Here is a 52,864-nt window from a genome sequence, read left to right as displayed (position 1 = left end):
GTGGATGTGCAGGGGCGGCTGGTGGGGATCAACACGGCGATCCTGACGCGGGGGGGCGGGTCGAACGGGATCGGCTTTGCGATACCCGCCAATTTGGTGCAGAGCATCGTGGCGCAGGCCGAGGCGGGAGCCACGCGCTTTGCCCGGCCCTGGGCGGGGGTGACGGGGCAGGCGATGGATGCGGCGCTGGCCGAGAGCCTTGGTCTGGCGCGGCCGGATGGCGTGGTGATTTCCGAGGTTCATCCGAAAAGTCCCTTTGCGGCTGCGGGGTTGCGGCCGGGGGATGTGATCCTGTCCCTCGGAGGGGAGCCGACGAACACGCCGCAGGAGGTGATCTTTCGCATGGCGGCGCTGGGGGTGGGGACCGAGGCCGAGATTGTCTGGCTGCGGGACGGAGAGGCGAAGCAGGCCATGATGGTGCTGGCCCCGGCGCCGGACGATCCGCCGCGCGAACAGATGACGGTCATCGCGGATGTGGGGCTGCGCGGCTTGACCGTGGTGCGGATCAATCCGGCGGTGATCGAGGAACTGGGTCTGCCGATGCAGGCCGAGGGCGTGGCGGTGTGGCAGGCGGAGGACCTGTCGGCGCGGGCCGGGGTGCAGCGGGGGGATATCCTGCTTGGCATCAATGGCGCGGCGGTGACGGCGCCTGCGGATGTGCTGGCGCTGGCCGAGATGGGGGCGCGGGTCTGGGTGCTGGACCTGATCCGCGAGGGGCGGCCGTTGCGGCTGCGGTTCCGTTTCTGATGCTTTCGCCGGGGCCTTTGGCGGGGTAGGTTGGGGGCATGGCTGATCTCTTCGACTCTGCCCCCCGACCCGCCGCCGAGGGCCCGCGCCCGTTGGCCGATCGGCTGCGGCCGAAGCGGTTGTCGGAGGTGATCGGGCAGGGGCATGTGCTTTCGCCGGAGGGGCCGCTGGGCGCGATGCTGGCGGCGAAATCCTTGAGTTCGCTGATCCTTTGGGGGCCGCCGGGGGTGGGGAAGACCACCATCGCGCGGCTGCTGGCGGATGAGACGGATCTGGCCTTCGTGCAGATTTCCGCGATCTTTACCGGGGTGCCGGACCTGAAGAAGGTGTTCGAGCAGGCGAAGATCCGGCGCGGGAACGGGCAGGGGACGCTGCTTTTCGTCGATGAGATTCACCGGTTCAACAAGGCGCAGCAGGACGGATTCCTGCCGCATATGGAGGATGGGACGATCCTTCTGGTCGGCGCCACGACCGAAAATCCGAGCTTTGAGTTGAACGCGGCGCTGCTGTCGCGCGCGCAAGTTATTGTTTTGGAACGGCTTTCGCTGGCCGATCTGGAGCGGCTGGCGCAGCGGGCGGAGAAGGAGCTGGGCCGCAGCCTGCCGCTGACGGGGGAGGCGCGGGAGGCGATGCTGGAGATGGCGGATGGGGATGGGCGGGCGTTGCTCAACCTCATCGAGCAGGTGGCGGCCTGGAAGGTGGAGCGGCCATTGGACCGCGCCCAGCTTTCCCAGAGGTTGATGCGGCGGGCGGCGAAATACGACAAGTCGGGGGAGGAGCATTACAACCTGATCTCGGCGCTGCACAAATCCATCCGGGGGTCGGACCCGGACGGGGCGCTGTATTGGTTCGCGCGGATGCTCGAAGGCGGGGAGGACCCGAGGTTTCTGGCGCGGCGGCTGGTCCGGATGGCGGTGGAGGATATCGGTCTGGCCGACCCGCAGGCGCAGGGGATTTGCATAGATAGCTGGCAGACCTATGAGCGGCTGGGGTCGCCGGAGGGCGAGTTGGCGCTGGCAAATGCCGTGGTTTATCTGGCACTTGCGCCGAAATCGAACGGGGTTTACGTGGCCTATAAGGCGGCGCGGGCGAGTGCGCGGGAGACGGGGTCCCTGATGCCGCCGAGGCATATCCTGAACGCGCCGACGAAGCTTATGAAGGAGATCGGCTATGGGGCGGGCTATGCCTATGACCATGAGGCCGAGGACGGGTTTTCGGGGCAGGACTATTTCCCCGAAGGCATGAAGCGCCCGGTCTTCTATGCGCCGCCCGAGCGGGGGTTCGAGCGCGAGTTGAAGAAGCGGGTGGAGTATTTCGCCAGGCTGCGGGCGAAACGGCAGGGCGAGCGTTAACGCCCGCGGATTTTCCCATATCCTGCAAGGGTTTGGCCGATATTGGCTGTGCCGCATCCTGTGCCGCATTTTGTGCAGCAAAGTGTACATACAAATTTCGGCAGGGAGACTTGGGCATTTTTGGTTAAGGGTGCGCGCTTGCACAGGCTGCGCCTTTTCCCTTGTCCGTGGTGGAGCGGAATTGGGGACATGCCGGAGGGCCGAGTGCCCGGCGGAGCGGGTGCAGGTGAGTATTTGGGCCAAGATGAAGGGGCAGGTCGGCGCGGCCGAGACCGGGGCGAAGGGGGTGGCTGGCCTTCGCTGGTTGACATTCCGGCCCCTTGGCGCAATGGAAACCTGATGATCCAGAGCATCCTTCTTGTTGCCTTGGGCGGGGCTGCGGGTTCCGTCGCGCGCTTTCTTGTCGTCACGGCGGCGGGGCGGGTGATGCCCGGCTGGCCGCTTGGCACATTGGTTGTGAATGTGGCCGGATCGCTGGCCATAGGCGTGGCCTATGTCCTGCTGACGCAGCGGGTGCAGGTGGCGCCTCTGGTCATGGCGGGCTTTCTGGGTGGCTTCACCACCTTTTCCGCCTTTTCCCTGGATGCGATGAAGCTGTGGGAGGGCGGGCAGGCGGTGCAGGCCATCGCCTATGTCGCGGCTTCGGTCATCCTGTCCCTTGCTGCCGTGGCGCTTGGCGCGGCCCTTGCCCGGAGTATCCCCGCATGAGCGGCGTGAAGACCCTGACCGTTTCGGAAGATGAGGGGGAGCAGCGGCTGGACCGCTGGTTCAAGCGGCGGTTCCCGCATGTGACCCAAGGCGCGGTGGAGAAGATGTGCCGCACGGGCCAAGTGCGGGTGGACGGGGCGCGGGCCAAGGCATCGGATCGGGTGGTTCCCGGCCAGGCGATCCGCGTGCCGCCGCTGCCTGACCCGAATGCAGAGCGGCCGCGGATCGAGGGGATTTCGCCCGCCGATGCGAAGATGATCCAGGACTGCGTGCTGTGGATGGACGAGCATATGATCGTTCTGAACAAGCCCGCGGGCCTGCCGTCGCAGGGGGGCAGCGGGCAGGGCGAGCGGCATGTGGATGGGCTGACCGAGGCCTTGAAGTTTGGCTACAAGGAGCGGCCCAAGCTGGTGCATCGGCTGGACAAGGATACGTCGGGCCTTCTGATGCTGGCGCGGACGGATCGGGTGGCGCGGAACCTGTCGGAGGCGCTGCGGCACCGGAACACGCGCAAGATTTACTGGGCGGTGGTGGCGGGCGTGCCGAACCCGAAGAAGGGATCCATCAAGTATGGGCTGATGAAGGCCCCTGGCCATGGCAAGCGCGGCGAGGGGGAGAAGATGGTCTGCGTCCATCCCGCGAAGATGGGCGACTATCCGGACGCAAAGCGGGCGCATACGGATTACTTCGTGCTGTGGTTCCTTGGATCGCGGCTGTCCTGGATGGCGCTGGAGCCTGTCACGGGGCGGACGCATCAGCTGCGCGCGCATATGGCGGAGCTGGGGCATCCGATCATCGGGGACGGGAAATATGGCGGGTCGGAGGCCGATAATCAGGGCGATGGCTGGGGCGCGGCGGTGGGGGGCGACATTTCCCGCAAGCTGCATCTTCATGCGCGGATGCTGATGGTGGAGCATCCGGTGACCAAGGTGGAGATGACCTTCACCGCGCCCTTGCCCGAGCATATGGCGCGGACCTGGAAGGCGCTGGACTGGAGGGAAGATGACGTGCCCGCCGATCCCTTCACGGTGTTCCGATGAGCGGCTGGACGGCGAAGCGGTTCTGGCAGGCGGCGGTGCCTGAGCCTTGCGAGGGGGGCTTTACCGTGCGGCTGGACGGGCGGGGGGTGAAGACGCCCGCCAAGGTGCCGCTGGTGGTGCCGACGCTGGCGATGGCGCAGGCGATTGCGGCGGAATGGGATGCGCAGCAGGGCGTGGTGAAGCCCGAGACGATGCCGGTGACGCGGGCGGCCAATTCGGCGCTGGACAAGGTGACGCCGCAGCGGGCCGAGGTGGTGGCGCTGCTGGCGGCCTATGGGGCATCGGACCTGCTGTGCTATCGCGCGGCGGGGCCGGAAGCCCTGGCCGAGCGGCAGGCAGCGGGGTGGGACCCGGTGCTGGACTGGGCGGCAGAGAGTTTTGGCGCGCGGCTGGCGGTGACGCGGGGGGTGATGCCCGTGGCGCAGGACGCGCAGGCGGTGGCGCGGCTGGAGGCGGAGGTGGCGCGGCTGTCGGTCTTTGAACTGGCGGGGTTCCATGACCTTGTGGCGATCGGCGGGTCGCTGGTGCTGGCGCTGGCGGTGATCCATGGGCGGCTGGGGGTTGCGGAGGCCTGGGCGCTGTCGCGGATCGACGAGACCTGGCAGGTGGAGCAATGGGGCGAGGACGAGGAGGCGGCGGCGGCCGAGGCGGTGCGGCGTGTCGCTTTCGAGGCGGCGAGTCGATTCTATGCATTGTGCGGGTGACAATCCTGCCGAATTTCTGTGCAAGGCCCGCTTGAATTGCAGTCATCTGTTGCCAAATCATTGATACCGAAGCGGTTTTGCCAAACGCGCGGGTTGTGCTTGACCTTTCAAACCGCTTCGGAAGAAACTGCGCGGTACTGGGAGAGGCTCACCTCCAACAGGTTCCGCCCTCGCGGCGCCTTGGTGCGCCTTCGGGGACCAATAACCGCCATTCCGGAAGGGAATGGCATACTCAGGAAGAGGTAAGAATGAAAAAATCCGTATTCCTCGGCGTTGTCGCGGCGACCATGACGGTCGCGGGCGCGGCTTCGGCGCAGGCCACTCTGGAAGCCGTGAAGGCGCGTGGAGAGTTGATCTGCGGTTCGAACACCGGTCTGACCGGGTTCGGCGCGCCGGATGCGAGCGGCAACTGGACCGGCTTTGACGTGGACCTGTGCCGCGCTCTGGCCGCGGCGATCTTTGGCGATGCGACCAAGGTGAAGTTCGTGCCGACCACGGGCGAAACCCGTTTCACCGCGCTCCAGTCGGGCGAAGTGGACCTGCTGGTCCGCAACTCCACCTGGACGGCGACGCGCGATTCGGAACTGGCGCTCGATTTCGTGGCGGTGAACTACTATGACGGCCAGGGCTTCATGGTGAAGAAGGACCTGGGCGTGTCTTCGGCCAAGGAACTGGATGGCGCGACGGTCTGCATCCAGACCGGGACGACCACCGAACTGAACCTCGCCGACTTCTTCAAGCAGAACAACATCAGCTATCAGCCGGTCACCGTGGCCGACGATTCGGAAGCGCAGCGCCAGTATCTGGCCGGCGCCTGCGACGCCTATACCACGGATGCCTCGGGCCTGGCCGCGTCGCGCGCGACGATGCCGGATGCCGAGAACCACGTGATCCTGCCCGAGATCATCTCGAAGGAACCGCTGGGCCCGGTCGTCCGTCATGGCGACAACAACTGGGGCGACGTGGTGCGCTGGACCTATTACGCGCTGCTGATCGCCGAAGAGAAGGGCATCACCAAGGCCAATGTGGCCGAGGTTGCCACCTCGACCGCGGATGAGGAAGTGAAGCGCCTGCTGGGCGTGGAAGGTGCGGGCGACCTGCCGACGAAGTTCGGCCTGTCGAATGACGCCTTCAAGAACGCCATTGCCGCCGTGGGCAACTATGGCGAAATCTTTGCCGCCAATATCGGCGAAGGCACCTCGATCAACCTGGCGCGCGGTCTGAACGCGCTGTGGACGCAGGGCGGCCTGCAATACGCCCCGCCCTTCCGTTGATCTGAAGAGGGGGCGCCCGGGTTCCGGGCGCCCCTATCCGCCTTCGGGCCGACAGCGCGATGAGGCGCGGCGGCCCTGGATGAACACCCGGAAAACCGGGGTTCGCGTCGCCAGAAACGCACAGCTACAGGGGAAAGACGCATGGCCGTGGCCAGTGACGTGCCGAAGGAGTCCTTTCGGCTCTCGATGCTTATCTACGATACGCGGTATCGTTCCATCACGATCCAGATCTTTGTCCTGATCCTGTTCGGACTGTTTCTGGCCTGGCTTCTGAACAATACGGCCGTGAACCTGGCCACGCGGGGGAAGGAGTTCAACTTCGGCTTCCTGTGGCAGCGGGCCGGTTATGACATCGGGCAGGCGATCATTCCCTATACGAATGACAGCAGCCATTTCCGCGCGCTGCTGGTGGGTCTGGTCAATACGCTGGTCGTGGCGATCCTGGGCTGCATCCTGGCGACGATCCTGGGCGTGATCATCGGGGTCCTGCGGCTGTCGAAGAACTGGCTCGTGGGGCGGTTGATGACCGTCTATGTCGAGGTGTTCCGCAATGTGCCGCTTCTGCTGTGGATCCTGTTGTCCTATGTGATCCTGTCGGAGGCGACGCCGCAGCCGCGCGATTTCCGGGTGACGGACGAGATGGCGGCGGCGGGCGAGGCGCCTGCGGCCTCCATGATGCTGTTCGACACGGTGGCGGTGACGAACCGGGGGACGAATGTCCCGGCGCCGCTGTTTGACGTGAGCCTCGGGTCGGTGAACCTGTTGGGCATCACGCTGAACCTGACGATCCTGGCCTATATCGCGGTGATCGCGGGGTCGGTCTGGATCAACCGCCTTATCCTTGCGGGTGCGCGGGCGCAGCAGGAGGCGACGGGCGACAGGCCCGTGACATGGTGGAAGTCGATCCTCGTGCTGTTCGGGCCGGTGATCGCGCTGAGCCTGGCGCTGGGCCTGCATCTGGAGGTGCCGGAACTGCGCGGCTTCAACTTCCAGGGCGGCATCCTTGTCGCGCATTCCTTTACCGCGCTCTTGATCGCGCTGACGCTGTACACGGCGGCCTTCATTGCCGAGATCGTGCGGGCGGGTATCCTTGCCATCAGCAAGGGCCAGTCGGAGGCGGCTTTTGCCCTTGGCCTGCGGCCGGGGCGGACGATGAACCTGATCATCCTGCCGCAGGCGCTGCGGGTGATCATCCCGCCGCTGATCAGCCAGTATCTGAACCTGACGAAGAACACCTCGCTGGGGATCGCCGTGTCCTATCTGGACCTGCGCGGCACGCTGGGGGGGATCACGCTGAACCAGACGGGGCGGGAGCTTGAGTGCATGTTGCTGATGATGCTGATCTATCTGACGATCAGCCTGATCATCAGCGCGCTGATGAACCTTTACAACACATCCGTCCAGATCAAGGTGCGCTGACCATGGCAAACGCATCCTATGTCCGTGACCAGATGCTGCCCCCGCAGGCCCCGCCGGTGAGCGAGGCGGGCGTGGTGAAGTGGCTGCGCGAGAACCTGTTTTCCGGCTGGTTCAACACGATCCTGACGCTGGTGGGGGTGGTGGTCATCTATTGGCTGGTCGTGTCGGCCCTGCCCTGGTGGCTGAATTCCGTATGGAATGCCGAAAGCCTGAGCCAGTGCCGCGAGATCGTTGCGGCGACGGCGGGGGAAGGCGCGACCGGGGCCTGCTGGGCGATGATCCGCGAGCGCTGGCATCAGTTCATCTTCGGCTTCTATCCGCCCGAGCTGTGGTGGCGGCCGGTGATGGCCTTTGGCCTGCTGTTCGCCGCGATGGCGCCGGTCCTGTTTGCCGGGCAGAAGAAGAACCTGACGCTGATCCTTGGCGCGGTGGGGCTGTTCCTCTTGGTGACGCTGGGGCTGGCGGGGGCGCCGATGGGCGGTTGGATCGCCTCGCTGGTGCTGGTCGGGGGGCTGATCGCGCTGGTGCAGGTGATGCCGGGTCGCCTGTTGTGGTTCACGGCCATCTATCCGGCGCTGTGCTTCTGGCTGCTCTGGGGCGGGTCGGTCTGGACGCCGATCGTGGCGATGCTGGGCTTTGTCGTGATGGGCGGGGCCTATCTGGCGCTGGTGGGGCGGCTGGGGCCGACGGCATCGGCGCTGATCGGGGTGTTTCTGGCTGTCTTCTGGTGGCTGTTCCTCGATATCCCGATCACGACGGCGCTGGCTTCGATGATCGGGGGCGGGCTGGATCAGGTGGATTCCGACCAGTTCGGCGGGTTCCTTCTGGCCATCACCATCGGGGTGACGGCGATCACCTTCTCGCTGCCCATCGGTATCCTGCTGGCGCTGGGGCGGCAGTCGGACATGCTCATCGTGAAGACGCTGTGCGTGGGGTTCATCGAGTTCATCCGGGGTGTGCCGCTGATCACGCTGCTGTTCACGGCATCGCTGCTGTTGCAGTATTTCCTGCCACCGGGGACGAATTTCGACATCATCCTGCGGGTGATCATCCTTGTGACGCTGTTCGCCGCGGCCTATCTGGCCGAGGTGATCCGCGGGGGCCTCGCGGCGCTGCCGAGGGGCCAATACGAGGCGGCGGATGCGCTGGGCCTGGATTACTGGCGGGCGCAGCGGTTGATCATCCTGCCGCAGGCCTTGAAGATTTCCATTCCGGCCATCGTTTCCACCTTCATCGGCCTTTTCAAGGATACGACGCTGGTGGCCTTTGTCGGCCTGATGGACCCGCTTAAGGGCGTCACGCAAATCGTGCGCGCGGATATCGACTGGAAGGGCATCTACTGGGAGCCCTACATCTTTGTCGGCGCCATCTTCTTTGTCATCTGCTTCGGCATGTCGCGCTATTCCATGTATCTGGAGCGCAAGCTGAAGACCGATCATCGGTAAGGAACCATCATGTCTGAACATGCCATCGACCGTTCGAAGATGAAGGTCTCGGATGAGGTTGCCATCCAGATCAGCGCCATGAACAAGTGGTACGGGACGTTCCACGTGCTTCGCGACATCAACATGACCGTGCAGCGGGGGGAGCGGATCGTGATCTGCGGACCGTCGGGTTCGGGGAAATCGACGCTGATCCGTTGCATCAACCGGCTGGAGGAACACCAGCAGGGGCAGATCGTGGTGGACGGGACGGAACTGACCAACGACCTGAAGAACATCGACAAGGTGCGGTCGGAGGTGGGGATGGTGTTCCAGCACTTCAACCTGTTCCCGCATCTGACGATTCTGGAGAATTGCACGCTGGCGCCGATCTGGGTGCGGAAGGTGCCGAAGAAGGAAGCCGAAGAGACGGCGATGCATTTCCTGCGGAAGGTGAAGATCCCCGAGCAGGCGAACAAGTATCCCGGCCAGCTTTCGGGCGGGCAGCAGCAGCGGGTGGCGATTGCGCGGTCCCTGTGCATGCGGCCGCGGATCATGCTGTTCGACGAGCCGACCTCCGCCCTTGACCCCGAGATGATCAAGGAAGTGCTGGATACGATGATCGAGCTGGCGGAAGAGGGGATGACCATGCTCTGCGTGACCCATGAGATGGGGTTTGCGCAGGCGGTGGCGAACCGGGTGATCTTCATGGATCAGGGGCAGATCGTGGAGCAGAACGAGCCGAAGGAGTTCTTCAACAATCCGAAGAGCGAGCGGACGAAGCTGTTCCTGAGCCAGATCCTCGGTCACTGAGACTGTCCGTTTTGCGGGACGGGGAGGGGGGCCGGACGGCCCCCTTTCGATTCCAGGGGCCGGGTCGCGGGAAAGGCCGGGGGCGCGGCTAAATCTTTCCGGGCTTTTGCCGATCTTCTGCGTGATGGGGCAGTGGATGCCCCGGATGGCAGGATGTGCGGAAGGCGATGTCGAACCTGATGACCTGGCTTCTGATGACGGTCGGGCTGGCCACGCTGGCGGCCACCGTCGTGCTGGGCCTGACCTCGGGGGATGCGCCGGGGGCGGATGATCCGGTGCTGGTGGTGACCCTGCCCTGGGGGGAGGATCCGGCCGAGGTGGTGGCGCGGGCCGGGGGGCAGGCCATCGGGCCGCTGGCCGCGCCGCTGGCGGTGCTGGCCTCGGGGGCGACGGTTGCCGCGTTCAAGTCTTCGGGTGCCTTTGCCGTGCTGCCTGCCTCGACCCTGGCCCTTCTTTGCGAAAGCTGATCCGCATGATGACCGAGACCATCGCCCCGAAGCCGCAGGCCGACGAGTATCGGCTGGCGCGCAATGCCGCCCTTCTGGCGGCGCCCGTCGCGCCGGTATCGGCCTATTTCACCGGGGGGCCGTTCTGGCCGGTGCTGGTGGGGACGCTGGTCCTTTGCGTGCTGGCGCTGGCGGGGCGGCGGGGGCAGGGGGCCGGGCCTGCGCTGCTGGTGACGCTGGCGCTGGTGGGGCATTGCGTGCTGTTCACGGCGGCCTTTGCGGGCCATGCCTGGCAGTTGGACACGCATATGGCCTTTTTCGCGGTGCTTGCGATGATCGCGACGATGGGCAGTATCCCGGCGCTGATCTTTGCGGTGGGGGTGATCGCGGTGCATCACCTGTCGCTGGGGCTTTTGTTGCCGGCGCTGGTCTATCCGTCGGTCGATCTGCTGGGGAACCTGGCGCGGACGGTGATGCATGCGGTGATCGTGCTGGCGGAGGCGGCGGTGCTGCTGCTGGCGATGCTGGCGCGGAAGCGCAGCGCGGCGGAGATTGAGGCGGGACGGGCGCGGCTGGCGCAGATCGCGGAGGAGGCCGAGCGGGCGCGGGCGATGGCGGAAGCGGCGCGGGAGCGCGCGCAGACCGTTTCCGAGCGGACGCGGGAAGAGGGACGCCGGGCGGCGGTGGCGGTGGATGGGATCGCCGGGGCGGCGCGGGCGGCGGTGGCGCAGGCGGAGGGGTCGCGCGGTCTCTTTGCCGGGGCGCGGCAGGATGCGGACCTGTCCAGCCAGACCTATGCCCAGACGGTGGAGGCGATGCGCAAACTGCGCGAGTCGTCGGAGCGGATCGGGCAGATCGTGGATCTGATCGACGAGATTGCGCGGCGGACCGACCTGCTGGCGCTGAATGCGGCGGTGGAATCGGCGCGGGCGGGCGAGGCCGGGCGCGGCTTTGCCGTGGTGGCGCACGAGGTGCGGAAACTGTCGCAGCAATCGACGGATGCGGCCTTGCAGATCCGGTCGCTGGTGGGGACATCGGCGCAGCAGGTGAAGGATGGGGCGCGGCTGGTGGAAGAGGCCGGTGTGGCGCTGGAGCGGATCACGCGGACCATCGGCCAGTTGGAAGAGCGGATGCGCGACATCTCGACCACGGCGGGCGAGCAATCCACCAGCCTTGACGCGGTGAAGATGACGATCGGGCGGATCGACCTGATTACCGAGGCGCATGAGGCGCCGACCGGACGGGCGGCCATGCCTGCGCGCAGGCCGGAGCCGGAGGCCGTGGCAGTGGCGGGGCCGGATCGGTTGGCGGCCTGAGCCGGGTCAGGCCGCGCCGTCAGGCCATGATTTCACGCGGGACGATGAAATCGTCCACCACCCCGCTGCCGAAGGTGACGGCCTCCCAACTTTCGACATTGAAGTCGGCGACCAGCGTCGCGCCTGTCGGGTAGCGGTTGAATTCTGGGTTCTGGGGCGCATGGGCCACGAGGCGGGCGGCGAATTCGGCGATGCCGGGATTGTGGCCGATCATCATCACCGTGTTGCCCTTGGCATGGCGCAGGACGGCCAGCATCACATCCGGTCCGGCATGGTAGAGCGCGGGTTTCAGTTCGAGGACGGGCGTGCCGGGCAGGGCGGGGGCGATCCCGCTCCAGGTCTTGCGGGTGCGGAGGGCATCGGAGCAGAGCACCTCATCCGGGACATAGCCGCGCGAGGCGAGCCATTGGCCCAGATCGGCGGCGGCGGCCTTGCCGCGGTCGTTCAGCGGGCGGTCATGATCGGGGGTGAGGGGGTCGTCCCAGCTTGACTTGGCGTGGCGTGTCAGGATCAGCCGCTTCATGGAACCCCCCTAATGGGGTGGTTCAGTCCACCCCGTGGAATCGGCGCATGTGATAGGCCGACTGTTCGGGAAGTCTTGCATAGGCCTGTGACACCGGGCAAGCGCGGCGCGTTTCGCAGCCGGTGGTCAGGCAGGGGATGCCCTCGGCCGTATCGAGGAAGGCGTGGCAGGCGGCGACGTCATAGCCCGCGCCGGTGAGGGCCGCGGCAGGGCAGGCCGTCAGGCAGGGTGCCGGGCAGCCGTCGCAGGGGCGTGGGGCGGGGGCGGGGAGTTCAATACGGTCTTTCAGGGCAAGCGCGCCCCGGAAGCTGACCATCAGGCCCTGATCGGCGCTGACGAGCAGGCGGACGGGGCTGTCCCAGATGCGGCCGGTTCGGAGCGCCCATGTGTAGAAGGGGTGATAGGGCGGGCCGCCGAAGGGGAAAAGCGCCTTGGCCCCCAGATCGCAGGCGATGCGCCCGATGGTGCGGCGCGACCAGCGGTCGATGGGATCGGGCTGGCCGTCCCGCCATTCGGGCTGTGCCGTGACATGCGCCCAGAAGCCCGGCTCGGCCGGGCCGAGGAGGAGAAGGGTTTGCGTGCCGCGCGGCACGGCGTCATCGTCCGTGGGGTGGAAGCCGCCCAGAACGGCAAGGTGGTGGGCGGCCAGGGTTGCGGCCAGCGTCACCGCTTGACGCGCGGTTTGACGCGCGGTTCGGTGGAGCGGATCTGCGAGCCTGCGCCGTGATCGGTGAACAGCTCCATCAGGCAGGCATTGGGGACGCGGCCATCGAGGATGGTGACGGCGCGGACGCCTTCCTCCAGCGCCTTGAGCGCGGTTTCGGTCTTGGGGATCATGCCGCCCGCGATGACGCCTGCGGCGGTCATCTGGCGGACTTCTTCGGGCGTGATCTGGGTCATGACCTGGCCTTCGGCGTTCTTGACGCCGGCGACATCGGTCAGGAGGAGCAGGCGGTCGGCCTTGAGCGCGCCGGCGATGGCCCCGGCGGCGGTGTCGCCGTTGACGTTGAAGGTTTCGTTATCGGCTATGCCGGTGGCGACGGGGGCCACGACGGGGATGATGCCTGCATTGTAGAGATCGCGCAGGACCTGCACGTTCATCTCGACCGGGCGGCCGACGAAGCCCAGTTCGGGATCGTCGGCCTCGCAGACCATGAGATCGTCATCCTTGCCGGAAATGCCGACGGCGCGGCCGCCTGCATCCATGATCGCCTGAACGATGCGCTTGTTGACGAGGCCGGAGAGGATCATTTCCACCACCTGCACGGTGGCCTTGTCGGTGACGCGCTTGCCGCGGACGAAATCGGACTTGATGCCCAGCTTTTCCAGCATCTCGTTGATCATCGGGCCGCCGCCATGGACGACGACGGGATTCACGCCGACCTGCCGCATGAGCACGATGTCGCGGGCGAATTCGGCCATGGCGGCATCGTCGCCCATGGCATTGCCGCCGAATTTCACCACCACCACCGCGCCGGAATAGCGCTGGAGGTAGGGGAGGGCTTCGGAAAGCATCTTGGCGGTGTTGGCGGCGTCGGACATGGTGCTTGTCTGCGGTTTCATGGGGACCCCCCGTGGCAGTTGCGCGCCTTGGTAATGCCTGCGGGCGCGGCTGCCAAGCGGCAATGGCCTTTCCCCCCGAAAGCGGCGAAGATGACGGGTGCAATTGGTGGAGAGAGTGAGATGGACGCGCGGAAAACACTTGTTCTGACAGGGGCTTCGCGGGGGATCGGCCATGCCACGGTGAAGCGGTTCTCGGCCGAGGGGTGGCGGGTGCTGACCTGTTCGCGCCAGCCCTTTGACCCGCGCTGTCCCTGGCCCGGTGGGGAAGAGGACCATATCCAGATCGACCTTGCCTCGCCCGACAAGACGATTGCGGCCATCGAGGGGATCAAGGCGAAGATCAACGGGCGGCTGGATGCGCTGGTGAACAATGCGGGGATCAGCCCGAAGGGACCGGGGGGAAGCCGTCTGAACACGCTGGAGACCGACCTGCGGACCTGGGGGCAGGTGTTCCATGTGAATTTCTTCGCCTCCATCGTGCTGGCGCGGGGGTTGAAGGATGAATTGTCGGCGGCGAAAGGGTCGGTGGTGAATGTCACCTCCATCGCCGGAAGCCGGGTGCATCCTTTCGCGGGAGCGGCCTATGCCACGTCGAAGGCGGCGCTGGCGGCGCTGACGCGGGAGATGGCGCATGATTTCGGGCCGCTGGGGGTGCGGGTGAACGCGATTGCGCCGGGCGAGATCGAGACGGCGATCCTGTCACCGGGGACGGAGAAGATCGTGGAGACGCTGCCGCTCCGGCGGTTGGGCCAGCCGAAGGAGGTGGCCGATGCGATCTGGTTCCTGTGTTCGGAGCAGGCCTCCTATATCACCGGCACGGAGGTGCAGGTGAACGGCGCGCAGCATGTGTGAGGGCCGCGGCCTGCCCGGTTGTTCTGTGGCGGTCGCCCCGCTATGGTTTTGAGGACGGGTTTTGCTGACCGGGGTGTGATGGGTGCGTGGTGTCTGGTGTCTGGCGGTTGCGGGGCTGTTCTTCATGTCGAGTGCGGGGGAAGGGATGGCGGGGCCCGAGGCTGGGGCGCTGCGGCTGAACTGTCTTGCGCCGACCTGGATCGACGGCGCGCGGCTGTCGCATCTGTGCCTGTCGGTGGGGGCCGGGATGGGCGCGGCGTTGGGGCGCGAGGTGCGGGTGGTGGAGGGCGCGGCGGATGTGGCGCTTGAGGTGATCCGCCTGGATGAGAAGCTGGTGGTGGCGCGGCTGCATTGGCCGGGCGCGGCGCCGGGGCCGGAGGTGGAGCTGGGCGTTGTGGATGCGGGACCGGACGGGCGATCCTACGGGATGCTGGCGGCCGGCCTTCTGAAAGTGTCGCCGCCGCCCTGAGGCGGGGCGTGGTGGATCTGCGGTAACAGGTGATCGGGTGCGTTGATGTGTCAGATGTGTGCGGTGGTCGTGAAGACCGGAGACTGCGGGTTTGAGCCGGTCGGGCCGGTGGCGGCGGTGACGGAGCCCCTGCCCGATGCCACGCCGGAGGAACTGGCGGAGTTTCTGACCGACGGTTACTGGGAGTGGGCGGGCCAGTCGCGCCATGCCTTCGACACGCGGGCCAGCAATGTGATCACGGTCGATATCGCCGGGCTGACGGCGGAGGGGCGGACCCTTGCGCTGAAGGCGCTGGAGGCCTGGGAGATGGTGGCCGATGTCGATTTCCAGGTGGTGGCTGGCGGGGCGGACATCACCTTTGATGACGTGTATCCCGGAGCCTATGCAAGCTATACCGCCAGCGGCGGGGTGACGCTTTCGTCCTTTGTCAACATCTCGACCGGGTGGCTGGCGACCTATGGGACGGAGCTGTGGAGCTATTCCTTCCAGACCTATGTGCATGAGATCGGCCATGCTTTGGGGCTGGGGCATCAGGGCCCCTACAATGCGTGGGCGGATTTCGCTTCGGATGCCCTGTTCGGGAATGACAGCTGGGGCCTGTCGGTCATGTCCTATTTCGATCAGGACACCAATCCCAACGATCCGGGCAGCTATGCCAGCCTTCTGACGACGATGATCGCCGATATCGTGGCGATCCAGAGCCTTTACGGTGCGCCGGTCGGGGGGGTGACGTCGGGCGACACGATCTGGGGCGAGGGGAGCACTCTGGCGAATTACCTTGGCGACTTCTTCCGGGCCGAGTTCGGCGGGGGGATCGCACCGATGATGGGCGTGGCGCTGACCATCTTTGATTCCGATGGGCTGGACCGGGTCGTGTTCTCGACCGATGTGACCGACCAGCGGGTGAATCTGGCGGGCGGGTCGCGCTGGGACGTCTTTGGCCAGTCCGGGACCGTGGCCATCGCGCAGGGGACGGTGATCGAGGACTATGTGGCGGGTGCAGGCAATGACCGGGTGGCCGGAAATGCCGCCAGCAACCGGATTTCCGGCAATGGCGGGCATGACCTGCTGTCGGGCGAGGCGGGGCAGGACCGTCTGGCGGGGGATGCGGGGAATGACACGCTGAGCGGCGGGGAGGGGAATGACCGTCTGTCCGGAGGAAGCGGGGAGGATTCCCTGCTGGGCGGCACGGGGAACGATGTGCTGGTGGGCGAGGCGGGGAATGACCGTCTGGCGGGCGAGGCGGGCGATGACAGCTTGAGCGGGAGCGCGGGGAATGACCGCCTGTCGGGAGGCGAGGGGGCGGATTCGCTGACGGGCGGGGAGGGGAATGACGTATTGGTGGGCGAGAAGGGGGAGGACCGTCTGGCCGGTGACGCCGGGAATGACACGCTGAGCGGGAGCGCGGGGAATGACCGGCTGTCCGGCGGGGATGGGGCGGATTCGCTGACGGGCGGGACGGGGAATGACCTGCTGGCGGGCGAGGCCGGGAATGACCGTCTTGAGGGGGATGCGGGGAATGACACCCTGAGCGGGAGCGACGGGAATGACCGTCTGTCGGGGGGCGACGGTCTGGATTCGCTGACGGGCGGGGCGGGGAATGATGTGCTGTCAGGCGGGACGGGGAATGACCGTTTGGCAGGCGAGGCGGGGAATGACACGCTGAGCGGTGATGATGGCAATGACCGTCTGTCGGGGGGCGAGGGGCGGGATTCGCTGTCGGGCGGGGCGGGGAATGACGTGCTGGTGGGCGAGGCCGGGAATGACCGTCTGGCGGGGGATGCGGGGAATGACACGCTGAGCGGCAGCGACGGGAGAGATGTTCTGGCGGGTGGGGCAGGGAACGATGTCCTGACCGGTGGGGCGCAGGCGGATATCTTCATCTTCGTGGCCGGGCAGGACCGGATCACGGATTTCGTCGATGATCTGGACAGTCTTCAGGTGGAGGCCGATCTGATGGGGGCAGGTGCGGCCAACTGGGCGGGGCTGCGATCGCTTGGCACCGCCTTTGGCGACCGGGTGGAGTTCCGCTTTGCGACGGGCGATGTGCTGACCGTTTTCGGCGTGACGGCGCTGGACCGTCTTGCCGATGATTTCACCTTCGTCTGAGGCAGGTCACTCCAGCGTGGCGATGATGGCGCGGAGGGTTTCGATGCCTTCGCCCTTTTCCGAGGAGGTGACCACGATCTCGGGGTATGCGGCGGGGTGCTTGGCCAGCGCGCCCTTGACCTGTGCGATGACGGCGTCGCGTTCGGCGCGGTTGATCTTGTCCACCTTGGTCAGCACGGTCTGGAAGGTGACGGCAGAGCGGTCGAGGAGTTTCAGGATCTCTTCATCCACCGCCTTGATGCCGTGGCGGGCGTCGATCAGGACGAAGGCGCGGCGGAGCGTCTGGCGGCCGGAGAGGTAGGATTTGAGCAGTTCCTGCCATTTGCGGACGATGGCGACGGGCGCCTCGGCATAGCCGTAACCGGGCAAGTCGGTTATGTAGCGGGTTTCGCCGAGGGCGAAGTAGTTGATTTCCTGCGTGCGGCCGGGCGTGTTGGAGGCGCGGGCCAGGGTCTTGCGGCCGGTCAGCGCGTTGATGAGGCTTGATTTTCCGACGTTGGAGCGGCCGGCGAAACAAACCTCCAGCCGGTCGGCGGGGGGAAGGCCCGACATGGCGACCACGCCTTTGACGAAGGTCACGGGGCCTGCGAACATCAGGCGGCCGGTTTCGCGCGCCTCATCCGACGGATCGGGGGCGAGGGTGAATTGAAGCCCGGTCATTGCAGGGACCATGCATCGCCGGTGGCGATATCGCCGCCTTCGACCACCACGGCGTAGAGGCCGAAATCCTGATGCCCGAATTCCCGTTCCAGCGCGTTCAGCGTATGGGCGTTCGACTGGCCGGTGGCGGGTTCGACGGTGGTGGCCATGCAGCGGGTGATGCGTTCCTTCACCTCCAGCACGGCGCTGCCGATGCGGATGCGCTGGCCGATCCAGCCCCATTCGGCCCATGCCTCGGCCCCGTCGAGCCAGAGATTGCCGCGCCAGCGGTGGATCGAGAGGTCATGGCCCATGCGGGCGGAGAGGTCGGCGAGGCTGGCGAGGTTGAGGATCGCAACGGAGGGGAAATCGCTGTCGGTCATGCCGCGGCCTGCGGTGACGATGCGGGCGGGCTGAGCGCGGTTGGCGGGGTTCAGGGGGCGGACCCAGTCGAGGAAGCGGGGCGTGTCGGCGGGGTCGTCGGGGCGGAAGGTGATCTGCCCGCGCGCCGGATGGCGGAGGGTGACTGTGGCGGTTGCCTCGTCCAGATCGCTTTCGATGGCCATGAGGTCATAGGCCTTGGCGCCGCGCGCGAAGTTCATGCAGGGGTTCCAGCCTTCGGTCAGCTTTGCCGCCTCATGCGCGACGGCCCAGTGCCTGTCCCAGGGCAGGCATTCGCCCGCCGAAAGACGAACGGACGCGAGCATCTCGCGTCCGTGTCCCTTGATCGGGTGGCGGCAGATATGGGCCAGCCGCCCGCCCGTCATTTCTTGGCCTTCTTGGATTTGTCGGCCACCGGGACGGGTTCCTTCTTCTTGAAGCCCGACTTGATGTTGCCGAAGATGTCCGGCTTGTGGCCGTGGCTGCGCATGATGAGGTATTGCTGCGCGAAGGTGATGATGTTGTTGGTGATCCAGTAGACCACGAGGCCCGAGGCGAAGCCGCCCAGCATGAACATGAAGATCCAGGGCATCCAGGCGAAGACCTGCTGCTGCACGGGATCGGTGGGCTGGGGGTTCAGCTTCTGCTGGAGCCACATGGTGATGCCCAGAAGGATGGGCAGGATGCCGATGAAGATCAGCGCCATGAAGCTGCCCGGCACGGGTGCATCCCAAGGCAGGAGGCCGAAGAGGTTGAAGATCGAGGACGGATCGGGCGCCGACAGGTCGGTCAGCCAGCCGAAGAAGGGCGCATGGCGCAGTTCGATGGTGACGAAGATCACCTTGTAGAGCGCGAAGAAGATCGGGATCTGGATCAGGATGGGCAGGCAGCCCGCCGCCGGATTGACCTTCTTGTCCTTGTAGAGCTGCATCATCTCCTTTTGCAGCTTCTGCTTGTCTTCGCCCGCGCGTTCCTTGATCGCCTCAAGCTCCGGCTGGAGTTCCTTCATCTTGGCCATGCTGACATAGGACTTGTAGGCCAGCGGCAGGACGAGGAATTTCAGGAAGAAGGTCAGCGCGATGATGGCGAGGCCCATGTTGCCGATCACGGCGTTGAGCCAGTGCAGGACGGCGAAGATCGGCTTCGTCAGGAAGAAGAACCAGCCCCAGTCGATGGAATCGATGAAGCCGGGGATGCCCTGATCGCGTTCATAGGCGCGGATCGTGGCCCATTCCTTGGCGCCTGCGAAGAGGCGGGTGGTGGACGAGACCGTCGCGCCGGCGGCCAGTTCCTGCACAGGCTTGCGGGTTTCGGTCTGGAAGATGTCGGCGGAGGGGACGTATTTGGTGACGGCGGTGAAGGGGACGCCCTGTTCGGGGATCAGGGTCGTCATCCAGTATTTGTCGGTGAAGCCGATCCAGCCATCGGCGCCGGCATCCACCACCTCGGCCTGCGCGCCTTCGCGTTCGACCACCGGCAGTTCCATCAGGTCGTCGTATTTCTGTTCGGTCAGGGTGCCGTCGGTGCGGCTGACCATGCCTTCGTGCAGGACGAAGAAGTTCTGGAGTCCGGCAGGCTGGCCGTGGCGGGCGACGATGCCATAGGGGAAGAGCGAGACGGCCGCGCCGCTGCCGTTCTGGACGGTGTCCGTGACGGTGAACATGTAGCGGTCATCGACGCTGATTTCGCGCGTGAAGGTCATGCCCTTGGCGTTCTGCCATTGCAGGGTGACGGGCGCGTCGGGGGCGAGCGTGCCGCCCTGCACCAGACGCCATTCGGTGCGCGCGCCGGGGACGTCTTCGGCCGCCAGGCCGGTGCCGGGACCCCAGCCGAAGACGGCGTAATAGGGGTGTTCCTGACCCACCGGCGAGAGGAGGCGGACGATGGGGGAATCCTCGGCGAGGGTTTCCTTGTAGCCCTTGAGCGAGAGGTCGTCGATCCGGCCGCCCAAGAGCGAGATGGAGCCGATGAGGGCGGGCGTGTCCACCGTGAGGCGGGGCGCCTCGGGCAGGGGTTCGGCTTCGGCCGTGGTGGCCGCGCCATCGGCGGCGGCGGGCGGCGTGGTGGCCCCTTCGGTCTGGGTGACGGCGGCGGGGGCGTTGGGATCGGCGGGCGGCGCCTCGGGCGGCGGGAAGAGCACGAACCAGACGAGGATCACGAGGAAGCTCAGCACGGTTGCGAGCAGGAGGTTCTTGTTCTGATCTTCCATGGGAGGAGACTGCCGCCGTTGGTGGAATTGGGTCAGCGCTGCTTCAACAGAAGGGGGGGCGAAAGGTCAAGGCCTTTCGCCCCTGCGGCCCGGGCGCGGGGGGCGAATGTGATCAGCGCAGGGCCGGGGGGAGGCCGTCATCCTGCGCGGGTTGGGCCATGCCGGGGGCGAGGTTGAGGAAATCGAAGATGGCCGGATCGGCGAGGTGGGAGGGGCGCACGTTCTGGAGCGCGCGGAACATGACGTTGCGGCGGCCGGGGGTGCGGGCTTCCCAGTCATCCAGCAGTTTCTTGACCTGCGCGCGTTGCAGACCTTCCTGCGAGCCGCAGAGATCGCAGGGGATGATGGGGTAGTTCATGGCGCGGGCGAATTTTTCGCAATCCGCCTCGGCCACGAAGGCGAGGGGGCGCAGGACCATGAGATCGCCGTCTTCGTTCACCAGTTTCGGCGGCATGGAGGCGAGGCGGCCGCCGTGGAAGAGGTTCATGAAGAAGGTTTCAAGGATGTCGTCGCGGTGATGGCCGAGGACGACGGCGGAACAGCCTTCTTCCCGCGCGATGCGGTAGAGGTTGCCCCGGCGCAGGCGGGAGCAGAGCGAGCAATAGGTGCGGCCCTGCGGGACCTTGTCCACCACGATGGAATAGGTGTCCTGATATTCGATGCGGTGGGGGACGCCCATCTTCGTGAGGAATTCCGGCAGGACGGTGGCCGGGAAACCCGGCTGGCCCTGATCGAGGTTGCAGGCGAGAAGGTCCACGGGCAGCAGGCCGCGCCACTGGAGTTCGTGCAGGACGGCGAGGAGGGTGTAGCTGTCCTTGCCGCCCGAGAGGCAGACAAGCCAGCGGTCGCCGCGATTGACCATGCCATAGGTTTCGATCGCCTCGCGGGTTTCGCGGACGATGCGTTTGCGGAGTTTCTTGAACTCGGTCGAGGTGGGGGCGCCGTGGAAGAGGGGGTGGATGTCGTCGAGATCGTCCAGCATCGGGCGGCCCTTCGCGCGGGGTGTCGGGAACGTGAAGGCTGCATATGCCAGAAGGGCGGGGTTTGGGCAATCCGGGCGGGGGCGGGCTGCGTATCAATGAAAAGACCGGAGGAGATGCGATGCGAGTGGTGAAGATCGTGGCGGCGCTTGCGCTGCTGCCCCTGCTGGCGGCCTGCACGGGGAAGCCTGCGTTGACGGATGCGTCGCTGTCCACGCGCGAGCTGGAGCTGGAGGAGTTCTTTGACGGGCGCCTGGTGGCCTATGGGCAGTTTCAGGATGTCTTTGGCACGGTGCGGCGGCAGTTCGTGGCGGATATCCGGGGGGATTGGGACGGGCAGCGGCTGCGGCTGGTGGAGGATTTCACCTATGAGGATGGATCGACGGAGCAGCGGGTCTGGACGCTGGTCAAGACCGGCGAGGAGACCTGGGAAGGGACCGCGCCCGGCGTGATCGGCGTGGCGACGGGGGTGGAGAAGGGCGACCGGTTCAACTGGCGCTATACGATCGACCTGCCGGTGCCCGCGGCGGATGGGACGGCAGACACGGTGCGGGTGACCTTTGACGACTGGATGTGGCTTCTGAGCGAGGATCGGCTGTTCAACCGGGCCTATATGAAGCGCTTTGGCGTGGATGTGGGGGATGTGTCGATCAGCTTCGAGAAGCTGGACTAGCGGCGCGGCGGCGGGTGTCGGAGGGGCGTTCGCCGAAATGCTGCCGGTAGGCGGCGGTGAAGCGGCTCCAGTCCCAGAAGCCGAAGCTGGCGGCGATGTCGCCGATGGACTGCTGCGGCGGGGCGGAGTGCAGGGCGCGGCGGGCCTCGTGCAGTCGTTCGAGGCGCAGGTAGGACATGGGGCCGAGGCCGGTGACGGCGGCGAGCGCCTTTTCCACCTGACGGGGGGAGAGATCGCTGTCGGCAGCGGCGGCCCGCCAGGCCTGGAATTGCAGGAGGCGGCGGGGGAGGGGCGAGGTGGCGGCCTCGCCACGCCAGCCGAGCGAGAGGCCGGCGGCGAGCGAGGCGAGCAGGGCCTGGCCGATGCGGGCGGCGGTGCCATCGCCGGGCCGGGTGGCGGTGGCGAGGTCGAGCGCGTCGCGGCAGTCGCGGCGCAGGCGGGTGGCGAGGTCGGGCGCGCGCAGGAGGCAGGCATTGGCGCCGTCCAGCGCGGCGAGCCAGTCGGCGAGGGCCGGGGTGACGGCGGGATGGGCCAGCAGGGCCGTGCGGGTGATGGCGAAGGCGGCGACGCCGCCGCCGACCGGGCTGCACATCAGGAGTGACCCGCGCGGCGGGAGGACGAGCACATCGGTCGCGGCGAAGGCCTGGCCGTTGGTGGCGAAATCCGGCCCGGAGGAAAGGGTGACGCCGAAGGTGAAGCAGTCTTCGGACCCGACGATTTCCTGAAGCAGCGACTGGTTGCCGAGTTCGACATGCAGGGCCACGTCGGGGCCGAAGAAGCCGGAGAGGAAACGGCCGCGAAAGGCGCCGGGCGTGAGTTGCAGATAGCGCTGGTCGTGGTCGATCAGGCGTTCGGCCTGGGCGTCGAAATCATCGAAGGTTTCATCGAGCAGCAGCGGCGCCTGGCGGGAAACCGCATAAGGCGGAAGGCAAGGCAATGATATCGCTTGGCTTTCCATGGCAGGTCCGGGAGTTCGGGCAGGCGTTGGGTGCAGTAACGGGCGGGCGGGCAGGGCGGTAATCTGGCGGCAGGAGCCATCTTCTGACGAGGAATAGACCATGAGACATAGCCTTGCTGCAATCGCCCTGACGGTGGGGGGGCTGTTCGCGGCCCCCGCTTTGGCCGAGGATCGCTGGATGAGCATTCCCGCCGTGCCGCCGATGCCCGCGGCGGTGGAGGCCGGGACCCTGCCGGTTAACGGGATCGAGATGTATCGCGCTGTCTATGGGCCGGAGGGCGGGACGCCCGTCCTTCTGATCCATGGCGGGTTGGGGCATGCCGACCTGTGGTCGGCCATCGTGACCGATCTGATGGCGGATCATCGGGTGATCGTGGCCGATACGCGCGGGCATGGCCGATCCAGCAATGACGGCAGCGCCTTTACCTATGACCTGCTGGGGCAAGACTACCTTGCGCTGATGGATGCGATGGGGGTGGAGAAGGTGCATCTTGTCGGCTGGTCGGACGGGGCGAATATCGGCTATGTCATCTCGCAGACGGCGCCGGAACGCTTGGCGAGCCATTTCGCCCATGCGGGGAATGTGACGCTGGAGGGGATCGACCCGTCGGTGAACGAGGATGCGGTCTTTGGCAGCTATGTCGGGATGATGGCGGCGGATTACGCGAAGATGTCGCCGACGCCGGACGGGTTTGAGGCCTTTCTCGGGGCGATCAGCACGATGTGGGGCACGTCGAAGCCGGGCGGGATGGAGGCATTGCCTGGGATCACGGTACCGACGCTGGTGGTGCAGAGCCAGTATGACGAGGCGATCCTGATGTCCCATGCCGAGGAGATCGCGGCGGGGATTCCTGGTGCGTCCTTGCAGGTGCTGCCGGATGTGAGCCATTTCGCCAGTTTCCAGGCGCCTGCCGAATATGCGGCAGCGATCCGGGCCTTCATCAAGGACAAGTGACGGGGTCAGTCCTTCGGGGCGGCGTGGCTGCGGTCGTGGTCGGGATCAGAGCCCGGCACGGGATCGTAGCCATGGCCGCCCCAGGGATGGCAGCGGCAGAGGCGGTGCGCTGTCAGGTAGCCGCCCTTGAGCCCGCCGTGACGTTCCAGCGCCTCGAGCGCATAGGCGGAACAGGTGGGCTGGAAGCGGCAGCCATGGCCGACCCAGGGGGAGAGGATCAGGCGGTAGGCGCGCACCGGGAGGGCAAGGAGGCGCGCGAGGGGGGTCATTTCGCGCGGCCCTGATGGACGGAGGCGAGGGCCATGCGAAGATCGTCGCGCAGGGCGGCGAAGTCGCGGGTGACCGTCGCCTCGGGCCGGGCAACGAGGACATAGTCCCAGCCGGGTTGGGCGAGGGGAGGCAGGATTTCGCGCACCAGCGCCCGCAGGCGGCGCTTGGCGCGGTTGCGCAGCACGGCATTGCCGATCTTCTTGGAGGCGGTGAAGCCCACGCGGATGGCGGGGCTGTCATCGCCGCGGTCGCGCCCTTGCAGCAGGAAGCCGGCCGTGCCCTGACGGCGGGCAGAGGCGGCGCGGAGGAAATCGGCGCGCTTTTGCAGGGTGGTCACGCCCGCGCAAAGCGAAACCGCCGACGGCGCGGCGGGCGCTTCGGCGGTGTCGCCTGTGCCCGTGTCCATCGGCGGTGTCATCGCGTCACCCGTGATCGGCCCGCGAAGGGGCCGGAGGGATCAGGCCGACAGGCGCTTGCGGCCCTTGGCGCGGCGCGCGGACAGGACCAGACGGCCGCCCTTGGTGGCCATGCGGGCGCGGAACCCGTGGCGGCGCTTGCGGACCAGGTTCGACGGTTGGTAAGTGCGCTTCATCGCGGCTCTCCGTATCACTCAGGCAGCGCAAATCCGACGGATTCGAGCGCCGCGTCTATTCGAAGCCCGTCCTTTACGGGCGGTTGGCGGGCAAGTCAACGCGCGGATGGGGGAATTTCTGCAACATTTCGACCGCGCAGGGGGAGGGAATGTTGCAGGACAGGCCCTTGCGATCAATGCGGCGTGAGAGGGCTGGCGCGGGCGGGGCGGTTCGGATCATCTTTCCTGCATGAGAGATGCGCCGCTTCCCCCCGCCCCCGAGGCCCCGCCGCAAGGCAAGGGCCGGATGATTCCCGTCCTTGTCCTGCTGGCCGTGGCCGGGCTTGGAGCGGTGTTCCTGCGGGATCACCTGAGTTTCGATGCGCTGGCCACGCATCGCGAGGCGCTGCTGGCCTTTCGGGATGCGCATTATCTGGTGGCGGTGCTGGTCTTTGTTCTGGCCTATGTGGGGATCGTGGCCTTTTCGCTGCCCGGGGCGACGGTGGCGACGCTGACGGGCGGGTTCCTGTTCGGGCTGTTTCCCGGCGTGCTGTTCAATCTGGCGGGGGCGACGGTGGGGGCGGTGCTGCTGTTCCTTGCGGCGCGGGCGGGATTCGGGGCGAAGCTGGCCGCGAAGATCGAGATGCAGGGCGGGCGCGTGGCGCGGCTGCGCGAGGCTCTGGCCGCGAATGAATGGGAGGTGCTGTTCCTGATGCGGGTCACGCCGATCGTGCCCTTCTTCATGGCCAATCTGATTCCGGCGCTGCTGAACATTTCGTTGATGAAATTCGTGGTGACGACGGCGGTGGGGATTGTTCCCGGCGCGCTCGTGCTGACCTCCGTCGGGGCGGGGCTGGGTGAGGTCTTTGCGCGGGGCGGCAGTCCGGATTTCGGGGTGTTCCTGGAGCCCTATGTGCTGTGGCCCATCGTCGGGCTGGTGGCGCTGGGTGTGATGCCGATGGTGGTGCGGGCGGTGCGCGCGCGGGCCGGGCGGCGGGAGGTGTGAGGGAGATGGAACGGATCGAGACGGATATCTGCGTGATCGGCGCGGGGTCGGGCGGGCTGTCGGTGGCGGCGGGCGCGGTGCAGATGGGCGCGCGGGTCGTGCTGATCGAAGGGGCCGAGATGGGGGGGGATTGTCTGAATTTCGGCTGTGTTCCATCCAAGGCGCTGATTGCCGCTGCCGCGCGGGCCGAGGCGCAGCGGGGATCGGTGGCTTTCGGGATCGGGGCGGTGGAGCCTGCGGTGGATTTCGGGGCGGTGAAGGATCACGTGGCCGATGTGATCGCGGCGATTGCGCCGGTGGACAGTCAGGAACGGTTCGAGGGGCTGGGTTGTCTGGTCATCCGCGACTGGGGGCGGTTCGTGTCGCCCCGCGAGGTGGAGGCGGGCGGGCGGCGCATCCGGGCGCGGCGCTTCGTGATCGCCACGGGGTCGCAGGCGGCGGTGCCGCCGGTGCCGGGGATCGAGGGCATACCCTATCTCACGAACGAGACGGTGTTTTCCCTGCGCGTGCGGCCGTCGCATCTGCTGGTGCTGGGGGGCGGGCCGATCGGGATGGAGATGGCGCAGGCGCATCGGCGGCTGGGATCGGCGGTGACGGTGATCGAGGCGGGCCGCGCGCTGGGGCGCGAGGACCCGGAGGCGGCGGCGGTGGTGATAGCGCGGCTGCGGGAGGAAGGGGTGGCGCTGCTGGAGGGCGCGGGCGTGGTGCGGCTGCGCGTCGTGACCGAGGGGGTGGAGGCGGTGCTGTCGGATGGCGCGGTGGTGACCGGGTCGCATCTTCTGGTCGCCGCGGGGCGGGTGCCGGTGCTGGACCGGCTGGATCTGGCGGCGGCGGGGGTGGCCTTTGACAAGCGGGGGGTGACGGTGGGGCCGGACCTGCGGGCCAAGGGCAACCGCCGCGTCTTTGCCGTGGGGGATGCGGCAGGGGGCGCGCAGTTCACCCATCTGGCGGGATATCATGCGGGGCTGGTGATCCGGCAGGCGGTGCTGGGCCTGCGGGCGCGCGTGCGGAGTGACCATATCCCGCGGGTGACCTTTACCACGCCGGAGCTGGCGCAGGTGGGGCCGATCGAGGCGGAGGCGCGGGCGGCTTTCGGCGATGCGGTTTCGGTGGCGCGGGCGGCGTTTCACCACAATGACCGGGCGCAGGCCCTGCGCGAGACGGAAGGTTTTGCCAAGCTGGTGATCCGGCGGGGCCGGGTGATCGGGGCGACGGTGGTGGGGCCGGAGGCGGGGGAGGTGATCGCGCCCCTTGCGCTGGCGGTGGCGACACGGATGAAGGTTTCGGCGCTGGCAGGGGTGGTGCTTCCCTATCCGACGCTGGCCGAGATCGGAAAGCGCGCGGCGGGGGCGCATTTCGCGCCGGCGCTGTTCGAGAACCCGCGGCTTAAGGCCTTTGTGCGGTTCGTGCAGCGGTTCCTGCCCTGAAGCGGTGCGCCTGCGGCGGGCGTCGGCAAGGTGAGTATTTGGGCCAAGATGAAGGGGCACGCGCGGGGCAAGCGGGCGGCGCGGCTGTCTTTCCGGCCAGAGCTTTGATACTCCTGCGCTGATCCATGCCGAACCGGCCTGTCTTTCCCTGTCGGAGGGGTTGCGGGCGGGGAGGGGGGATGCGTATCTCAGTCAGGGCAGCGCAGGGGGCGGTTTTTCGTGCGGATCGGGCGGGGGCGGTTCCTGAATACGCTGTCGGGGCGGTTCCTCATGCTGACCGTCGCCTTCGTCATGCTGGCGGAGATCCTGATCTTCGTTCCCTCCATCGCGCGCTATCGGGCGGATTACCTGCTGCTGCGGCTGGAGAAGGCACAGATCGCCTCGCTGGCCCTGCTGGCGGCAGAGGATGCGACGGTGGGGGCGGACCTCGAGACCGAGCTTCTGAAGAATGCCGAGGTGTTCAACGTGGTGCTGCGGCGCGACGAGGTGCGGCAACTGGTGCTGTCTTCGCCCATTCCGGCGCCGATCCATGACACCTATGACCTGCGGCTGGCGGGGCCGTGGGAGTTGATCCGCGATGCCTCGGCCGTTCTGGCCGATCCGGAGAACCGGGTGATCCGGGTGATCGGAAACCCGGTGCAGGATGCGGGGTTGCTGATCGAGATCACGATGGAGACGGGGCCGTTGCGCGCGGCGATGGTGGAATACGGGCTGCGCATCCTGTTCCTGTCGGCGCTGATTTCGGTGGTGACGGCGTTCCTTCTGTTTCTTGCGGTGCAGCGGTTGCTGGTCGGGCCGATCCGGCGGGTGGTGCGGCACATGACGGCCTATGCCGAGGCGCCCGAGGATGCGCGGCGGGTGATCGTGCCTTCGGCGGGGGTGGAGGAGTTGCGCGTCGCCGAAGAGGCGCTGGCGGCGATGCAGACGCAACTGACCGGCGCGCTGCGGCAGAAGGAGCGGCTGGCGCAACTGGGGGGTGCGGTGGCGAAGATCAGCCATGACCTGCGCAACATCCTGACGACGGCGCAGTTGTTTGCCGACCGGCTGGAGGCAAGTGCGGACCCTGCGGTGACGCGGGCGGCACCGAAGCTGGTGGGGTCGATCGCGCGGGCGGTGTCCTTGTGCGAATCGACCCTGGCCTTCGGCAAGGCGGAGGAGCCGCCGCCGCAACTGACGCGCTTTGCCCTGCGGCGGCTGGCCGAGGAGGTGGCCGAGGGCGAGGGGCTGGGGGCGGAAGTGGCGACGGTCGCCTGCCTGATCGACGTGCCGGCGGGGCTGGTGATCCGGGCGGATGCCGAGCAGTTGCACCGCGTGCTGTCGAACCTGATCCGCAACGCGCGGCAGGCCATCGAGGCGACGGGGCAGCCGGGCACGATCGAGATTTCGGGGGGCGAGGATGAGCGGGACTGGTGGATCCGGGTGGGCGATACCGGGCCGGGCCTGCCGCCGCGGGCGCGGGAGCATCTGTTCGAGGCGTTTCAGGGCGGGGCGCGGAAGGGCGGCACGGGGCTGGGCCTTGCCATCGCGGCCGAGCTTGTGCGTGGCCATGGCGGGCGGCTGGACCTGGTGCGCAGCGATGCCGAGGGGACGGAGTTCCTGATCCGCCTGCCGAAGGGGCCGGGGGCGGCGGAAGAGGAATAGGGTCGCATGATTTTCCCCTTGCGCCCCGCGAAGGCGGGGGCTAAACGCACCGCCACGACGGACCCGTAGCTCAGCTGGATAGAGCACCAGACTACGAATCTGGGGGTCGGGCGTTCGAATCGCTCCGGGTCCGCCACTTACCCTTGATATTGTTGGATTTTTCGGGCTGACTTGTCCGATACCCAACATAAAACCCATCAAAGCGAAAACGCTTGGTCAGTCGGGGGAAACATTCTCACATTTCCGTCGTTACAGTTTGATGCACTGGGGATACGCCCCATATGCGTCTTGTAAACGTAAAGTGGACAGAAACGTTGGTTTGTGGGTAGATCAACACAGCGGAAAGGGTCCGCAGAATGAAAAAATCCAATTTTGCCGCAGGTTTACCTGTCAAGGTGATTCGGGTGTTGCGGTCGGAGCGAGCAATGGCAGTCCAAAAGATAGCCTTCACGGGTGGCGGACGTGGCAGCAAGCCAACTTCGTTCCCGCCCGAAGCATCGTGCGACTTTGACGAAGTGAAGGTCAAAGACATTAAGGCTTGGCAGGGCAACCTTGCCGAAGAGTTCGGATTCGGCAACGGCAAGTGGGTTGCTCTGGATGGTGGCAAGTAACCAGCCTTGGTGGGTGAACAGTCCACCGAGGATTTATGATGTTGTAACTGGCTTCTTTCCGGAAACTCAACCTTCTGAGAAGTGGCAGACAAACCCCCGCCCCCTCTTGGTCCTTGGCGTTTTTGCGAACACAGAAACGGGCCTTCGCGTTTGTCGCGTGGCGTATGGAACAACTAAAAGAGTGTTCGACGGCCATCCGACGGACCTTGCCATAGGCAACCTCGTCGCACTCGATGAGCTTGGGCTAGAGCGGCCTACTCGATTTGTCATAAGCGGCGGGGAGCATATGGCTCTGATGCCGTGGCTTCCACGGTTTTTCCAGCCGTGGCGAGGTAAAGCTTCTCCCCGTCTAGGGAGGCTAAGCGATGAAATGGCCCGATACGTCGGCGCACATGTGGCGACTCTCAATAACCTACCTTCGCCATAGAAGCCTTCCTGCATTGAGCAAACCCCGGCGCGCTATGGCCTGCGGCCTCAGGGTAATCTTAGGGTGCCGCCCCTATCTCGCGCGCGCGTATTGGTCACTCTGCCCTTAGTGGGCGCGCCCATTGCCGCCGCGATGATGCTGGGGGCCAGCGGATCAGCCAATCGCCCCGCGAAGTGATATCCGAAAAATCTTCGCGCCCTGTCGCGCGCGCGTATCGCTTAACCAAGGCGCGCCCCCTCGCCTTAGTGCAATCTCAGTATCCCGCCCCCTCGCGCAGCGGCGGAAGGTTCGGCCACCTTACCGCAAACTTACCTTGTTCCTTTCCCTGATAACGGAAAGCCGGGGGGGGGCAGATCGGCGGTGTTTCCTGCATCCGGAAAAGCAAAAGCCCCGCGCTGGGCGGGGCCTCCGATACTGTGCATGACGGAAACCTCCATGCTGCAACCCACGTCGTTGCCGGGTTCCGCTTATCTTGGCCGTCTATGACAGTGTCGGGAGGGCCTTTGGGTCAGGCCATCTCCTGCGGTCGTGCTTGGCGTCTCTTAGCACCAGTCAGGGTGAGCAATCCAAGCCCGGAAACCAACAGAACCATGCCCGCAGGCAGCGGCACAACGGATGGCACCCCTTCACCCGTCACTTGCACAACCTGTCTATAGGCAAACGAAAAAGGAGTGATACTGAACGCCTCGCAATAGTCTGGCGGATAGAACTGGTTGAAGTAATCCGGCTGCAAAATGGAAATGACTGTGCTGGGGCCTGACACCGAGACGGATCCACTCACAGTCCGGGTTTCGCCAAACTCACCGCTTGGGAACAGTCGGCACTCGACTTCGCGAGAATATCCGAAGGCCAGACTGGAAAGGGCGTTTCGTCTGTAGTCGAAGTCGATGCTGAAGAAGGCATCGCTTGCCCCAAACGCACTAGAGTTCACGGACACTCCCCATTGTCCCGGTCCGCCGGAAAAGTTCCCAGCGGCGGCTTGGTAGGATGAAACCTCGTCACTGGATATCCGCCCATCATCATTTGCATCGAACGCCTGGAACGCCCCGAAGAATGTCAACGGGCCGCTGCCTTGAAACTGGAAGGTGGTGGCATCTGCTGATGTGGCGGCGTTAGCTGCGAAAATAACAGCGAGAAGGCCCAAAACCCTTTGCATGAAAATCTCCCCCGAATCTGCTTGAATGGTCGCTGAGGGCACGCACGGCAATCAAGCGGTTTCGACCAACCCGAAACGAAAAGGCCCCGCACCGGGCGAGGCCTCCGAGTATTGGGCATGTCGGAAAGTGTCAGGCGGCTTGCGGTGTCTTCGCCGCATCCCATTCGGCCTGATGGCAGTCGCGCGCCTGCTGTATCACCTCACGCAGGACGTCCATCAGGGTCAGCAGCGCACTCATTTCCGGCGAACCATCGGTGACTTTGTCCGATGCGAGGGCGAGGTCATGAAGCGCCAGCGCCATACCTTCGGCGCGGATAAGCTGCCATTCCGTAGCGTCGTAGGCTTCCCGGTTCAGCATGTCACGCCCCCCACCAGTGTCCGCAGTTCGGCCCACAGGGCAAGCGAAGGGACGGAACGGTCGTTGATATCGCCGTAGTCCGCGACCATCGCAACCTTGGCGGCGAGTTCCGGCGCGGTCGTGGCGGGCATCGCAAGGATGCGGGATTGCAGATCGGCCATCCGGGCTTCGGCTTCGGAAAACTCCGCATCGGTGATGCCGTGCGAATTGGCGAAGGCTTCGGTTGCCTTCCACTCGGCATAGAGCCGCAGGATTTCGCTTTCGGTCGAAGCCCCGGCGAAGCTGGGCGCAGCAAGCGCGGCCAGTGCCAGCGGTGCGGTGAAGGTTTCGCGGCGGTTCATTCTTGGTCCTCCTGATATGCCCATTCCGGGCGGTTAAGCGGCGCGCTGGGCCAGTTCCCGGCGCAGGGTGGAAAGCCGTTCCTGACGCTGCCACCCAAGGCGAGCATCGCAGTTTTCGAGTGTCAGGACTTCGGCCCGCAGTTCGGCGGTCGGCACGGTCGAGAAGATGGAAGGCACGGCAGCACGGGCGGCGGTCAGCCTGTAGTCAGCCCATGCGGCACGAAGGTGCTTTGCGAAGATGGCGCGGCGCTCTGCTGCCGTCGTGGCACGGCGGCTGCCGTAGGTCTTGCCGGGGGTCCAATCGTAGACCCAACGGAATGCAGCATCAGACTTTGTCCAAGCCCAAGCACGGCGAACGATGGCGGCGCGGTCGATACCCATTCTTGCTACTCCGTTTGCATTTTCGCTTACCATGTATCATATATGGGGCAGGGATTGGCTCATGTCAATTACCCTGTAAGCGAAAACTGTAACAAGGTATGCAGATGAAGCCGGAACAGCTACGGATGGCGCGGGCGGCGCTGGGCCTCGGAGTGCGGGAATTGGCCGAATTGGCCGGGGTTTCCTTCACCACGGTCAACCGCTTTGAAACGGGCAAGAGCGGGTTGCAGCACTCAACCGCAGAAGCCCTGCGTATTGCCCTAGAGGCGAAGGGGGTGCAGTTTCTTGAGGCGGGGGGCGTCTCGGCAGGGCCGGGTGTGGCCGTTAGAGGTGGTGCAGCATGAAGTTTGACGACTTCGACAACGGAACAACTGAAGCAATCCGAAGCCTGCGGCGTGAGAACACGCTTACTTGGGCCGTTGCGCTGGGTCTCAGCGCGGGGGGCAGCGCGCTCATCCCGGAAATCACCAAAGGCGAAAGTGCTATCCTTGTTGCCGTGCTGCTTATCGGTTCGCTCATTCTCCAAGAGGTTCGGCGGGTGCGGATTGATGCGCTCGGCAAAGAGCGGGCGCAGCTATATCAAGCATTCCGGGCGATGGAGTTGGACAAAGAACGCTATTGATTGGATCGACCACCTCAGCAAGGCTCAAGGGGCGTTTTGGTCTGCTTGCCGAAGAGAGAGCCGCCTTGAGAATACCCCTTTTAAGCGCCCTGCTATTGGCAGTAAGCGCCACCTCTGCCCTCGCATCGTCCCTAACCTGTCGGTTTGAGAGCGTTGAAGACCTTGCTGGCCGTGACCGCACAACCGGGACTGTTGTCCGCACCGCAACAGCGGTAATTTTGGAGTATGACAGCGGGACTTGGACGCAGACCTTCATTTGCCCCCGCTCTGCTTATGCCTGTGAAGGTGAGAAAAACGGCATCCGAACAGATGTAGATTTTTCCTATCCCGGCTTCATGATAATCGTGACACATTACACAGCAGTTGGGATGACTTCGGTTGGATTGGCCCGGATAGAGTGCCAGTAAAATGAGGAAAGAAATCTAATCTTTTTCCAGCACCTTACTCATGATTTCAAAAGGTTAGACCTCCTTAATCTTCCGACATTCGCGCCGCCGTCGAGCGGCCTTTTTCCGGCAGCTTTCACGGCAATAGGTGGCATCGGCCCGCCTGGTGAAGGGGACGTATCCCCCGCACTCCGGGCAGCACCATTCCCGCTTCCATTGCAGATTGTGCAGGATGCGCTTGGCGCGGTCGGTGCGGTGTTTCTTGTTGCAGCAGAGGAAGTAGGACACTTCCAGCGACAGCGGCCCAAAGGTGCCGGGGGCTATAGCTTGCGGGTCAGGTTCAGGCATTGGATATCCCGCGATTTGCGCCTTGGCGTGTGTCCGTATTCTTGGGGCCAGAGGCGGGTTAAGTCGTTGATTTGTGGTAGGCGCGGGAATTTACCCCCCCCGCGCCGCCTAACCTTCATTGCGCCGTTGCCTGATAGCCCAGCAGGCCGGGAATACCGGGGGCCTTCGCTGCGATGTTGGGGCGGCTGACTAAACCCTCAATAATCCGTCGGGTGGCATCATCCATTCCGGCGATACCCAAGGCCCGATTGGCACGGCTTTTGGTCAGCGCGTTTGCAATCGCAGTCATGCCCGCCCCAGCGGCAGGAATTGCCAGACTGCCCAACCCCGCCCCAGAGAAAGCCGCACCGCCCGTCAATGCGGCCCCAGATATGCCCGTGGGCGACAGCAGTTTGCCAAGGTGCCGAAGGGCATTCGATACGGGGCCACCCATCGCAACGGCGCGGATAGCGGCCTTCTGTGCCTCGCTAAAGCCCCGCAGGCGGCGCGGGTTTCGCAACAGGATTTTGAATTGGTTGCGAAGCCCTGCCGCGAAGTCGTCGGTCAATCCGGCCTTGGTGATTGCTTCGTCAATCGTCTCCATCCGGCGAAGGCGCGACCATGTTTCCCGCGCCGCGCCCAGCGCCGCAGAACCCCCGCCCATATCGTCAACCGCGTCGTCTATGGCGTCGATAATCTGCGATGCAATCCGGCGCTCGTCAGGTTGCAGGCTTGCGGCTGCGTTGCCTGCCACCCGCCGCAGGATTTCCATTTCTTGAAGCGACTTCGGCCCCGTCTCGGAAGTGAGACGATCCACAACGGCGGCAACGCGTGGGTGAAGCTGGCGGTCAAACCCGGCTTCGTTGATGCGAGCGGAAATGCCCTTGGTCATGGCCGAAACCTGCCCCTCGGACAGTTCCCCGCCCATTTCCCGCGCCTTGGCATAAAGCCCCGATGCGGTTTCCCGAAGTCCCTCAAGGGTGGGCATCGCTTCCCTAAGGGCCGGATTGCGGCTTGCCGCGTTCCGTAGGGCATTGAAGGCCTGCCCAGCCCCGGTGAGCGCCCCGCCCGCGACAAGGCCCACAGGCGCGGCTATAGCGCCGCTAACGGCACGGTTGGCAATCCCGCCCTCTCCCTCACCGAAGCCATATGCGCCCGCCCCAGCAGCCCCCACAAGCGCGCCACGGCCAATCCGCGCCCCAGTGCTGGCCCCCGCATTGATAAAGCCTCCTGCACCCTTCACAGGCCCCAGCAGCGACCCCAGCACCTCACCCCCGATAGCTGCTACAGGTTCGGCCTGCCGGAATGCCTCTTGTTCCACCCGCAGGGCATCTAGTGCTGTGCTGTATCGCTCCCCGATGGGTTTGGAGTAGTCAAACCAGTTTGCCCCGCCTTGCCCGTCAGGCTGCACCCCCAGAACGGCGGAAAGGCCCGCCATGTATTCATCACCGAAGCCGAAAAGGATGCCGTCCGCTATTGCGCCGGAGGTGCCGCCCACGAGGCCGGGGGTGCGGTTGCCTGCCGCGCTCTTGGATAGTTCGGCGGCTTTTTCGCGGGTTGCATTTGCTGCGCCGGAAAAGCCTTGGCGGTCTTGTTCTTCTGCTTTCGCCAAAAGTTGGGCCACGGTCATCCCGTCCGGGCCTTGAATGTCGGAAGCCATCGCATCGGCAAACCTGCTCCAAGGGCCGGGCTTTGCCTTCGCGGTATCTGCGGCGCGCCGTGCAAGGCTCTCTGCCGTTGCGGTATCCCCAGCAGCCCGCGCCCGTTCTGATGCAGCGGCATAATCTGCGACCGTGAAGCCGTTTGCGTCTTGGAGGTCGGAATTCCCGCCCTGCATGTTGGTAAGGGCGGCAGCATCGGCCCCAGCAGCGCGGGCGGCGTTCTCAGGCGTTACCGTCAACGTCCCGGCCTTAGCGGCTGCGATGCGCGCGGCCATGTCCTGCGACCGTTGGTCGGGCTGCGTCGAGCCTTCCGCCTTGCCCAGCGCCCGCAAAACCATTGAACGGATTTCTGCGACCGGGCGGGGTGTATTTTCGCCTACTTTAGACCCTTCGGCGCTGGGCTGCGTCGCCTCTGGCGCACCCTGCCATGCGGGCGGCTTAGTGCCGGCAAGGTGCTGCATGATTGCCCTCTGCATGGTCGCTTCATCTGTGCCAGCCGGGAATTCAACTAGCGTTCCATCCGGCAACTGGACTTCAACCGCCTTCCCCGATGCCGTGGCCTGCGATGCATACTTGGTCCAAGGGCCTTGTGTGGCGTCCGCCACCTGCCACTCCCCCGCAGATCGGCGGGCGCGGGCGGCGTCAATTGCGCCCTGTTGCTGCGGCGTGAAGGTTGCGCCCCCGGTCGGGGCGAATTGCTCCGGCGTCTGCCCGACCGGGAAGCGGCGGGCCAGATAGTCGGCAGCGGCAGGCGCACCCATCCCGGCGAGTTCGGGGAAGCGGGCGCGAAGGGCGGCGAGTTCTGCGGGGGTCATTCTGGGGTGTCCTTGGGTCGTGAGAATTGTGAGGTCAGGCGGGGCTTTTAGGGTGAAGGCCCCTCCAAAAGGGGGCTTCAACCCCTAGGGGGGTATAAGGGGGGGTGTGTGGCTAGGGGGGTTGAAGGGGGGTTGAAGGGGGGTTGAAGGCTTTGAACCCCTAGGGATGAAGGGGGGTTGAAGGCCCATTTTGGGGGGTTGAAGGGGGGTTGAAGGGTCACGATGCAGCCCCCGGCACAAGGTAGCTAACCCGGCGCGATTGCGGCCCTTCGGTTTCGATCCGAGCGGAACCCGATGCCAGGGCGGTTTCCATCGCGCGGCGGAAGGCGTTCTTGGTCACCCCCTCGGCTTCGGGATGGGCGGCAAACACCTTGGGGGCGTAGCTATTCCCGCCCGTATGGTTCACCCGTCGCCCGTTTGCGTGGCACTCGCGCAAGAGCTTCACAAACACGCGGTCAGCTTTCGCCGTCGCGGCCAGAGCGTCTAGGGCGGTGCCGTTCCCTTCGCAGAAGAAAGCGCCTTCCCGATACCGAAGGGCAAGGCTTGCCCCTATCGGTCCGTAGTTGGATTTCATCACCTCAAGGGTGCGGGCATTCGGATCAACCGCCGCGCCGTCCTCGGCCTGTTGCCGCCGCAGATACAGGCGGGAACGGACAGAGTTATTCCAAGCGGTCGAGCCTGAGTTTCCATCGCCCCGCGCCATGCCGGAAAGCGAAGGATGGGCCAGAAGCAACACGGTCGTTTCATGCTTCAAGGCCAGCCCGCGCAATTGCCCGATGAATTGCCGCGCCTGCCCCCGGTTGATTTCATCGCCGCCGAACAGATCGGCCAGCGTGTCTAGAACCGTCAAGGCGGGCCGATGCTCGGCAACCCATGCCTCCACCTTCTGAAACAGGGGCGTTTCCCTCATGGTCTTTCCCGCCCCCTCAGGCACGGACAGAAGGGCATCATCCCCGGCAAGGCTGCACAGGGTCAGGGCGTCCAGATCGGCAAGCGCGAAGTCCTCGGCATGGGCCAGTGATGCAACGCGGCGGTGCAGTTCGTCGCGGTCGTCCTCTGCGGAAATGAACAAGGCAGGGCCGGAGGTGGTGGCCTGTCCAAGCCAAGAGCGGCCCAGCGCGGTTGCGGTTGCCAGTTGAATGGCGGCAAGGCTTTTCCCCGTGCCGCCGTCGCCCGTTAGGATGGTGACGGTCTTTGCCGGGATAAGGTCTTGAACGTGCCAGAGCCTTTCCGGCACGGCTTGCCCGTGAAGGGTCGCAGCCGCGAAAAACTCCGGCGCTGGGCCTTCGGTCGCGGTGCGTTGGGCGGGAATGAAGGGGACAGGTTGGGGAATGATATTCATGCGGCAATCCCCCCGCGCAACACGTCATTCCAATCCATCCCATCGGGGGCAGGCCAGAGCGACACTTGCCACCCCAAGCGGTGCGCCCGCTCGGCCAAGGCTTGTGCGGCCTCACGGCCCGCGCCTCCATCATCGCTATCGGCGGCGACAATCAGCGCCCCCGGATCGGCGGGAAGGTGAAGCGCCCTCATGCCAGAGGTGGAAAGCGCCGCCCATACCGTCGCAGGCCCCGTCAGAAGCCCGCTCAGAAGGCTTAGGCCCGTCTCTATGCCCTCGCACACCACAAGCGGCCCTTGGGCATCTGACAGCGCCACAGCGCCCCCGGCGCAAGGCCCCTGCATCATCTTGGCGTTACGGTCGAGCCGCGCCCCGTTCTTCTCAAAGAAGGTGCGATGCACTCCCCCGGTCGAAACATCCGCGACCATAGCCGAAACCCACCGCGCGCTAGGCCCGTGGTAGGTATCGGCCACCCAGCGAAGGGACGGGGGAAGCGGGCAAGTGATGCCACGGCCTCGCAAGTAAGCCTCGCCTTTCGTGCCGCAGATCGGCTTGCCAGCGGCCCACAGGTTGCGGGCTTTGGCGCGTTGCTCGGCCTCGTATGCGGCGCGCTTGGTATCGGCTTCCCGCGCGGCCTGTAGATCAATCGCGCCGCCATCCGCAGGAAGGCCCGCCGCCTGCGTTACGGCGCGGAAGTCGCACCCGGATTTGTGGCAGAAGGTCAGCAGTCGCCCGCCTTCCGACCGAAGGGACAGCGCGCGTTGATCGGCGCGGCGTTCCGGCTGACAGACAGGGCAAGGGGCGGTGCCGTAGCTACCGCGCCATTCCCCGCCCAGCGCATGGGCGATTGTGCGGGCGTCCGTCATTCGCGGCCCTCCCCATAGGCAAGGTGGGCAAGGATGCCCGCTACAGGGCCAGAGAAGCCCCACAGGCGGCGCATACGGGCAAGGCGAAGGGCCATCATGCGCGGCCCCCCAAACTCTGACAGGCGCGGAAACCGTTGATCCGGGAAAGCCCGTCGCGCATTTGTTCTACCGTCTCAGGGCCGCACCCCAAGGCGTCTGCCAGATCGGCAATCGTGTTACCGATGGTCAGCACATCGGCGCTAATCTGGTCGAGCAGTTGCGTTGCCGTGGCAAGGTCGCTTGCCTTGGCCTTTTGTGCGGCTTCCCGGATCAGCAAGGCGGTAAGGCCCACATGTCCTAGAAGCTGCGCATGGGTTGGGGTTTCTGCACTCATGCTTCGCCCCCTTCCTTTGCCGCGTCCTTTAGGGCGGTCACAAGCTGGGGCAGAAGGTCCAGCCTAAGCGCGATGCCTTGCTTGCCGGGGCGGAAGTCGTCGCCATCCCGATACCACACCCGCACATTGCAAAGGCGGTGGCCTTGGAAGTCGTCAACCGATACCCGGATTTCCTCGCGGGCGTTCTTGGGAATGGATGCAATCATGCCGCCACCCCATGCGCCGGAATTGCCAAGCTGGGGGCAATCGTGGACCTAGCTACGTATCGGGCGTGTGTCCCTTCAAAGGGTGCGCCGTGCTTTTCGTGGATGGTTTCGATTTCCACCCGATGCTCATGGCGCAGCGTGTGGACGTAGGCGGACCAGCGGGGGCCGGGGTGGTCAATCGGGGTGCAGCCTTTCGCCCCTTCTTGCATCAGGTGCCACAGCGCCCAATGCACTCGGCCCGCCACCACGATATCGTGCGAAGTGCCATCGGTGCGGGTGATGCGGAAGCGTGCAGGCCCCCAAATCTTGCGTTCTTTGCTCATGTCCTGTGCCTCATATTGTGTTTGAGGTCACGGGCCGGATGGGCTATTCTTTGGCCTGTTCCGCAAGCCAACCCATCGCCGCCGCCCGTAACTGGGTGGCGGCTTTGCTTAGGCGGCTTGCAGCTTGGACACTTCCCAAGCCTCAATGTCTGCCAGCTTCCAGCGGGTGCAGCCGGGGGTGAGGCTTACAGGTTTGGGAAAAGTCGGGTCAGTCTTAACCCAGCGCCAAGGGGTGCTGCGGTTGACCCCGTAACGCTGTGCAACTTGCCAATCGGTCAGAAACTGCGCTTCCATTTTTCGGCCTCGCTTCAAGGGTGGGCGGCGCTTTGCAACACCTCTTGAAGCAATCTGTCCGAATGCGTGGCGCGTTCATAAATGCAGGCTCTGAAAAACTTTGGTCAGAGTTTGCATTAGCCTGCTATGGCGCAGAACGAAGCCGCCGTGCCTCGCAAATCCTAGAAAGCCTCCATTCAATTTCGCGTTGTTTGTCAAAGGCTTCACGGGCTGGCCCTCGCCATCCTGCCTTTATCCCGAAGTCGCCGAGCGAATGAAGCACAGCCCTTCCAAAATCTGTTGACGGTTGGTCGGAGTTAGGCTCGGTCCCCAAAGTAATCTTGATGCGCTGGCGTCGGAATATTCGGCGTATCAACTCGGCTACGTCGTATGCGGCAGGGTTGCGCCCGCCCTTGCGGATGCGCGTCCTTGACCAATTTGAAAGGTCACTCACATCCTGCGCAAGCACGTCGGCTAAATGCTCCACCTGAAACACAGTGACGCAGCCCGCGACAGTCAGTTCCCGGCGTTGCGCCTCTGTCATTAACGACAAGGCGCGGTGCAAGTGCTTGGCATGTCTCGCAGCTTCGTTAAAATGCGTGGTGACTTCATTTACCGCGTCCAAGTGGGCAGGCGTGTTCCATATGGCGTCAAGCCCGACCATGCAGGAATAAACCACCTGCACATCGCAGTTCAGGCGTCGTGCTATGGACTGCGCCGCGCGATGGAAAAATTCGCTTTGGTCGCCAAAGATTTCCGGCTTCATGCACCCAGCCTCACGACATTGCCCTTCACCTCAGCCCTCGACAGGAAGCCCGCCCAAGCCGCCATCATCGCACGGCGCTTCTCCACCATATCTCCGCGCCGATATGCGGCTTCCACGGCATTACTGATGCGGTGGGCAAGCGCAACCTCGGCCATTTCGCCGGGGTAGGTCGTCCGTTCTGCAACCCAATCGCGGAAGGTCGAGCGAAGCCCGTGCGGCACGGCTGGCCGCTTACTCACGCGGTCAATGAAGCCCGCGCCACCCCTTTCGATATCCGCCGCGTGCATCCGGCGCATGGTCATGGAAAGCGCCATGTCCGACAGCATCCCGCCCCGGACAGCCGGAAAAACCAGCGGATTGCCGTCCAGCTTGGGCAGGGCTTCCAGCAGGGCCACAGCCTCTTTCGTGAGGGGAACGCGGTGTTCCCGTTGCATCTTCATCCGACGGGCCGGGATGATCCAAAGGGCCTGTTTCGTGTCTATCTCATCCCACCGCGCGCCCCGCACTTCGCCCGAACGGGCCGCAGTCAGGGCGGCGAATTCCAGCGCCCGCGCCGGGAAGCCTTCACGGGTCCGCAGATCGGCAATCCATCGCGCGGCGTCGTCCAGTTGCAAGGCCGGATGGTTGCTTTCGGTCGCCACCTTGGAAGGGGCGGGCAGAAGTTCCTTGAGGTTGCCAGCCCAGCGCGCGGGGTTCTCGCCCGTCCGATGCCCTTGCGCAGTGGCCCACGAAAGCACCGACTCAATCCGCCCGCGAAGGCGCGTTGCTGTTTCTGTCTTGGTTGCCCAGATCGGCTGCAACACCCGCAAGACGGCGGCGGTATCTATCTCTTGCACGGGCAGCGCGCCCAGCGCAGGGATAGCATAGGCGTCGAGGGTGCTACGCCATTGGTCGCGGTGCTTTTCGTTCCTGAATCCGTCCAGCTTGGCGGTAAGGGCCTTATCAACGGCATCCTTGAAAAGCAGCCCCTTGCGCTGGGCGAGGATTAGGCGGGCTTTCGCGGCCTTCCGTTCCTCCACGGGGTCAACGCCGCGCGCAATCATGTCGCGGGCTTCGCGGGCCTTGTCGCGGGCCTGCGCCAGCGTGACGGTCGGGAAACCGCCCAGCCCGATATCTCGGCGCTTGTTGCCCACCAGAACCCGCAACACCCATGTCTTGCCGTTGTTGGGGGTCACCTGCATGTAAAGGCCCGACACGCCGCCCACGGCAAACATGGCGTTACCCTTGCCGCCCGGATGGGAAAGGCGCTTCACGTCAAGTGGTCCAAGTTCTGCGGCAACCTTCGGCACTTTGGCTATCCTTTTTCTTACCCATCATAGATAGAATCATAGGATGCGACGGTTTGCAACGGATAAGGACAGGCGCAAACGAGGCTTTCCACAAATGCCTTGATACATTGGATTATGCTGCGTCTTGTTGCGACAGGATGCGGCGGCACAATGGCGGCCTCCGGGTCCGCCATTTCCTCTTAAATCGTTTGAGACAACGCCGTGTTGCGGCTGGTTTTGCTGTATCGCCTGTAGGCGGCCATGGCGGGGTGTCGGGTTGCAGGCGCCCGGGGGCGCCCGGTCGGATCAGGCGTAGGTCTTGATCAGATGCGCGCGATGCGCAAAGACCGTTTCGTCATCATAGGGGGCTCCATCCATCGCCGCCGCCCGCACCAGGCGGGACAGATGTTTGCGATCTTCATGCAGGGCGATGAGCGATGCAGCGAGGGCGTCCGTGTCGCCGCGCGGGGTGAGGCGTCCGCCGCCATTGGTGGAAATGAGATCGCGAGGAAAGGAAGAGTCGTAGCCGATGATGGGTGTTCCAGACTTGAGCGCCTCAATCAGGCAGCGCGGCGATTCTGGGGTCAGGTGGCAGAAGAGAAAGATGTTCGCCTCTCGGTAGCGTCGGAGCACGCTGACCCGGTCGAAGATGCTTCCGGGTGCTCTGACATAGTTCTGGAGGCCGAAGTCACGCAGGCATCTGGTGAATTCCGGCATCAGGGACCCATCCCCGATCCATTCCGCCTGAAAGGTGATGTTCCTTTCACACAGCGATCTAAGGACGTGCAGCCAGTCTTGCGGGCCTTTCATCGGTTCCATGCGCCCCGCATAGAAGATGCGGAGCGGTTCGGTGAGGGCCTTCCTTTCTTTCTCGATCAGCTCTGTTTCCGGGATCTGATCGGCCTTGCCGAGGTGGATGTTGTGCACGAGTGCGGGCTGGCGGGAGAAGGGCGCATAGGCGTCGAAGGTTTCGCGCCCGTGAAACAGGCCGAGGGCTGCGCGTCGGATCACGAACCGCTCTTGGAGGGCCATCAGGCGGGAGAGGAGCCTCGTGCGACCGGCCGCCCAGACAGAGCCCGGACTTGGCCGGACCCGTGTCACTTCGGACTCCACCCGGTCTGTCCAGACGGAGAACCTGCGGCCTGCACGATGAGCCTCGAGAGCGGCGACGGCCCCCCAATCGCCGAAGAGCCCGCCAATCGCGAAGCAGAGCCATTGGGCCTCGTCCATCTTTTCCCTAATGCGGCGTCTGGCTGATGGCAGGGCACGGAGGAAGGCGCCCGGCCGGGAAACATGGGGCAGAAGAACGAATTCGATCCTGTCGGCGGCCGCGCCCAGAGCTGAGACGGGGACATGACCGGTGTCATCCGCAGACGGGCTGAATGGCAGAATGACGATGACGCGCGCGAAGCTCTGCGCCCAGAGGCGGAGGCCATTGGCGGCCTGCGCTTCAATAAGGAGGGTGCCTTCAGGGTTCTTGCGCAGGGGAACCTGGATCAGCAGCAGCAGGGTTTCCGAACTTGGCAAGGGCGGTCACAATCAGGGGGCTAAGGTTGGTTAAGGCTAGCATGCCACCTTTTGCGCTGCCAGCCGATAGGCCGACATGGGCGGTTCGGCGCGGACCCCATCGGACGGGTCCGGATCATGGTGGCGGACGGACTGTGCCGAACCAGGGCTGTCTGCCATCGGTCGGGGACGAGGGCGGGCATCGCCGACCCTGTTTCCGGCCAGCCTCGACCTTTGGTGCGGAAACTGGCATGTCGGCGGCGAAGAGAGGGCGCGAGGGGATTTGTCATGCTGAGCGGGAAACATCTGATTGCCGGGGATTGGGTGGGGAGTGCGGAGACCTTTACCTCTGCCCCTGCGACGGGCGAGGGGGCGGTCTTTGCCAGCGGGGGCGCGGCGGAGGTGGACCGGGCGGTGCGGGCGGCGGAGGAGGCGTTCTGGTCTTACTCCGGCCTGAGCCGGGCGGCGCGGGCGGCGTTTCTGGAGCGGATCGCCGACGAGATCGAGGCGCGGGGCGCCGATCTGACGGCGGTGGGGGCGGCGGAGACGGGCCTGCCCACGGCGCGGCTGGAGGGGGAGCGCGGGCGGACGACGGGGCAGTTGCGGCTGTTCGCGCGGCATATCCTCTCCACGGATTTCCTTGATCTGCGCCATGACGCGGCGCTGCCGGAGCGTCAGCCCTTGCCGCGCCCGGACATCCGGATGATGCAGCGGGCGCTGGGGCCGGTGGCGGTGTTCGGGGCGTCGAACTTTCCCCTCGCCTTCTCGACCGCGGGGGGGGATACGGCCTCGGCCCTGGCGGCGGGCTGTTCGGTGGTGGTGAAGGGGCATCCGGCGCATCCGGGGACGGGCGAGATCGTGGCGCAGGCGGTGGAGGCGGCGGTGAAGGCCTGCGGTCTGCATCCCGGCGTGTTCAGCCTGATCCAGGGCGTGGGGACGGAGCTGGGCGCGGCCCTGGTGCAGCATCCGCTGGTAACGGCGGTGGGATTCACGGGATCGCTGGCCGGGGGGCGGGCGCTGTTCGATCTTTGCGCGCGGCGGGCGGTGCCGATCCCCTTTTATGGCGAATTGGGGTCGGTGAATCCGGTCTTCCTGCTGCCCGCTGCGCTGGCGGCGCGGGGGGAGGCGATTGCCAAGGGCTGGGCCGCGTCGCTGACGATGGGGGCGGGGCAGTTCTGCACCAATCCGGGCATCGTGGTGGCGATGGCGGGGGCGGAGGGCGATGCCTTCGTCGCGGCGGCGGAGGCGGCGCTGGGCGCGGTGGGGCCGCAGGTCATGCTGACCGACGGGATCGCGGCGGCTTATCGGGCGGGGCGGGAGCGGATCGCGGCCACGGCGGGCGTGCGCGAGGTGCTGACGAGCGTCTGCGACCGGCGCAACGCGACGCCCTATCTGTTCGAGGTGTCGGGGGCGGATTGGCTGGCCAATCATGCCTTGGGCGAAGAGGTCTTCGGGCCTTTGGGCGTGGTCGTCCGGGTGGCGGATGTCGATCAGATGTTGGCGGTGGCGCGGGCGCTGGAAGGGCAGTTGACCTGCACCTTGCAGATGGAGGCGGGCGATACCGATCTGGCGCGGCGGCTGCTGCCGATCCTGGAGCGCAAGGCGGGGCGGGTGCTGGCGAATGGCTTTCCGACCGGGGTGGAGGTCTGCGAAGCGATGGTGCATGGCGGGCCCTATCCGGCATCCACCAATTTCGGGGCGACGAGCGTGGGGACGATGGCGATCCGGCGCTGGCTGCGGCCGGTGAGCTATCAGAACATGCCGGTGGAGTTGCTGCCCGAGGAATTGCGGTAATCAGGCGGAGCGGGGTCGGCCGAGGCCGCCCCCGCAAGGCTTTTGTCTCGCCTCCCGCGCGTGCCGCGCGTCCGGCTCGGCTGATGGGGGCGCTGCCCCCAAACCCCCGGAGTATTTGGACCAAGATGAAGGGGGCTGATTTCATCTTGGCAGAAAATACTCTCGGGGGGTGAGGAGCGAAGCGACGAGGGGGGGGTGAGGCACGGCTGGCCGATCTTCCAGTGGAAGAGCGGCAGGGCCGAACGCCCGATGGTCCTGCCATCGGGCCGGGTGACAGCCCCCCTGCGACGGCTGCGTCAGGCGTCGTCCTTTAACAGGAGGGCAAGGGCGGCGACAGACAGCGCTACGCCGCCGAGGACGAGGGGTGGGGGCGCGGCGCGGCCGAGTGCGATTTCCCACAGGATCACCCAGGAGGGGACGAGGTAGGTATAGGCCATGACCTTTGCCGCAGGCAGGCGCATGGTGGCATATTGCATGAGCACGAAGGTTGCCGCAGAGGCGAAGATCGCGGTGTAGAGGAGCGTGATCCAGACGATCGGGGGCAGGGTGGCCCAGTCCGTGGCGCGGATCGCGGGCAGGCCTGCCCCGGTGAGGAGGAGCCAGCCCGCCACCATCATGCCGAAGGTGAAGACGACGGCGGGTTCGCCGCGGTTCAGCTTGCGCACCAGCGGGGTATAGAGGGCATGGGCGACGCAGCCCGCGAAATAGATCGCCTCGCCGGTGCCGATCTGGAGGGCGAGGAGGCGGGCGGGATCGGCGCGGAAGATCACCCAGAGCGCGCCGATGGCCCCGATGGCGAGGGCCGCGCCCGTGCGGGCGGTCAGGCGCTGGCGCAGGGTAAGCCAGCCGAAGCCTGCGGCCATGATCGGGGTAAGGGTGAAGACGGCAGCGGTGGCGACGGGTTCGGCGGTCTTCAGCCCCTGGAACATCAGGACGAAATAGGCGGCGAGGAGGCTGCCGAGGACGAGGTAGCGCCAGGGCGCCTGGAGTGCGCTGCGGCGGATGCCGGTGGTGGCGAAGGCGGCGGCGCCAACGAGGCTGCCCGCCAGCAGGAAGCGGAGCACGGTGAGCGCCAGAGGGTCGATCAGCGGGGCCGCCATGGCACCGAGGCTGAAGGAGCCTGCGACGAGGGCAGAGAAGGCGAGCATGGCGAGATGCCCGCGCTGCGGTTCCGTCAGGGGCATGGGCGGGTCACAGGTTCCAGTCCTTTGCCGCCTCTTTCAGGGTGGTGAGGAAGGCCTGCACCTTGCGGGTGCGGTGCAGATCGACATGGGTGACGATCCAGAGCGGGGCCTCCCATTCCGGGCGGGGGGGCATGACCTCGATCAGGTCGGGGTCGTTCTGCGCCTTGTAGGCGGCGAGGAAGCCGAGGCCGAGGCCGCCGCGCAGGGCGGTTTCGAAGGCGGCGGGTTCGGTGGCGCGGAAGCTGATGCGGTCGGGCGGGACGGTGGCGCGCATCCAGCGGTGGAAGGGGGCGCGGCTGTCGGCAGCATCGGTGCCGATGAAGCGGTGGGCGGGGAAATCGGCCTCGGATTGCGGCAGGCCATGCGCCTCGGCATAGCTGCGGGAGGCGTAGAGGCCCGCGCGCATGCGGGCGAGGGGTTGGACCACGTTGTCGGGTTCTTCCGGTGCGGCCCCGGCGCGGAGGGCGATATGCGCCTCGCCGTAATCGAGCCGGAAGACGCGGGTATCGGTAAGGAAGCGCAGGAGGATGCCGGGATAGGCGGTCTGGAAGCGCGACAGGACCGGGATGAGCAGGTCCGACAGGCCCACGATGGCGGTCACGACGAGTTCGCCCGCGACGGTTTCGCCGAGGCCCTTGATCCGGCTGGCAAGCTGGGCGAACTGTTCGTCGGTGGTCTGGGCGACGGAGAGCAGGTCATGCCCTGCCTCGGTCGGCGTATAGCCGCGGGCGTGGCGCTGGAAGAGCTTGGTCCCCAGCCGTTTTTCCAGCGCGTCGATATGGCGGATGACGGTGGCGTGGTGGACCCCGAGAACATCGGCCGCGCCCGAGACGGTGCCGAGGCGGGCGACCTGATAGGCGGTGCGGATTTCGTCCCAGGTGTCGATGGTCATCTGTGGCATCCGTGCAAAGCTGTTTGCGGCATGTGGCGATGACCGTGCGGGGATTGCAAGGGTGGATCGGCGGTGGATCGGCGGTGGATCGGCGGGCGGAGGCTTGACTCGCGGGGCGCAGGGGCGTAGTGCGGCGGCCAATTCCCCGGAGGCTTGACGCTTCCGGTCCCGTCGCATTTGCGGGGATCGCCATCCGTCAGCGCGTTGCGCCCACGGGTGCCGTTGTCCTTTGCGGGTGCATTACCGCCGTCGGACCCCCATATCCGGCTTTTGCCACGAACCCGGAGGGTTGCCATGTTCGAGAGCCTGTCAGAACGTCTTGGTGGCGTTTTCGACCGTCTGACCAAGGCGGGCGCCCTGAGCGAGGCGGATGTCGTCGCCGCCCTTCGCGAGGTGCGGGTGGCGCTTCTGGAGGCGGATGTCTCGCTGCCTGTCGCGCGGGACTTCATCAAGAGGGTGCAGGAGAAGGCCACGGGCGTGGCGGTGACGAAGTCGGTCACGCCGGGGCAGATGGTGGTGAAGATCGTCCATGACGAGTTGATCCGCGTGTTGCAGGGCGAGGGGCCTGCCGATGCGCTGAAGATCGACAATCCGCCGGCCTGCGTGCTGATGGTGGGTTTGCAGGGGTCGGGGAAGACCACGACCACGGCGAAGCTGGCCAAGCGGTTGAAGGAGCGGAACGGCAAGAAGGTGCTGCTGGCCTCGCTGGACACCAACCGCCCGGCGGCGATGGAGCAGTTGGCGATCCTTGGCGCGCAGATCGGTGTGGATTCCTTGCCCATCGTGAAGGGCGAGAGCGCGGTGCAGATCGCCAAGCGCGCCAAGACGCAGGCCAATCTGGGCGGCTATGACGTGCTGTTCCTGGATACCGCCGGGCGTCTGCATATCGACGAAGTGCTGATGGACGAGGTGCAGGCGGTGCGCGACATCGCCCAGCCGCGCGAGGTGCTGCTGGTTGTCGATGGCCTGACGGGGCAGGACGCGGTGAATGTGGCGACCGAGTTCGACGGCAAGGTGGGTATCTCGGGCGTCGTGCTGACGCGGATGGATGGCGACGGGCGCGGCGGTGCGGCGCTGTCGATGCGGGCGATCACGGGCAAGCCCATCCGGTTCGTCGGTCTGGGCGAGAAGATGGACGCGCTGGAGACCTTCGAGGCCGAGCGTGTGGCGGGCCGCATCCTCGGGATGGGCGATATCGTCGCGCTGGTCGAGAAGGCGCAGGAGACGTTCGAGGCCGAGCAGGCCGAGCGGATGGCCAAGCGCTTTGCCAAGGGTCTGTTCAACATGAACGACCTGAAGATGCAGCTTGAGCAGATGGTCAAGATGGGCGGCATGCAGGGCCTGATGGGCATGCTGCCGGGCATGGGCAAGATGCAGGCCGCCGCGGCCGAGGCGGGGCTGGATGACAAGATGCTGAAGCGGCAGATCGCGCTGATCCAGTCGATGACGAAGAAGGAACGCGCGAACCCCGACCTGTTGCAGGCGAGCCGGAAGAAGCGGATCGCGGCGGGGGCCGGGCTGGAGGTGGCCGATCTGAACCGTCTCTTGAAGCAGCACAAGCAGATGGCCGAGATGATGAAGAAGATGGGCAAGGGCGGCATGATGAAGCAGGCCATGCGCCAGATGCTGGGCAAGGGCGGGATGCCCGACCCGTCGAAGATGACGCCCGAGCAGTTGGAAGAGGCCGCACGCGGCATGAAGCAGGGGCTGGGGCAGGGCGGGGGCTTTCCCGGCATGCCGCGCGGGATGAGCCTGCCGTCGGGCCTGTCGGGGCTGATGAAGAAGAAATGACCTACAGGCTGGCGCAGGATGACATGGGCGGCCCGGTCCTTTGGACCGAGCGTCTTTGCCTGCGCCGTCCCCGGCGTGAGGATATTCCGGCGAGCTATGCGTTCTGGTCGTCGGAACGGTCGGCCCTGATGGGCGGGCCCTGGTCGATGGAGACCCTCGTGGCCGAGACGGAGGGCCTGTTTGCACAGTGGGACAAGCACGGCTTCAGCCTGTTCACGGTCTGCCGCAAGGGGGAGGACTCCGGGATCGGTGGCATCGGCCCCTTCTTTCCCGAGACGCATCCCGAGCCGGAACTGGGATGGAGCCTGTGGAATGCCGCCGACGAGGGGCAGGGTCTGGCCCTTGAGGCGGCGCGTGCGGCGCGGGATTGGTTCTTTGCGAGTTCAAGCTATCGGACGGCGGTGTCCTATACCGATCCGGCAAATGCCCGGTCGCATCGGCTGTGCGAACGTCTTGGTGCCGTGGTGGATGCCACCGCCCCCCACCCCTATGGCGATGAACCGACCCTGACCTATCGCCATTTCGCCGGGGGGCGCGCATGATCGCCTTGACCGGACTTCCTGTTCTGACGACGGCGCGCCTGGTGCTGCGCGGGCCGCAGGCGGCGGATTGGCCGGTGTTCAGGGCCTTCCGCATGTCGGACCGGACGGCCTATACCGGGGGGCCGCGTTCGGCGCAGCAGGCAGCGGAGCAGTTCGCGGCGCTGTTCGGGCATTGGGTGCTGCGCGGCTTCGGGCGGCTGATCGCCGAGGACCGGGTCACCGGGCAGCCCTTGGGGCATTTCGGGCCGTTGCAATGGGATGAGGCGGGCGAGGTTGAGCTGACCTGGTCGCTGTGGAGGTCCGAGGCCGAGGGGCAGGGGCTGGCGACCGAGGCCGCCCTGGCGATGAAAGCTTGGGTTTTCGGGCCGCTGGGCCTTTCCTCGGCCATCGTGCAGGTGCATCGGGACAATGCGGCGTCGCATGGCATCGCGCGCCGGTTGGGCGGGGAAGTGATCCCCGGGCGCGTGCCGGGATGGACCGAGGCGGGGACGGTGTATCGCCTGACGGCGGAGGGCCGCGCATGATCGCGCCGGTCCTTCATACCGAGCGGTTGACGCTGCGGATGCCGCGGATCGAGGATTTCGAGCCGCGGGCTGCCTTTTATGCCTCGGACCGGGCGGTCTGGGAGGGGGGGCCGATCTCGCGGGTGGAGGCGTGGCGCATCTGGGCATCCGAGGTGGGGCTTTGGCCGTTGCGCGGTTATGGGCCGTTCACCGTGGAGGCGGACGGGGCCTATGTCGGCGAGGTGGGCATCTATCAGGCCGAGGATTACCCCGAGGCGGAGCTGGGCTGGTTCGTGCTGCCCGAGGCCGAGGGCAAGGGCTATGCGCTGGAGGCGGCGCGAGCGGTGATGGTCTGGGCGCGGCAGAGCTTTGGCTGGGACGAAATCGTCAACATCATCGACCCCGGCAATGCGCGGTCCATCGCGCTGGGCCTGCGGCTGGGCGGGCGGATTGATGCGTCGAGGCCGGGGATCGACTCGGGCGATGTGGTGATCGTGCATGATCTGCGAGGCTTCGCATGATCGCGCTGGCGGGGACCCCGGTGATCGAGACGGAGCGTCTGGTGCTGCGCGCGCCGGAGGCGGGGGATTGGCCTGCGTTTCATGGCTTCCTCGCCTCGGATCGGGGGCAGTTCGTGCGGACGGGGGAATATGACCTGTCCAACACATGGCGGGGGTTCTGCCATCTGATCGGTCACTGGGTCGTGCGCGGGTTCGGCATGTTCGTCTATCACGCCAAGGGCGATGCCACGCCGCTGGGTGCGGCGGGGCCATGGTTCCCCGAGACCTGGCCGGAGCGGGAGATTGGCTGGTCGGTCTGGAATTCAGACGCCGAGGGCAAGGGGCTTGCCCATGAGGCGGCCTCGGCGGCGCTGGACTTCGCCTATCGCAGCCTCGGCTGGCGGACGGCTGTTTCCTATGTGGCGGAGGGGAATGCACGGTCGCGCGCGCTGGCCCTGCGGCTTGGGGCGGTGGTCGATCCGGATGCGCCTTCGATCGGGACGCCGCCCTGTCTTGTCTTTCGCCACCCCGCCCCTGACAGCCGGAGGACCGCATGACCGACGCCAAACGCGATGATACGGGCCGTGCCGCCGAGATATTGAAGGAGCATCGCCAGTCGATCGACCGGCTGGATGCGATCCTTGTCTATACGCTGGCCGAGCGGTTCAAGCAGACGCAGGCGGTGGGGCGGTTGAAGGCGGCGCATGATCTGCCGCCGAGCGACCCTGACCGCGAGGCGCGGCAGATGGCGCGGCTGGACCAGTTGGCCAAGGAGGCCGATCTGGACCCCGACCTCGCCAAGAAATTCCTGACCTTCATCATCAGCGAAGTCATCAGGCATCACGAGAAACTACAGAAATAACCCATGACGGTGCGTGACGCACCCGACGCAAACCAAGGAGAAGACTGAAATGGCTATGAAAATCCGGCTCGCCCGTGGCGGTTCCAAGAAGCGCCCGCATTATTCCATCGTGGCCTCTGACTCGCGCATGCCGCGCGATGGCCGCTTTCTGGAAAAGCTGGGCACCTATAACCCGCTGCTCGCCAAGGATGACGAGAACCGCGTGAAGATGGACATGGACCGCGTGAAGCATTGGCTGGGCCAGGGCGCGCAGCCGACCGACCGTATCGCGCGGATGCTGGAAGCTGCGGGCGTGATGCCGAAGAAGGCCCGCAACAACCCGAAATCCGCCGTGCCGGGCAAGCAGATGGCCGAGCGCGCCGCGAAGAAGGCCGCGCGGTCTGCCGCCCCCGCGGAAGAATAAGAACGGAACCGGGGGGCCGCATCAGCGGCCCCCCTTTTTCCTGATCCTGCAACCGGGTGAGTGACGATGACGCGACCTGACCGCATCTGTGTCGGTGCCATCGCCGGATCTTTCGGCGTGCAGGGGGAGGTGCGGCTGAAAAGCTTTTGCGCCGATCCCGAGGCGATTGCCTCTTACGGGCCGCTGTGGACGGAAGATGGCACGCGGTCCTTTGTCGTGAAGCTGACGCGGGCGGCTGTGTCGGGGGGCCTTGGCGCGCGGCTGTCGGGCGTGCTGACCAAGGAGCAGGCGGATGCCCTGAAGGGGACGCAGCTTTTCGCGGATCGCGACAGGCTGCCGGCGCTGCCGGATGACGAATTCTATCACGCCGATCTGATCGGCCTTGTCGCGCAGGATACCGGGGGGGTGACCCTTGGCACGGTGCGCGCGGTGCATAATCACGGCGCGGGCGATATGCTGGAAATCCTTGGCCCGGGGATGAAGACGGCGCTGCTGGTGCCCTTCACGCTGGCCGTGGTGCCGACGGTCGATCTGGCGGCGGGGCGGATCGTGGTGGATATGCCCGAGGATGTGGAATGACCGGGGAGGCGCCGCGGTCGCATGGCCGCCTGAAGGTGCAGGTGAGCCTGCAGCCGCGCGACCTGATGGAAGAGCCGCGCCGGGTGAAGGGTGCCTGGGAGGCGCGGATCGTGACGCTGTTCCCCGAGGCCTTTCCCGGCGTTCTGGGCCTGTCGCTGACGGGGAAGGCGCTGGATCAGGGGCTGTGGCGAATGGAGACGCTGGACCTGCGGACCTTCGGCGAGGGCAAGCATCGCAATGTGGATGACACGCCTGCGGGGGGCGGCGCGGGCATGGTGCTGCGCGCCGATGTGGTGCATCGCGCGCTGCGGCAGGCGATGATCGGCGCGCCGGTGGAGCGGGGACGGTGGCCGGTGGTCTATCTCTCGCCGCGCGGGCGGCGGTTCGATCAGGCGATGGCGCGCGACTGGGCGGCGGCGGAGGGGGTGACGGTCCTTTGCGGGCGGTTCGAGGGGGTGGATCAGCGGGTGCTGGATCACTGGGGCATCGAGGAAGTGTCGCTTGGCGATTTCGTGCTGACCGGGGGCGAGATCGCGGCGCAGGCGATGATCGACGCGACGGTGCGGCTGTTGCCCAATGTGCTGGGCAATGCGGCATCGACCGAGGAAGAAAGCTTTTCCGACGGGTTGTTGGAGCATCCGCAATACACGCGGCCCGCTGTCTGGGAGGGGCGGGAGGTTCCGGCGGTGCTGATGTCGGGGCATCATGGCGAGATCGAGAAATGGCGGCGGGCGGAGCGCGAGCGGTTGACGCAGGAGCGGCGGCCGGATCTGTGGGAGAAGCGGAAGGGGTGACGGCGGATGGCGGGGTGAGCGCCTTCGAGGCGGGGTGAGCCCCTTCGAGGCGGGGTGAACCCCGCCCTACGGCATCGCCTGATGGATGCAGGGGCCTGGCCGCGCGTGATCTTCTGCCCTTGACCGCAAGGCCATTTCCCCCCTATACGCCCCCGGTCCGGGGCGGTTGCGCCATCCGGGCGCGATTCCTTTTGCCTTCTGCGCACTTCGGCAGGGCTTGGGCAGGGAAGCGCCACAGTCAAAGCAGGCCTGCATCTCTGGCGGGCGTTCCTGATGGAACGGACCCGATCGAAGACCGAGAGCTCTGGGGCGGCATCACCTCTGCGGACCTACCGCAGGCAGATTGGAGACATGCGCATGAACCTGATCGCGCAGATCGAGGCGGAACAGATCGCCGCCCTCGGCAAGACCATTCCGGATTTCAAGGCCGGCGATACCATCCGCGTCGGCTATAAGGTGACCGAAGGCACGCGGTCGCGGGTGCAGATGTATGAAGGCGTCTGCATCGGCCGCAAGGGCGGGATGACCATCTCGGCCTCGTTCACCGTC

General features: G+C 65.9%; 61 protein-coding genes and 1 tRNA gene (2 of these 62 only partly in view). 34 read left to right on the top strand and 28 right to left on the bottom strand.

Annotated features, from left to right (window positions below):
- From C0V75_RS13175 to C0V75_RS13125, 11 genes are all read left to right on the top strand, one after another.
- A protein-coding gene (locus tag C0V75_RS13175) for a trypsin-like peptidase domain-containing protein (RefSeq protein WP_101921429.1) crosses the window boundary here: on the top strand, positions 1-747 show its 3' portion. The gene continues 639 nt to the left of window position 1, outside the view; 747 of the gene's 1,386 nt are visible here — the last part of the coding sequence; its start codon lies beyond the left edge, outside the window; the stop codon is at positions 745-747.
- Positions 748-785: 38 nt separating this feature from the next.
- Positions 786-2,099 carry a replication-associated recombination protein A gene (locus tag C0V75_RS13170; RefSeq protein WP_101921428.1) on the top strand — a complete coding sequence of 438 codons (1,314 nt, stop codon included), beginning with the start codon at positions 786-788 and terminating at the stop codon, positions 2,097-2,099.
- A gap of 339 nt (positions 2,100-2,438) precedes the next feature.
- Positions 2,439-2,807, top strand: a complete 369-nt coding sequence (gene crcB / locus C0V75_RS13165; RefSeq protein ID WP_101921427.1) for a fluoride efflux transporter CrcB — start codon at positions 2,439-2,441, stop codon at positions 2,805-2,807.
- Positions 2,804-3,847, top strand: coding sequence for an RluA family pseudouridine synthase (locus C0V75_RS13160; RefSeq protein ID WP_101921426.1), 1,044 nt, complete (start codon positions 2,804-2,806; stop codon positions 3,845-3,847). Before crcB ends, C0V75_RS13160 begins: the two co-directional genes overlap by 4 nt.
- Positions 3,844-4,551 (top strand): ATP12 family chaperone protein, encoded by a 708-nt coding sequence (locus C0V75_RS13155; RefSeq protein ID WP_101921425.1) that lies wholly within the window; start codon positions 3,844-3,846, stop codon positions 4,549-4,551. The genes C0V75_RS13160 and C0V75_RS13155 overlap by 4 nt, the downstream gene beginning before the upstream one ends.
- Positions 4,552-4,799: 248 nt before the next feature.
- Positions 4,800-5,825: an amino acid ABC transporter substrate-binding protein gene (locus C0V75_RS13150; RefSeq protein WP_101921424.1), complete on the top strand. Its 1,026-nt coding sequence runs from the start codon at positions 4,800-4,802 to the stop codon at positions 5,823-5,825.
- Positions 5,826-5,966: 141 nt separating this feature from the next.
- The gene (locus tag C0V75_RS13145; RefSeq protein WP_101921423.1) at positions 5,967-7,244 is read left to right on the top strand and encodes an amino acid ABC transporter permease; all 1,278 of its coding nucleotides are present in this window, start codon (positions 5,967-5,969) and stop codon (positions 7,242-7,244) included.
- Between the two features lie 2 nt (positions 7,245-7,246).
- Positions 7,247-8,689: an amino acid ABC transporter permease gene (locus C0V75_RS13140; protein WP_101921422.1), complete on the top strand. Its 1,443-nt coding sequence runs from the start codon at positions 7,247-7,249 to the stop codon at positions 8,687-8,689.
- Positions 8,690-8,698: 9 nt separating this feature from the next.
- On the top strand, positions 8,699-9,478 hold the full coding sequence (locus C0V75_RS13135) for an amino acid ABC transporter ATP-binding protein (protein WP_101921421.1): 780 nt from the start codon (positions 8,699-8,701) through the stop codon (positions 9,476-9,478).
- Positions 9,479-9,657: 179 nt separating this feature from the next.
- Positions 9,658-9,945 (top strand): hypothetical protein, encoded by a 288-nt coding sequence (locus C0V75_RS13130; RefSeq protein WP_143710425.1) that lies wholly within the window; start codon positions 9,658-9,660, stop codon positions 9,943-9,945.
- A 5-nt stretch (positions 9,946-9,950) separates the two neighbouring features.
- A complete protein-coding gene (locus C0V75_RS13125) occupies positions 9,951-11,240 on the top strand; it encodes a methyl-accepting chemotaxis protein (RefSeq protein WP_101921419.1) in 1,290 nt (429 codons plus the stop codon).
- A gap of 19 nt (positions 11,241-11,259) precedes the next feature.
- Here the strand turns inward: C0V75_RS13125 and C0V75_RS13120 are convergent, their stop codons facing one another.
- The 3 genes from C0V75_RS13120 to argB are packed head-to-tail and all read right to left on the bottom strand — an operon-like array spanning position 11,260 to position 13,305.
- Positions 11,260-11,763 carry a histidine phosphatase family protein gene (locus C0V75_RS13120; RefSeq protein WP_101921418.1) on the bottom strand — a complete coding sequence of 168 codons (504 nt, stop codon included), beginning with the start codon at positions 11,761-11,763 and terminating at the stop codon, positions 11,260-11,262.
- Between the two features lie 22 nt (positions 11,764-11,785).
- Positions 11,786-12,430 carry a ferredoxin gene (locus C0V75_RS13115; protein WP_101921417.1) on the bottom strand — a complete coding sequence of 215 codons (645 nt, stop codon included), beginning with the start codon at positions 12,428-12,430 and terminating at the stop codon, positions 11,786-11,788.
- The gene (gene argB, locus C0V75_RS13110) at positions 12,427-13,305 is read right to left on the bottom strand and encodes an acetylglutamate kinase (RefSeq protein WP_101921761.1); all 879 of its coding nucleotides are present in this window, start codon (positions 13,303-13,305) and stop codon (positions 12,427-12,429) included. Before argB ends, C0V75_RS13115 begins: the two co-directional genes overlap by 4 nt.
- 141 nt (positions 13,306-13,446) lie before the next feature.
- On the opposite strand from argB, the gene C0V75_RS13105 reads away from it, so the two are divergent.
- The 3 genes from C0V75_RS13105 (at position 13,447) to C0V75_RS13100 (ending at position 16,756) form a co-directional block, all read left to right on the top strand.
- Complete coding sequence (locus C0V75_RS13105) at positions 13,447-14,178, top strand: SDR family oxidoreductase (RefSeq protein ID WP_101921416.1); 732 nt, start codon at positions 13,447-13,449, stop codon at positions 14,176-14,178.
- 82 nt (positions 14,179-14,260) lie between these two features.
- Positions 14,261-14,647: a hypothetical protein gene (locus C0V75_RS23980; protein WP_158241846.1), complete on the top strand. Its 387-nt coding sequence runs from the start codon at positions 14,261-14,263 to the stop codon at positions 14,645-14,647.
- Between the two features lie 45 nt (positions 14,648-14,692).
- The gene (locus C0V75_RS13100; protein ID WP_101921415.1) at positions 14,693-16,756 is read left to right on the top strand and encodes a M10 family metallopeptidase C-terminal domain-containing protein; all 2,064 of its coding nucleotides are present in this window, start codon (positions 14,693-14,695) and stop codon (positions 16,754-16,756) included.
- Between the two features lie 6 nt (positions 16,757-16,762).
- On the opposite strand, the gene yihA is transcribed toward C0V75_RS13100, so the two are convergent.
- From yihA to ttcA, 4 genes are all read right to left on the bottom strand, one after another.
- Complete coding sequence (yihA, locus tag C0V75_RS13095) at positions 16,763-17,416, bottom strand: ribosome biogenesis GTP-binding protein YihA/YsxC (RefSeq protein WP_101921414.1); 654 nt, start codon at positions 17,414-17,416, stop codon at positions 16,763-16,765.
- Positions 17,413-18,102 carry an MOSC domain-containing protein gene (locus tag C0V75_RS13090; RefSeq protein ID WP_371410687.1) on the bottom strand — a complete coding sequence of 230 codons (690 nt, stop codon included), beginning with the start codon at positions 18,100-18,102 and terminating at the stop codon, positions 17,413-17,415. Before C0V75_RS13090 ends, yihA begins: the two co-directional genes overlap by 4 nt.
- A 56-nt stretch (positions 18,103-18,158) precedes the next feature.
- Complete coding sequence (gene yidC, locus C0V75_RS13085) at positions 18,159-19,985, bottom strand: membrane protein insertase YidC (protein WP_101921412.1); 1,827 nt, start codon at positions 19,983-19,985, stop codon at positions 18,159-18,161.
- A 112-nt stretch (positions 19,986-20,097) separates the two neighbouring features.
- Positions 20,098-20,967, bottom strand: a complete 870-nt coding sequence (ttcA, locus tag C0V75_RS13080; protein ID WP_101921411.1) for a tRNA 2-thiocytidine(32) synthetase TtcA — start codon at positions 20,965-20,967, stop codon at positions 20,098-20,100.
- Positions 20,968-21,086: 119 nt separating this feature from the next.
- Here ttcA and C0V75_RS13075 point away from each other — a divergent pair, with 119 nt between their 5' ends.
- A complete protein-coding gene (locus C0V75_RS13075) occupies positions 21,087-21,638 on the top strand; it encodes a DUF3833 domain-containing protein (protein WP_101921760.1) in 552 nt (183 codons plus the stop codon).
- Here the strand turns inward: C0V75_RS13075 and C0V75_RS13070 are convergent.
- On the bottom strand, positions 21,616-22,575 hold the full coding sequence (locus C0V75_RS13070; RefSeq protein ID WP_158241845.1) for a helix-turn-helix domain-containing protein: 960 nt from the start codon (positions 22,573-22,575) through the stop codon (positions 21,616-21,618). The genes C0V75_RS13075 and C0V75_RS13070 overlap by 23 nt on opposite strands.
- A gap of 121 nt (positions 22,576-22,696) precedes the next feature.
- Here C0V75_RS13070 and C0V75_RS13065 point away from each other — a divergent pair, with 121 nt between their 5' ends.
- On the top strand, positions 22,697-23,551 hold the full coding sequence (locus C0V75_RS13065) for an alpha/beta fold hydrolase (protein WP_101921409.1): 855 nt from the start codon (positions 22,697-22,699) through the stop codon (positions 23,549-23,551).
- 5 nt (positions 23,552-23,556) lie between these two features.
- Here C0V75_RS13065 and yidD read toward each other — a convergent pair whose 3' ends face one another.
- The 3 genes from yidD to rpmH are packed head-to-tail and all read right to left on the bottom strand — an operon-like array spanning position 23,557 to position 24,413.
- On the bottom strand, positions 23,557-23,820 hold the full coding sequence (yidD, locus tag C0V75_RS13060; RefSeq protein WP_101921408.1) for a membrane protein insertion efficiency factor YidD: 264 nt from the start codon (positions 23,818-23,820) through the stop codon (positions 23,557-23,559).
- Positions 23,817-24,239, bottom strand: a complete 423-nt coding sequence (gene rnpA / locus C0V75_RS13055; protein WP_101921407.1) for a ribonuclease P protein component — start codon at positions 24,237-24,239, stop codon at positions 23,817-23,819. The genes yidD and rnpA overlap by 4 nt, the downstream gene beginning before the upstream one ends.
- A 39-nt stretch (positions 24,240-24,278) precedes the next feature.
- The gene (gene rpmH / locus C0V75_RS13050; RefSeq protein ID WP_101921406.1) at positions 24,279-24,413 is read right to left on the bottom strand and encodes a 50S ribosomal protein L34; all 135 of its coding nucleotides are present in this window, start codon (positions 24,411-24,413) and stop codon (positions 24,279-24,281) included.
- Positions 24,414-24,699: 286 nt separating this feature from the next.
- On the opposite strand from rpmH, the gene C0V75_RS13045 reads away from it, so the two are divergent.
- The 5 genes from C0V75_RS13045 (at position 24,700) to C0V75_RS13025 (ending at position 29,077) form a co-directional block, all read left to right on the top strand.
- Positions 24,700-25,398: a TVP38/TMEM64 family protein gene (locus tag C0V75_RS13045; protein ID WP_254216469.1), complete on the top strand. Its 699-nt coding sequence runs from the start codon at positions 24,700-24,702 to the stop codon at positions 25,396-25,398.
- A gap of 5 nt (positions 25,399-25,403) precedes the next feature.
- Positions 25,404-26,825, top strand: a complete 1,422-nt coding sequence (locus tag C0V75_RS13040) for an NAD(P)/FAD-dependent oxidoreductase (protein WP_101921404.1) — start codon at positions 25,404-25,406, stop codon at positions 26,823-26,825.
- Positions 26,826-27,095: 270 nt separating this feature from the next.
- Positions 27,096-28,466: a HAMP domain-containing sensor histidine kinase gene (locus C0V75_RS13035; protein WP_101921759.1), complete on the top strand. Its 1,371-nt coding sequence runs from the start codon at positions 27,096-27,098 to the stop codon at positions 28,464-28,466.
- 59 nt (positions 28,467-28,525) lie between these two features.
- Positions 28,526-28,602: transfer RNA gene (locus C0V75_RS13030), tRNA-Arg, on the top strand.
- A 220-nt stretch (positions 28,603-28,822) separates the two neighbouring features.
- A complete protein-coding gene (locus C0V75_RS13025) occupies positions 28,823-29,077 on the top strand; it encodes a hypothetical protein (RefSeq protein WP_101921403.1) in 255 nt (84 codons plus the stop codon).
- Between the two features lie 935 nt (positions 29,078-30,012).
- Here the strand turns inward: C0V75_RS13025 and C0V75_RS13020 are convergent.
- The 4 genes from C0V75_RS13020 to C0V75_RS13005 form a co-directional block, all read right to left on the bottom strand.
- A complete protein-coding gene (locus C0V75_RS13020; protein WP_101921402.1) occupies positions 30,013-30,660 on the bottom strand; it encodes a hypothetical protein in 648 nt (215 codons plus the stop codon).
- 130 nt (positions 30,661-30,790) lie between these two features.
- Positions 30,791-31,018, bottom strand: a complete 228-nt coding sequence (locus C0V75_RS13015) for a hypothetical protein (RefSeq protein WP_101921401.1) — start codon at positions 31,016-31,018, stop codon at positions 30,791-30,793.
- Positions 31,012-31,359, bottom strand: coding sequence for a hypothetical protein (locus C0V75_RS13010; protein ID WP_101921400.1), 348 nt, complete (start codon positions 31,357-31,359; stop codon positions 31,012-31,014). Before C0V75_RS13010 ends, C0V75_RS13015 begins: the two co-directional genes overlap by 7 nt.
- A 33-nt stretch (positions 31,360-31,392) precedes the next feature.
- Positions 31,393-31,740 carry a hypothetical protein gene (locus C0V75_RS13005; RefSeq protein ID WP_101921399.1) on the bottom strand — a complete coding sequence of 116 codons (348 nt, stop codon included), beginning with the start codon at positions 31,738-31,740 and terminating at the stop codon, positions 31,393-31,395.
- 104 nt (positions 31,741-31,844) lie between these two features.
- On the opposite strand from C0V75_RS13005, the gene C0V75_RS13000 reads away from it, so the two are divergent.
- Positions 31,845-32,084 (top strand): helix-turn-helix transcriptional regulator, encoded by a 240-nt coding sequence (locus C0V75_RS13000; protein ID WP_101921758.1) that lies wholly within the window; start codon positions 31,845-31,847, stop codon positions 32,082-32,084.
- Entirely contained in the window at positions 32,081-32,362 is a 282-nt protein-coding gene (locus C0V75_RS12995; RefSeq protein WP_101921398.1) for a hypothetical protein, read from the top strand. Before C0V75_RS13000 ends, C0V75_RS12995 begins: the two co-directional genes overlap by 4 nt.
- Before the next feature lie 461 nt (positions 32,363-32,823).
- Here C0V75_RS12995 and C0V75_RS22750 read toward each other — a convergent pair whose 3' ends face one another.
- From C0V75_RS22750 to C0V75_RS12950, 11 genes are all read right to left on the bottom strand, one after another.
- Positions 32,824-33,096, bottom strand: coding sequence for a hypothetical protein (locus tag C0V75_RS22750; protein WP_143710423.1), 273 nt, complete (start codon positions 33,094-33,096; stop codon positions 32,824-32,826).
- Between the two features lie 115 nt (positions 33,097-33,211).
- On the bottom strand, positions 33,212-35,341 hold the full coding sequence (locus C0V75_RS12990; RefSeq protein ID WP_143710422.1) for a hypothetical protein: 2,130 nt from the start codon (positions 35,339-35,341) through the stop codon (positions 33,212-33,214).
- A gap of 427 nt (positions 35,342-35,768) precedes the next feature.
- A complete protein-coding gene (locus C0V75_RS12985; protein WP_101921396.1) occupies positions 35,769-36,893 on the bottom strand; it encodes an AAA family ATPase in 1,125 nt (374 codons plus the stop codon).
- On the bottom strand, positions 36,890-37,756 hold the full coding sequence (locus C0V75_RS12980; protein WP_101921395.1) for a toprim domain-containing protein: 867 nt from the start codon (positions 37,754-37,756) through the stop codon (positions 36,890-36,892). Before C0V75_RS12980 ends, C0V75_RS12985 begins: the two co-directional genes overlap by 4 nt.
- Before the next feature lie 94 nt (positions 37,757-37,850).
- Entirely contained in the window at positions 37,851-38,129 is a 279-nt protein-coding gene (locus tag C0V75_RS12975; protein ID WP_101921394.1) for a hypothetical protein, read from the bottom strand.
- Positions 38,126-38,335, bottom strand: a complete 210-nt coding sequence (locus C0V75_RS12970) for a transcriptional coactivator p15/PC4 family protein (RefSeq protein WP_101921393.1) — start codon at positions 38,333-38,335, stop codon at positions 38,126-38,128. Before C0V75_RS12970 ends, C0V75_RS12975 begins: the two co-directional genes overlap by 4 nt.
- Positions 38,332-38,658, bottom strand: a complete 327-nt coding sequence (locus C0V75_RS12965; protein ID WP_101921392.1) for a hypothetical protein — start codon at positions 38,656-38,658, stop codon at positions 38,332-38,334. Before C0V75_RS12965 ends, C0V75_RS12970 begins: the two co-directional genes overlap by 4 nt.
- Before the next feature lie 108 nt (positions 38,659-38,766).
- Positions 38,767-38,952, bottom strand: coding sequence for an AlpA family transcriptional regulator (locus C0V75_RS24200; RefSeq protein ID WP_101921391.1), 186 nt, complete (start codon positions 38,950-38,952; stop codon positions 38,767-38,769).
- Positions 38,953-39,076: 124 nt separating this feature from the next.
- Positions 39,077-39,697 carry a hypothetical protein gene (locus tag C0V75_RS22745; RefSeq protein ID WP_143710421.1) on the bottom strand — a complete coding sequence of 207 codons (621 nt, stop codon included), beginning with the start codon at positions 39,695-39,697 and terminating at the stop codon, positions 39,077-39,079.
- Positions 39,694-40,986 (bottom strand): integrase arm-type DNA-binding domain-containing protein, encoded by a 1,293-nt coding sequence (locus C0V75_RS12955; protein ID WP_254216468.1) that lies wholly within the window; start codon positions 40,984-40,986, stop codon positions 39,694-39,696. The genes C0V75_RS22745 and C0V75_RS12955 overlap by 4 nt, the downstream gene beginning before the upstream one ends.
- Positions 40,987-41,271: 285 nt before the next feature.
- Positions 41,272-42,492 carry a glycosyltransferase gene (locus C0V75_RS12950; RefSeq protein WP_101921389.1) on the bottom strand — a complete coding sequence of 407 codons (1,221 nt, stop codon included), beginning with the start codon at positions 42,490-42,492 and terminating at the stop codon, positions 41,272-41,274.
- A 267-nt stretch (positions 42,493-42,759) separates the two neighbouring features.
- Between C0V75_RS12950 and C0V75_RS12945 the strand changes: the two genes are divergently transcribed.
- Positions 42,760-44,265 (top strand): aldehyde dehydrogenase (NADP(+)), encoded by a 1,506-nt coding sequence (locus tag C0V75_RS12945; RefSeq protein ID WP_101921388.1) that lies wholly within the window; start codon positions 42,760-42,762, stop codon positions 44,263-44,265.
- Positions 44,266-44,561: 296 nt separating this feature from the next.
- Here C0V75_RS12945 and C0V75_RS12940 read toward each other — a convergent pair whose 3' ends face one another.
- Both C0V75_RS12940 and C0V75_RS12935 read right to left on the bottom strand, forming a co-directional pair.
- The gene (locus tag C0V75_RS12940) at positions 44,562-45,449 is read right to left on the bottom strand and encodes a DMT family transporter (protein ID WP_101921387.1); all 888 of its coding nucleotides are present in this window, start codon (positions 45,447-45,449) and stop codon (positions 44,562-44,564) included.
- A gap of 7 nt (positions 45,450-45,456) precedes the next feature.
- On the bottom strand, positions 45,457-46,341 hold the full coding sequence (locus tag C0V75_RS12935; RefSeq protein WP_101921386.1) for a LysR family transcriptional regulator: 885 nt from the start codon (positions 46,339-46,341) through the stop codon (positions 45,457-45,459).
- 294 nt (positions 46,342-46,635) lie between these two features.
- On the opposite strand from C0V75_RS12935, the gene ffh reads away from it, so the two are divergent.
- From ffh to rplS, 10 genes are all read left to right on the top strand, one after another.
- Positions 46,636-48,132 carry a signal recognition particle protein gene (ffh, locus tag C0V75_RS12930; RefSeq protein ID WP_101921385.1) on the top strand — a complete coding sequence of 499 codons (1,497 nt, stop codon included), beginning with the start codon at positions 46,636-46,638 and terminating at the stop codon, positions 48,130-48,132.
- Positions 48,129-48,674 (top strand): GNAT family N-acetyltransferase, encoded by a 546-nt coding sequence (locus tag C0V75_RS12925; protein WP_216821456.1) that lies wholly within the window; start codon positions 48,129-48,131, stop codon positions 48,672-48,674. Before ffh ends, C0V75_RS12925 begins: the two co-directional genes overlap by 4 nt.
- Positions 48,671-49,198 carry a GNAT family N-acetyltransferase gene (locus C0V75_RS12920; protein ID WP_101921384.1) on the top strand — a complete coding sequence of 176 codons (528 nt, stop codon included), beginning with the start codon at positions 48,671-48,673 and terminating at the stop codon, positions 49,196-49,198. Before C0V75_RS12925 ends, C0V75_RS12920 begins: the two co-directional genes overlap by 4 nt.
- Positions 49,195-49,698 (top strand): GNAT family N-acetyltransferase, encoded by a 504-nt coding sequence (locus C0V75_RS12915; protein WP_101921383.1) that lies wholly within the window; start codon positions 49,195-49,197, stop codon positions 49,696-49,698. Before C0V75_RS12920 ends, C0V75_RS12915 begins: the two co-directional genes overlap by 4 nt.
- The gene (locus C0V75_RS12910) at positions 49,695-50,234 is read left to right on the top strand and encodes a GNAT family N-acetyltransferase (RefSeq protein WP_101921382.1); all 540 of its coding nucleotides are present in this window, start codon (positions 49,695-49,697) and stop codon (positions 50,232-50,234) included. Before C0V75_RS12915 ends, C0V75_RS12910 begins: the two co-directional genes overlap by 4 nt.
- Positions 50,231-50,539 carry a chorismate mutase gene (locus C0V75_RS12905; protein WP_101921381.1) on the top strand — a complete coding sequence of 103 codons (309 nt, stop codon included), beginning with the start codon at positions 50,231-50,233 and terminating at the stop codon, positions 50,537-50,539. Before C0V75_RS12910 ends, C0V75_RS12905 begins: the two co-directional genes overlap by 4 nt.
- A gap of 49 nt (positions 50,540-50,588) precedes the next feature.
- Positions 50,589-50,942, top strand: a complete 354-nt coding sequence (gene rpsP / locus C0V75_RS12900) for a 30S ribosomal protein S16 (RefSeq protein WP_101921380.1) — start codon at positions 50,589-50,591, stop codon at positions 50,940-50,942.
- Positions 50,943-51,008: 66 nt separating this feature from the next.
- Entirely contained in the window at positions 51,009-51,521 is a 513-nt protein-coding gene (rimM, locus tag C0V75_RS12895; RefSeq protein ID WP_101921379.1) for a ribosome maturation factor RimM, read from the top strand.
- Positions 51,518-52,315 (top strand): tRNA (guanosine(37)-N1)-methyltransferase TrmD, encoded by a 798-nt coding sequence (gene trmD / locus C0V75_RS12890; protein ID WP_101921378.1) that lies wholly within the window; start codon positions 51,518-51,520, stop codon positions 52,313-52,315. The genes rimM and trmD overlap by 4 nt, the downstream gene beginning before the upstream one ends.
- A 357-nt stretch (positions 52,316-52,672) precedes the next feature.
- Positions 52,673-52,864: the 5' portion of a 50S ribosomal protein L19 gene (gene rplS, locus C0V75_RS12885; protein ID WP_101921756.1), read on the top strand. Its footprint extends 183 nt past the window's final position; 192 of the gene's 375 nt are visible here — the first part of the coding sequence; it begins with the start codon at positions 52,673-52,675; its stop codon lies off the right edge, out of view.

It is taken from the genome of Tabrizicola sp. TH137 (assembly GCF_002855575.1).
Taxonomy (GTDB): Bacteria; Pseudomonadota; Alphaproteobacteria; order Rhodobacterales; family Rhodobacteraceae; genus Paragemmobacter.
Note: the sequence above shows the minus strand (reverse complement) of the source record. Positions and strands in the feature narration are given on the sequence as shown.

Excerpts from the sequence above, each read along its gene's own strand:
- C0V75_RS13020 (WP_101921402.1), bottom strand. The coding sequence starts at position 30,660 with ATGCAAAGGGTTTTGGGCCTTCTCGCTGTTATTTTCGCAGCTAACGCC.
- C0V75_RS12980 (WP_101921395.1), bottom strand. The coding sequence starts at position 37,756 with ATGACGGACGCCCGCACAATCGCCCATGCGCTGGGCGGGGAATGGCGC.
- C0V75_RS22750 (WP_143710423.1), bottom strand. The coding sequence starts at position 33,096 with ATGCCTGAACCTGACCCGCAAGCTATAGCCCCCGGCACCTTTGGGCCG.
- C0V75_RS13025 (WP_101921403.1), top strand. The coding sequence starts at position 28,823 with ATGAAAAAATCCAATTTTGCCGCAGGTTTACCTGTCAAGGTGATTCGG.
- C0V75_RS13035 (WP_101921759.1), top strand. The coding sequence starts at position 27,096 with ATGCTGACCGTCGCCTTCGTCATGCTGGCGGAGATCCTGATCTTCGTT.
- C0V75_RS24200 (WP_101921391.1), bottom strand. The coding sequence starts at position 38,952 with ATGGAAGCGCAGTTTCTGACCGATTGGCAAGTTGCACAGCGTTACGGG.
- C0V75_RS13105 (WP_101921416.1), top strand. The coding sequence starts at position 13,447 with ATGGACGCGCGGAAAACACTTGTTCTGACAGGGGCTTCGCGGGGGATC.
- C0V75_RS12915 (WP_101921383.1), top strand. The coding sequence starts at position 49,195 with ATGATCGCGCCGGTCCTTCATACCGAGCGGTTGACGCTGCGGATGCCG.
- C0V75_RS12945 (WP_101921388.1), top strand. The coding sequence starts at position 42,760 with ATGCTGAGCGGGAAACATCTGATTGCCGGGGATTGGGTGGGGAGTGCG.
- crcB (WP_101921427.1), top strand. The coding sequence starts at position 2,439 with ATGATCCAGAGCATCCTTCTTGTTGCCTTGGGCGGGGCTGCGGGTTCC.
- C0V75_RS12910 (WP_101921382.1), top strand. The coding sequence starts at position 49,695 with ATGATCGCGCTGGCGGGGACCCCGGTGATCGAGACGGAGCGTCTGGTG.
- rnpA (WP_101921407.1), bottom strand. The coding sequence starts at position 24,239 with ATGACACCGCCGATGGACACGGGCACAGGCGACACCGCCGAAGCGCCC.
- C0V75_RS13005 (WP_101921399.1), bottom strand. The coding sequence starts at position 31,740 with ATGGGTATCGACCGCGCCGCCATCGTTCGCCGTGCTTGGGCTTGGACA.
- C0V75_RS13120 (WP_101921418.1), bottom strand. The coding sequence starts at position 11,763 with ATGAAGCGGCTGATCCTGACACGCCACGCCAAGTCAAGCTGGGACGAC.
- C0V75_RS13075 (WP_101921760.1), top strand. The coding sequence starts at position 21,087 with ATGCGAGTGGTGAAGATCGTGGCGGCGCTTGCGCTGCTGCCCCTGCTG.
- C0V75_RS12940 (WP_101921387.1), bottom strand. The coding sequence starts at position 45,449 with ATGCCCCTGACGGAACCGCAGCGCGGGCATCTCGCCATGCTCGCCTTC.
- C0V75_RS13065 (WP_101921409.1), top strand. The coding sequence starts at position 22,697 with ATGAGACATAGCCTTGCTGCAATCGCCCTGACGGTGGGGGGGCTGTTC.
- C0V75_RS12970 (WP_101921393.1), bottom strand. The coding sequence starts at position 38,335 with ATGATTGCATCCATTCCCAAGAACGCCCGCGAGGAAATCCGGGTATCG.
- C0V75_RS13040 (WP_101921404.1), top strand. The coding sequence starts at position 25,404 with ATGGAACGGATCGAGACGGATATCTGCGTGATCGGCGCGGGGTCGGGC.
- C0V75_RS13145 (WP_101921423.1), top strand. The coding sequence starts at position 5,967 with ATGGCCGTGGCCAGTGACGTGCCGAAGGAGTCCTTTCGGCTCTCGATG.
- trmD (WP_101921378.1), top strand. The coding sequence starts at position 51,518 with ATGACCGGGGAGGCGCCGCGGTCGCATGGCCGCCTGAAGGTGCAGGTG.
- C0V75_RS13170 (WP_101921428.1), top strand. The coding sequence starts at position 786 with ATGGCTGATCTCTTCGACTCTGCCCCCCGACCCGCCGCCGAGGGCCCG.
- C0V75_RS13160 (WP_101921426.1), top strand. The coding sequence starts at position 2,804 with ATGAGCGGCGTGAAGACCCTGACCGTTTCGGAAGATGAGGGGGAGCAG.
- argB (WP_101921761.1), bottom strand. The coding sequence starts at position 13,305 with ATGTCCGACGCCGCCAACACCGCCAAGATGCTTTCCGAAGCCCTCCCC.
- yihA (WP_101921414.1), bottom strand. The coding sequence starts at position 17,416 with ATGACCGGGCTTCAATTCACCCTCGCCCCCGATCCGTCGGATGAGGCG.
- C0V75_RS13150 (WP_101921424.1), top strand. The coding sequence starts at position 4,800 with ATGAAAAAATCCGTATTCCTCGGCGTTGTCGCGGCGACCATGACGGTC.
- C0V75_RS13045 (WP_254216469.1), top strand. The coding sequence starts at position 24,700 with ATGATTCCCGTCCTTGTCCTGCTGGCCGTGGCCGGGCTTGGAGCGGTG.
- C0V75_RS13090 (WP_371410687.1), bottom strand. The coding sequence starts at position 18,102 with ATGCTCGCGTCCGTTCGTCTTTCGGCGGGCGAATGCCTGCCCTGGGAC.
- rimM (WP_101921379.1), top strand. The coding sequence starts at position 51,009 with ATGACGCGACCTGACCGCATCTGTGTCGGTGCCATCGCCGGATCTTTC.
- C0V75_RS12935 (WP_101921386.1), bottom strand. The coding sequence starts at position 46,341 with ATGACCATCGACACCTGGGACGAAATCCGCACCGCCTATCAGGTCGCC.
- C0V75_RS13135 (WP_101921421.1), top strand. The coding sequence starts at position 8,699 with ATGTCTGAACATGCCATCGACCGTTCGAAGATGAAGGTCTCGGATGAG.
- yidD (WP_101921408.1), bottom strand. The coding sequence starts at position 23,820 with ATGACCCCCCTCGCGCGCCTCCTTGCCCTCCCGGTGCGCGCCTACCGC.
- C0V75_RS12920 (WP_101921384.1), top strand. The coding sequence starts at position 48,671 with ATGATCGCCTTGACCGGACTTCCTGTTCTGACGACGGCGCGCCTGGTG.
- ttcA (WP_101921411.1), bottom strand. The coding sequence starts at position 20,967 with ATGCTGGACGATCTCGACGACATCCACCCCCTCTTCCACGGCGCCCCC.
- C0V75_RS13000 (WP_101921758.1), top strand. The coding sequence starts at position 31,845 with ATGAAGCCGGAACAGCTACGGATGGCGCGGGCGGCGCTGGGCCTCGGA.
- C0V75_RS13010 (WP_101921400.1), bottom strand. The coding sequence starts at position 31,359 with ATGAACCGCCGCGAAACCTTCACCGCACCGCTGGCACTGGCCGCGCTT.
- C0V75_RS13100 (WP_101921415.1), top strand. The coding sequence starts at position 14,693 with ATGTGTCAGATGTGTGCGGTGGTCGTGAAGACCGGAGACTGCGGGTTT.
- C0V75_RS12985 (WP_101921396.1), bottom strand. The coding sequence starts at position 36,893 with ATGAATATCATTCCCCAACCTGTCCCCTTCATTCCCGCCCAACGCACC.
- C0V75_RS12975 (WP_101921394.1), bottom strand. The coding sequence starts at position 38,129 with ATGAGTGCAGAAACCCCAACCCATGCGCAGCTTCTAGGACATGTGGGC.
- C0V75_RS13125 (WP_101921419.1), top strand. The coding sequence starts at position 9,951 with ATGATGACCGAGACCATCGCCCCGAAGCCGCAGGCCGACGAGTATCGG.
- ffh (WP_101921385.1), top strand. The coding sequence starts at position 46,636 with ATGTTCGAGAGCCTGTCAGAACGTCTTGGTGGCGTTTTCGACCGTCTG.
- C0V75_RS12995 (WP_101921398.1), top strand. The coding sequence starts at position 32,081 with ATGAAGTTTGACGACTTCGACAACGGAACAACTGAAGCAATCCGAAGC.
- C0V75_RS13015 (WP_101921401.1), bottom strand. The coding sequence starts at position 31,018 with ATGCTGAACCGGGAAGCCTACGACGCTACGGAATGGCAGCTTATCCGC.
- C0V75_RS22745 (WP_143710421.1), bottom strand. The coding sequence starts at position 39,697 with ATGAAGCCGGAAATCTTTGGCGACCAAAGCGAATTTTTCCATCGCGCG.
- rpsP (WP_101921380.1), top strand. The coding sequence starts at position 50,589 with ATGGCTATGAAAATCCGGCTCGCCCGTGGCGGTTCCAAGAAGCGCCCG.
- C0V75_RS13140 (WP_101921422.1), top strand. The coding sequence starts at position 7,247 with ATGGCAAACGCATCCTATGTCCGTGACCAGATGCTGCCCCCGCAGGCC.
- rpmH (WP_101921406.1), bottom strand. The coding sequence starts at position 24,413 with ATGAAGCGCACTTACCAACCGTCGAACCTGGTCCGCAAGCGCCGCCAC.
- C0V75_RS12925 (WP_216821456.1), top strand. The coding sequence starts at position 48,129 with ATGACCTACAGGCTGGCGCAGGATGACATGGGCGGCCCGGTCCTTTGG.
- C0V75_RS13130 (WP_143710425.1), top strand. The coding sequence starts at position 9,658 with ATGACCTGGCTTCTGATGACGGTCGGGCTGGCCACGCTGGCGGCCACC.
- C0V75_RS12965 (WP_101921392.1), bottom strand. The coding sequence starts at position 38,658 with ATGAGCAAAGAACGCAAGATTTGGGGGCCTGCACGCTTCCGCATCACC.
- C0V75_RS13155 (WP_101921425.1), top strand. The coding sequence starts at position 3,844 with ATGAGCGGCTGGACGGCGAAGCGGTTCTGGCAGGCGGCGGTGCCTGAG.
- C0V75_RS12905 (WP_101921381.1), top strand. The coding sequence starts at position 50,231 with ATGACCGACGCCAAACGCGATGATACGGGCCGTGCCGCCGAGATATTG.
- yidC (WP_101921412.1), bottom strand. The coding sequence starts at position 19,985 with ATGGAAGATCAGAACAAGAACCTCCTGCTCGCAACCGTGCTGAGCTTC.